The organism is Bacillus sp. ISL-46, assembly GCF_018613205.1.
Window position 1 is genome coordinate 1 of the sequence record NZ_JAGGQR010000012.1, and the last position, 57,671, is coordinate 57,671.

Here is a 57,671-nt window from a genome sequence, read left to right on the forward strand (position 1 = left end):
TATATAGGTATTGCCCTTTTTTGTTGAATGTTTTTGAATGTTTTTGATTGTTTTTAAAGTATTTTTCTAGATATTAACTATCCTAATTTCACATATGTATTCATAAACAAATGTCTTCAACTCCTAAATCTCAATAACAATATGATTCATCAAGTATCTGTTTTTTTAAAAATTCCCTATGTTTGCACAGTTTTTAGATCCTAAAAACAGCATCTCACTTTTAAAGCTATCCATTAAACTTATTCTTCCAGAGAAATCACTTCAATTTCTATAATTAAATTCTATCTAAGAGATTAACAAAAATCAATCACTTTCATTCAAAATCTTTCAAAAACATCCAAAACCTTTTAAAGTCCTATACTTTTAAAAGTTAAACTATTAATTCTTCAGTTTTTTACATTTAGTGACATTCTAGTTGTTTTGATTCAACATATCTTTGAAATTGGACATACAAAACTCATGTTCATTATTTAACATATCTAAAGTGTGCCAGCTCTCCAACATGCTTTTTACTGCTGCAGAATAATAAGGATTTCCATATCCTCCTGTCCTAACTTATAGAAATTAAGAATATCGGAAAATAATAGGATCGCTGCCAACCCAAGATAATGTCAGTTGAACTTGAGTATTACTTGGTTCATAGAATCTCTCAATACCTATCTTTTATTGATTCACCCTTAACCATACTAAAGGAATATGAAATAAATATTACTGTACCAAAAAGTTCTGTTGATGTTTACAGAGCAAATTCATATCAAGGCCGTGCTTGGCTGGTCGCGGTACACGGGATTGTCGCTGCGGATTGGGATTTTCTTCTTAATCTTCATAAAACAGTATTAAAACTGGCAAGCTTGCATTTTCGACTCATTTCTACTTTTCTCTTCTTAATCAAACGTTTGTTTAGATTTCAAATGGACCCTTGAGGGATGTACTTTGAATACTTCACCTAAAAGCTTATTTTCAACTCTGCTTACTTTGTTGATTAAGGTTTTCTTCTTACTTGAAAAGATAAACCACAAGGTAAAATCTGTTTCATTAAGAACACCAACTTTAGCTTAAACGTTAAGTGTTTCAGGGGTTGTTTAATTCCGCATTGCTGTAGAAGGTAAGCATATAAATTGTGCTTACCTTTTTTATTAGAATCAAATTTCACATGATAAAAATGACAATAAAAAACAATGTTAGCGATACCATTGTTTTTGTTTAGTTTTCAAAACTTTATTTAATTTTGCTTTTTTTGTTGGGCTAATTTTACTTTATCCATTGTTCCAGGGGGTTGTTCTAGCCATTCATTTTGAATCATTAAATATGCAATGTCCTTTGCGTACTGAGCAATCTCAAGGGAAAGGCGTTCATAATTTAAAACTAAATCACTTCGTTGACTTGCTGCGGCGGCTGTTGCATAATTACCAGTTCCCATTGCTGTTAATAATCCCATTTGGAACATTATTAATTTATCAGAAAATACCTCGGCTGTTGAGTTAGTTATGGATACATCAGCAGATACGGGCGACTGTGTATTATTATCAAGTAAAGTAGAGGAGAAAATTTTGACGTGTTTTTCAGAAATGTCTTTTCCTTGAAGCATAAGTTTTTGAACTTCTTTCCTAGGGGAAGATTGGGCAAAACTAATAGCTAATATTACCCCGATTACATTGTTTTGAATATTCATATTTAAGTGTGATATTTCGATTGCATTTAATGGTCGTTTATTAGTAAATGGATTTAATCCACTTAAATAGCTTTTGCTGTCAACAAAATCTTTTTGTTTAGGATAATCAATATAAGGCGAACGGACATACAGTCCTTTTTGTAGAAGTACCTCCGAACTTTCATCATATAAATCAGCGGTTTTGTTAAGTCCATTCTTATAAAATTTGCGAATATCTCTTCTTGTACTCATGGATAAAAAACCACTGTATCCTAGCATCCCAGCTTTAGACATATGGTTGATATATGTAAGCATAAATGAATCTGTATATAGACGAGGAGCATTAAGGTTAACATCACTGTCAGACAACCCATTGGGAACAGGAAAATCTTCTTGCTGAAAGAGTTCAGTTAAATAGGAAAAATCGCCAGATGGAATGTTAAGAGCCATCTCAATAATTGACCTTACTTCTGAGTCTTCAACTGTATTAAGAAAATAGTTTAAAAATTGAATCGACATACTATCATTCATATAGGTCGTCCAAAGAGATGCTATTTCGGACGAAGTTAGATTGATTTTATTTTCACCCATGATATAGAACCTCCAAATAATGCCTAGTAATAAATGTATTATTTGTTAAATAGGAAAAAGTATTCAAATCATCTTTTTCAATGACCCGTTTTGTTTCAGGAGCATATTCTTTTGTTCCATAAACGTTTTTTCTTAAGACTGTTGTCGGTGCTGTATTGTTTTTTAGGTATTTACTTACTGTGTTACGAGATATTCCAAGTTTTGTCGCTATTTGTCTTTGCGATAAACCTTCAACCTCTTTTAAGAATTTGATATTATGAAATTGAGCCATTTCGATCATCCTTTTCGTCCTCTCATATGAAGTAAGTTTGGTCACTTCCTATCATAAGAGAGGTTAATAGAATTGGAAATCATGTGGCTCATTTTTTATGTGATCAAATCATGGAAAAGTGGCTCAAATCTAGATTATCAAAAACAACCCTCTCTATTTGAAGATTACGATTTTCCATATTAAACATCTAAAGAATTTAGCGGGTTATACTTATCATTCTGCTCTCGTAAAGCAGTTCCCCATAAAGCCAAGTAAATTCCACTCGTCTTTAAAGAACTGTGACGTAACATTTTTTGTAAGGTGAAGACATCACCACCATTAATTAGGAATCTGTGTGCGAAGGTATGTCTGAAAGTATGGGCTGATAACCTTACATCTTTAAAGTTCATAATTGTCTTTAGCCGTTTAAAGACATTTTTAACTGCATTTGAAAGCATTGATATAATAGGCTTTTATTTTTCCTGTATGATTTAAACAGATGTAATTGGTGGCAGTATGTTTGGTTTTGCCACCAGTCTGCTACCGACTTGCCACCAATTTAACACCAGCGAAACCCTTTCTACGGAAAGCCCCGAGCAGGTCAAGGAAGAATTTGAAACCAATATTTATCATGTATCGCAGACAGATAAGTGGTTAAGGGAAAATCCGCCAAAAATCGAGTGCGGCGTTCACGGCGTGGAGTGTTAAACTGATGGAAATATCCACTCTTGGTAATCCGCTTCACGGTATGGCAGTATATAAGGGCAACAACATACTTACTTCTTAATATTTTCTGATCTTCAATAATTTGAGTCAAATTATTTTTCAATTCTTCAAGCGCCACATGACTGGATGATGCATTCAGGCCCAGCTCATCCAATAATGCTCCTACTTCGGTCATAGGCAATCCGCCATATCCATAGGGCGGCCATCACAGCCACTCTTAACTAACGGTCTCTCAAACTTTCCTGCTGCAGACCAAGAAAACAATCGTTAAATACATTTTTTACCTGTAAAATTAGCATTCCTAATAGTACTTGGAGTATATTAACTAAATATAATAGGTTGTTTTTGGTGTTAATGACTAAAAGGAGTGTATAATTCGGATGTTAAAAATTGAAGTGCCAAGAATTGAAAAGGTTATGATTAGCGAGGATGCCAAGTACGGAAAGTTTGTCGTTGAACCTCTCCTGCGAGGATTTGGAACGACACTTGGCAACTCATTACGTCGTATCCTTTTATCTTCACTCCCCGGTGCCGCTGTCACTTCCATACAAATAGATGGGGTACAGAATGAATACTCAACTATTGAAGGGATAGAAGAAGATGTAGCAACCATCATTTTGAACATAAAAAAATTATCTATGAATATTTTCTCTGACGATGAGAAAGAATTGATGATTGATGTACATAGAACCGGTACAATAACAGCTGCTGATATTTCTCATGATAGTGATGTAGAGATCTTAATTCCCGATTTGCATCTTGCTACCCTTAAAGAGAATGTACATTTTAGAATGCGCCTAACTGCAAAACGTGGACGTGGTTATGTTCCAGCAGAGCTAAACAAACTTGAAGTCCTTCAAGAAGGAGTCATACCAATCGATTCAATCTATACACCGGTTTCACGCGCCAGTTATATAGTTAAAAACACTCGTGTTGGTCAATTGGATAGTTTTGAAAGGTTATCTTTCGAACTTTGGACAGATGGGAGTTTAGGACCCAGTGAAGCCCTTTCTGAAAGTGCAAAAATGTTTAATGAACATCTTTCTATTTTAGTAGGACTTAATCCTGAATCACAAGATAGCCAAATTATGTTGGAAAGAGAAGAAGTTTCAAAAGAAAAAGAAATTCTTAACCTAACTATTGAGGATTTAGACCTTTCTGTTCGTTCTTTCAACAGTCTCAAACGCAATGGGATTAATACTATTCATGACTTAGCTAATAAGTCCGAAGAAGATATAAGAAAATTACGTAACTTAGGACAAAAATCTTTAAAAGAGATCATAGATAAATTAGAACGTTTAGGTATAATCGTACGCAAAGATGATTAAAATCCATCATTATTTTCCTTGTGAATTCCCACTAAAGAAAATATTCTCCGGTATCTTGAAGAAAGTACCAATGGACGGTAGTTATAAATGTTTTTAAATGTAGTAAGTAGGTGATAATTAATTATACATATCTACTTACTGCAAGGACGGTACAATTATGTACTCCTCCATACTCATGAATAGATTCTTAACCAAATATGTAGATAAAATATATTTCTTTTTGTTCTCTCTCAAATTACCAATTTTAATTATTTGAATAGTCCGAAAATTGTTGGTATACTAGAAAAAAGGTTAAGGAGTTGATTTCTTATGGAAAAGAATTTGCTTAATTCACCACAACCTGAAGTAAATGTCATGGATTCTCTATTTGCTGAAATGGTGTTAGACAAGGCCCTGCGTGATTTCCGAAAAGAGAAAATTCAAAAAAAAATCGACCTATCCTTAGAAAATAAAAATAAAGCAGAATTCCTACGATTAACAGAGGAATTAAAGAAAGTTTCTTAAAATTGTTTTATGTAATTGTTCTTAAAAGGATCTTCCAGTCGAAGATCCTGTTATACTGCTTGTTGAACTAAAGTACCCGTTTGTTGGACTCGGAGTCTCTTTTTCTTTACCTTTTTAATAGAAATCTCCTAGCTATCAGTTTGGTTGTACCACCCATAGCCCCCATCATTCCTCTTCCAGAACCCGATGAATACCACATATTTCTAAGTACCGATGGACTCTTTATAAGGAGAATACAACATCCCATAAGTAAAACAAAATTAAGAAACGTAATATTTTCATTGATTAAAATACTTAGAGCTACAACGAATAAAAAAATTTTCGCGATAATAGTAACAATCTGACTTAGTAATTCACGCCACCAGACACCCAAGTATTCATTATCATCAGCAATGACCGATACACAAGCTAAGGGAGAAAGTAAATATAGGAACATGATATCTGCATGGAATACTGCAACTGAAAATAAGAATGCTATAAATGCTACAGCAAATACGGCTAGTAAGATAAGGAGTGCAGCACCCTGAAAATGGAACGTGTCAAAGTTATTTGGATCAAACATATAAATTGATTTTTTCCTTGCTAACCTTACTTCCTTCTCCAATCATCCAGTTCCCCATGTTATAGGCGACTTGTTCTAACAAGATCTTTTGGATAAAAGGCATTGCCGGTAACAGCAAAGCGGTCACTTTCAACAAATCGAAAACCTGCTTTGGATTGGCTCTTCCAATTGTGTCGCAAAGGACAATTTCATCTACTCCAAGCACCTCAGCTCTTTCGACCATGTCTAGAAATAGATCAGAATCTATTTTTCCTTCAAACGGACACCAAAAGGAAATAGCAATATTATATCGAATAAAAACATCATTGGCTTTTGCTTTTTAATTTTAACTGCGCAAGGTACGTCTGCCCGGCTCTCAAATAAAAAAACCCTACTTTTGTAGGGTTTCCGATTGTCGACAACTGGCATTCCGAATAAGCCTATTCTGGTGTCTTTTGTCATTTTTATAGTCTATTGTATTTGCTCTGGTTTTCCAATATCGCTAAACGAATAAGCTTCACTTTTATTTCTTTGCTTAATGAAAGCCATTCAGGTTTAAGGATTTTCATTTTACATTCCCCCATTAGAGTATTGTTCGGTTTCAAGAAGTTTTTAAACAACTTATTTTGTAACAATAATCATCTGAGATGCATTTGATATTTCTACTTATATTAACATTCCCGTTCCATCGAACTTTTTAACATTTTTCGTTTTCCATTTTATTTAAATTTTCTACATTTGTTCATTTATAACATGGTTTGTGGATTTATACATTTTTGCTTGTTATGGTTTATTCTCTCTGTTGAACGGGTACTGTATTCACATCCCAAATTTATTGGAGGTATAACAAATGAACAATGAACAGTACCCAAGCAAATTACCCGCACAGGAACAAAACCAGCAACCAGGAATTGAGAAGGATATGAAGCCACTTCCAGATACGGAAAATCCGAACTACAAAGGAAGTAACAAGCTACAAGGAAAGAATGCCATAATTACCGGTGGAGACAGTGGAATTGGACGTTCTGTATCAATAGCTTTCGCAAAGGAGGGGGCAAATGTTGCGATTATTTATTTAAACGAAAGCAATGATGCCGAAGAAACCAAACAGCTGGTTGAGGAGGAAGGTGGAAAATGCCTATTAATTGCTGGAGACATCGGTGATGAATCCTTCTGTAAAAAAGCTGTACAGCAAACAATAGATGAGCTGGGCGGACTTGATATACTTGTGAATAATGCGGCTGAACAGCATCCTCAAGAAAGCATTTTGGATATAGGGACAGAACAACTGGAAAAGACATTCCGGATAAATATTTTTTCTATGTTCCATTTAACAAGATCCGCGTTGCCTCACCTTAAGCAAGGAAGTGCGATTATTAATACAACATCTATCACTGCCTATCAAGGACATCCAAAGCTGCTTGACTATTCTTCTACTAAAGGTGCAATTACAACCTTTACACGGTCTCTTGCCCATCAGCTTGCCGAAAAAGGAATCAGAGTAAATGGAGTCGCTCCAGGACCTATTTGGGCACCACTTATCCCTTCTACTTTTACCGCGGAAGAAGTAAGTAAATTTGGACAGGATACACCGATGAAGCGCCCTGGACAACCGGAAGAGGTTGCTCCTGCGTATGTCTACCTTGCATCAAATTCAGATTCATCCTATGTTTCTGGACAAATTCTGCATATAAATGGTGGAAAAGTCGTTAATGGGTAGGTAGATACATTAAAGCAAATCATTCCCTCCATAAGCCATAAAAAGAGAAAAAAAATATAAACTATTAATACAATTTGTCCACACCTCCCAATTTACTCCTACATTTAATGTAGAAAGGGAGGTGAAATTTTATGAGTATAGAGGACGTTATTTCAATTGGAGCAAATTGTATTGTACAAATCAGAAATCGCTTTTTTCTATTAGTAGAAATCGAAGTAGAAGCAGGTAATGTTGCATTCGAGGAATTCGTGTTTATTCGTATATCACGACAAGAGGCCAGGACATTGTTGGATGCAGGAGTCAATCGTTGTGAAATTACAACCCGCGTTCCGAGATCGGATGATGTAGAAGTAGAATTTATTTGTATCTTGATTGTAGATGGAGAGGCATTTGCAGTGTTTGATGTAGAAAACAACACGGACGAAGCAGTTCTTGTCGAAATCCCATTAGCAGCTGCACGTCGATTAATCCGCAGAGGTGCAAGGGAATGTACGGTCATTGACAGATTGCGAGATTAAGATCTTTAAAAAGAATTAATAGATTACACAAAAGGGCTATTTACGCGAATAGTCCTTTTGCTATTAAGATTGATAAAGCAGGGATTAAAATAGGACAAAAAAATCGAAGCTTGAGGGAATTATCCTCAAGCTCATTTTATTGAACAGACTCTATTTCACTAATTTGAAAGAGAAAATCATTTTGACCTTCTCTTGTGTTTTTCACTTTTAGTTCTCCTTCATATAATGATTTTCCTGTTTTTAAATCACGAATGAAAATGGTATGTCCATTATTTGTTGAATGAATGATATATATTTTTCCATTCATTAATTTTATATAGGGGGCACCTTCATCTTCCTTATTATGTAATAAATCAAATGTCAGTTTTTTGCCCCATTTCTCCTTTTCGATATCATACTTGTTCACTTCAAAACCACTCTCTGACTGAGATGGTATAAAGATAGTAGAATGAAAGATAGCAGAGAAATCACCTATAGTTCCACGTATTTCATCAGGAACAACTAATTTTTTCGACTTATTATTTTCTATATCGTACACCATGACTTCATTGGCGACTAATTTCGGTTCACCGTCCAATTCCATTTCGCCCTCAGCTTGAACCTGTTTATCTTCATAAGCCTCAGTCTTAAACAAAAGATATTTTTCTGATTGAATAGAATTATAATCATTGATAATGATAATATCTGACCACCCATTCTCTACCGATGAGGCCGAATGAATTATTTCATCATTAACTAATTTTTGTTCATCTATGTTAATTGTGTATACATTCAGATCATTTCCGCCCTCTGTCCGAAACCCCCGTGTGATGACCTTTAAGTTACCATCTATGACTTGGACATCGACAACCTCCATCCAACCGTAATTTTCTCTTTTCGGCACAGCTAACTGAATCGAAGTAGTTTCTTCTGATTTTTTATTTAATAGGTTAATATCAAAAGAGGAATGTCTAGAATCCTTCGCTTTTATGCTGGCATAGACTACTAGATTTTCATCTTCATAAAAGTTATTGGGCGTGAATTCCTTACCGCGCATAAAAGTCCGGTACTGGTCTATTAATTTTTTTAATACAGGCACGGTGTTATTCTTTGTTAGTTCTTGAATTAGAGATTGATTAGTTAGATTGATTGTTTCTTTACTTGTGATTTGTAAGGATTGATTCAGGTTACCAACAACATAGTCACCGTAAAAGATTAAATTTTTCACTTCATCTTCCTTACCACTTACTTTTTCAAATTCAATTTTAGCATTCTCATTGGCAGCCAAACTAGATTGTATATAAAAAGTTCCAATAACCATCACCGTAACGATACAAAGTGAGATGATTTTCCAATATCGTTTCATTTGTACGCCCTCCTTTTAAACCCTTACTTTTTTCGTTATGAGGAAATTGCCCGTCCATATGGCACCAGTCAAAACAATGAAACCTGTTCCTAATTCCATGAAAAATAGTTCCAGTGGGTAAAAGTAATTGTTTAGAATAAATTCATCTACTAAAATGGGAGCTAAAAAAATTACAATAGAAGCGGCGCTATAGAGAATGCCGTAGAACACCCCTTTCATACGAAAAGAACGTTCAAACAAAATAGCCGTAAAAACAATAAATACAGCAGCCATTCCACCGACATAATATAGAATAAATTCAATAAAAGTATTTGGAAACATAATCATCAAATCAGGAACCTTAATCATTTCATAAACTGAGAGATTGGTACGCAACTCATTCGGAACGATCCGCAGTAACACTTGATTTTCGATGGGTAATAATATTAGCTGCAAGGCAACAAGCCCTAAAGTAAATAGTAAAATCGTTGTCGCTTTTGCTAAATAAACATGAATTCGAGCAGTCGGCAACATTAACAAACGATAAATAAATGTATTTTTCCCAAGCCAATCACGATACCAGATAAAAAAAACATAAATGATTAATACCACCAAACAAAGTCCAATCGGTCCCATAAACCAAAGAGTCTGAGAAATATTATAAAAGGATAGGGTGCCATTTTGTTCGATAAATTCACTCATCGGTATTAATTCCTCGTAAATCATTTGATTTGCTTGATTTACATAGGTTCGTGATTCAACAATCACGCCAATTAGTTGGGAAAAAATCGTAACTCCAATTAAAACGATATATAGTTTCCAAAAACGATTAAACTCGAAATTGACTAACTTCAAATAACGACTCATGCTTTATACACCTCTCTCATGACATCGATTACCGATTTTCCTTCACTTTCTCTGACCTCTTCTGCATCGAATTCTTTTAACACTACCCCATTATCTAGTAACACCACTTTATCAATTAGATGTTCGATATCATTAATTTCATGTGTCGTAATGATGACACCACGGTTCTCGATTAGATGGCTGGAAAATACATCCGCAATTTGCTCACGACTAAATATATCAATCCCTGAAAAGGGTTCGTCCATTAAAACATATTCTACATCCATTGCTAAACCTAGCAAAAGGTTCACTTTTGCGGTATTGCCTTTCGAGAGTTCAGAAATTCGATCACTTTCTTTGAGCTTGAAAAATTGAAGAAGTTCGCTTGCCCTTTCCTGATTCCAACAATCGTAAAAATCAGCCATAAAGGTAAAAGCATCTCCTATTTTCATTTGGGGAAGCATCGTTATGGCATCAGGGATAAAGGTCATTTTTTCATAACTCCCTTTATGAATTTTTTCTCCATCAATAATAATTTCACCACTATTAATTGGGGTTAATGCCATGATGGCCTTCATAATGGTTGTCTTCCCCACACCATTAATGCCAATTAAACAAGTAATCTTCCCTTTTTCAGCAGTAAATGAAACTCCTTTTAACACTTTTTTCCTACCAAATTTTTTAGTTACATCTTTTACTTCTATCACATAAATCCCCCCTATTCATTCATTTCCCTTTCATACTTGCTCTTTACTAAATTCAAGGCCTCATGTAAAGGTACATTGATTGCCCAAACTGAATGAACGAATGCATCAACTGCCTCTAAAATCAATTCCTCTCGTACCATTTTCAACACCTGCTCATCTTTCGTAATGCGGCTAGGCAAATTCCCTTCCGTAAAAATCAACCCTTGTTCCTCCATTTCTTTATACGCTCGCTGCGCTGTATTCGGATTAATTTTCAGCTTATTCGCTAGTTCCCTTCTTGATGGAATCTCTTGACCTGGTTCGAAATAACCTGTTGCAATTTGTTCTTTAAAATGCCGGATCACTTGTACATAAACAGGATCCCTATTGTTAAACTTTACATCCATAGACCCAACTCCTAAAAACATAATGTTTTCATATCCGTTGTATTATTAGGTTAATACAGTAATAACAAAAATAAAAATGCTATAAAAAGAAACCAGATTCCAAAAAAACTCATGCATTAACCTGATTAGACATTGTTCAAAATAAAATGTGTTTAAACATAAGCTGCATTTACACTATCTGTATTAAGTGCATAATACAATAAAAAGAAAAAATAGGCTAAAGGAGCAATGCAATATGGTGTTTTAAGCATCAGAGCTGTATAAAATAAGTATTAGCAATAAATGATTATTCATAATTTATCATTAATTACAAATCTGCTACACACTTAGAATGTATTAACCATATAATACACCTTATGAATTGTATTATATATTTAATACACTTTGAACGCAACAATAGATATTAAAATTTAATTACACAATAATGTAATTTTGGATTTGGATTCTAGGTTCCACAGGGACTGTTTTTATAGAGGATAATCGGAAGTTTTGCGTGCAAAAAGGCACAACTATGGAAGATTTTTAATTTCAATCAGTTTTACTGTATGTTAGTTTTTTGTAATGGTCTGTCCCTCTTCTTGCATAAAGATATACAAAGGGGGGATTTTTATTTTATATCCAAATAAACTTATTAGAATTACTGTTGCCTATGTTTTTATTACCTCGGCACTTATGAAATTAATGAGTACCGAAGTAGCGAATCATTTTCTTGGATTAGGACTGCCCTATTCCCACATGATGTTAAAGATTATCATTTTACTAGAAATAGTTTGCGGAATTCTACTATTGGTTAATAAAGCTGTTAAAAATGCAGTGGTACCTTTAATTGGTATTATGATCGCAGCCATTCTATTAACAAAGGTTCCCTTACTGCACACTGGCTTCCTTCCATTCGCTTTTGGTGCTCGTTTAGACATTGTTATGTTAGTTTTGCTAGTTTATCTATACTAGCAATACCATTCCTAAAAATATAGACATTGCTGGATATTACTATCTATCTGTTCTAAATGGGATTGTAACGAATCCATTTAACACGCAAAACGAACAGAGTTTTTTAAATTGAGTTATCTTTTAAAATAAAATTTTCATAGGAGATTCTTGTAAGTAAAAAGGAAAGAATACAAAATGTCTATTTATACTAAGTCAATTGATTAAATTTGCTGGATAAGTGGTAAATATAAAAACAAGAGAAATACAAACTGGTGTAGTTTTGCAAAGAAAGGATTAACGAAAATGATTATAACGGAAAGAGAACAAAGCTATTTTATGGTAACTCAGAATGATCACGCCAAAATTGCAGGGGAAATCGCCCGAAACTGTAAAGATGATTATTTTTTTGATCATACACGAACCCAAGAAGTGCAACTGGCGATCCAAGAACATGACAGAGGCTGGATAGAACTGGATACGTCTCCTGTATGGAATGATAAAACGGAGATGCCGTACTCTTTTATCGACTACCCGATAGTGCTTAAAATTTCTTTTTATAAAAAGGGATTGAATGAAGTTGAAAAAATGAGCAAGTATGCTGGACTTTTATGCAGTTTACACTATTCATCATTCATCCAGGATGCTACAGAGCCCGCAGTCAGGGAATTTTGGAATGAAGAAAAGCAAAGACAGGAGCAGCTTTTAAAGGGATTGCAAATAGTGGGAAACGAGAATAAGAATGAAATTTTAATGTACCACTTAGATCTGTTAAAATTTTGTGATTATCTTTCCCTGTATATTTGTTTAAATGAACCTGGAGATAATAAAAGGATACATCCCTTTTTTCGAAATGGATTTCCACAGTTATTTCCTTTTGTTACGGACAAACCCATCGATGCTCATTGGAAAAACCAAGAAACGGTTTCGCTCTCCTTCTCCCCTCTGAAAGGTGAATTAGAAGTAAAACTGCCTTATAGGGCTGTAAGAAAAGACCAAATAGAGGAACATGGCATCTTACAGGCATACAAGGATACCCCTGTTACTATAAGGAAGATAGCGTTTAATTAGGTGAAAACCTGTGGAAAGCATTTTCCGAAAAAATGCAATCCACCGGTATATCGTTTATCTAAGATCTGCGTTTAGGTTTAAAGGTTTTACAACAGGTTTCTGCTGAAGTACCTGCAGTATCTATATGATTCTTTTCACCTAATTCGGCAGACATTTCTGTATCATACCTTGCATGGTTATCTAGTTCAACCATAATTTTTTCCGCAGTACAAACATTTCCTTGTCCATAAAACGAACAGTTGGAAATCGCACAAGATACTTCAACGTTAGGCATTGTCTTACCTCCTAGTTAATGACCTGTTGCTTTATTATTTTTTGTAAAAACAATTTTTTCATTCCTGGATACAAAAGATATAAAAACAGATACTAGTAATTATTATCACCCAATTGAAGGTGATCTGTTTTTATAATCAGTACATTCTATTTAACCAAGAACGTCTCTCCTACTTCATCAAATGCGTGCTTATAGTCAAACGCAAAAGGAGTGGGTCCATGCTGAATATAATAGTTGTATCTCTTGAATGCCTCCTCCCAGGATACATCCTTCACCTTTTCCGTCCACCACACCACATATGTAGGTTGTTTCTCTTGATGAGTTTCAATCCACTTGTTCCTGTCTCGTATGGCTTGCTTGTGTTGACCTGAATACGTAAAACGATATAAAGATTGAAGGCTTTTCCATACCGTTAGTGTAAGAATAGGTACACCCTCCCCTTGGATAACTTCCTCAGGGAATGGCACTCCATTAGGTGAAAACTCCTCTATAAGATGCCCTGACTTAGCAGCCTGGCGAAACACTTCGTATCCCACCTCAAAAAACTCACGAGAGGCAGGATGCTCATACGGATGTTTTAGTCTACCGACAGTATAGATCGCAACAAAAGCCATAATTATCTCTCCATTTACACTTTTTACCTACATATATTCAAGAAACTCTGGACTAATTCCTGTTGAAAAAACTTACCATCATTCGTTGTTTTCCACGATGATAATAAATCATTTGATTTAAAAAATAAGCAGTGGATAACAGATGAAAATAAATGGGGAATTACTAATCCTAATAAGAAAAGAAAGGTGATAATCCTAACTGTTTTTCCATGCTAATTGTTAAATATATCTCAATGAATGTTGACGATTTCAATCGCTTTCACTTTTGAATTATATGACCTTGATGAGGATATGGAACAGATCATCATTTTTATGAAAAAACTTTCTTTTTATAGAAAGGACTCAAATTCATAAATTACTAGGCACAATTAATTACCTTTGTAAAATCTTCAAGAAAAGTGTAGTCTCCATACACTCGTTGAAGGGTGGCTGCACTTTTTTTATTTCGACAAAAATCTACGAAACTCGGACGATGACTGGCTCTGCCTCTAAAATTTTATATATACTGGCTCCAATTTCATCTCTAAGTATATTATAAAGGGTGTTAGCCTAATTACTCTCCATACAATCGAAAGGTAGTGTTTGAATGTATAATAACGCAATCCCTAATCTTAGTGATTACTCTAATGCTATTCCCCAGGCTCCAATGTCTTACGGCTTTGCGACTCCTTTTCAGGGACAATGTGTTAATGTTCGTGGGTGGGGAAGTTTTATCATTATCATCGTGTTGTTTATTTTATTAATCATTATCGGTGCAATTATCGGGCGATGACAGACACCCAAATTTAAAAAATCACAACTAAAAAAGTGTCAGGTACCATCTAGATTTGATCGTGCCTGACACTTTTTATGTTCAAGTAACATTTACTTCATTTCACAAATTTCCCGACAAAGAAATTAAAAGATTTGCCTTTTCTTTCGTAAGTGACTTATCACTTTGAGCAGATAACTCATTTACATACGCTTTAAGTTTACCTTCTAAGGCATTCTGATTACCTTTCGCTGCTGCTTCTTTTGCTCCATTAAGTTTGGTAGCCAGCGAATGAGCAACACCCGTCTTCGTTACAAAAGATTCGGTTAATCGGCTTAAACTATCAAAGTCCACAGTTACCGTAAATTGAAATTCTAATTCTGCTGCATTACCTGAATGATCAATAGCTTTGGCTGTGAATTTATTTACTCCTACACTATATTCATATGCCGGCCCTTCTATAGACGGGCATTCGACAGAAGCAATTCCAGACAAATCATCAATTGCACTGCAAGTGATAGATATGTTTGAATCAACAGAATAACTTTCCTTATTACCAGTTACTGTGATTACAGGAGATGTTGTATCTTCTTCCACAATCATAATCCAGCTGATTTGAGGATCAGGTGAACCAGCTACCCTGCGAACAGTGAGGTCAAGTTTCCCATCCGTTATGTTCACATTTTTATAGCCTTTGACATCGTAAGAACTCGTAAATACATAGCCCTTCGTTTTGGTTTCACCGTTAATTAATATATCTGCTTTTCTGCTTCAATTACTTAATAGGTAACGTAACGAAGAAAATAAATCTCCACTGTTACTGCCCGACGGTTTTGTACGATCCCCGACCAATTCAAAGAGTTCTCTGATAGATCTCACCCTGGTTTTGGCCAGACTTCACCTTTTTTGTTGAACCTGTCCTTTTTATGTAACCATGCCGGGCATATTCAGCCGCTCCTATTAGAGCAGCCGAAGATTGAAAAGTTAATATCAGTGATATGAATTTCTACGTCAAACTTACTTGAACCCCCGTATGCCAAAACTGTGTTGTGAGAGATCATAGGCTCGCCAACTCCTCTTACTCGATTGATCAAGTGCATGGCTGCACTGCGATTTAATATATAAACTGCTGTTTCAAATTATTTAAATCCTAATATGAAATGAACTTGCATCTTTATCATGCAGCGGTCTTGTTATGCGATATTGTTAAGAGAACGAATTTGCCTTGTTAACGCACTTGATAGTATATTCTTTCTTTCTTTCTTTCTTTCTTTCTTTCTTGACTCTTCAGTTACTGCTTTACAAGGGTATAAGTTTATGTTTTTTGGCAAAGATGTTTTTATAACAGATGGTATATAAATACGACCGTAAAAGTTAAACGATAACTATTTATAGAAAGGTACTCTTCCTCAATAACTTAAATTAAGAGAGTTCACCAAAGTTTATGAATATTTAAAGAAAACCCTTTTTTGAATAAAAGAACAATCCGTTATGTTTTGTTAAAGGAAAGGGTTTACATTTCATAAAACATAAAGAATCTATTAAAGAATAATCTTTTTGAGTATCTAACCCTATCATTAATTTTTTAGAGAAGGGTTTAGTCATAAAATTAATGAAAGAAAAATTATAGCAGAAACATCCATTGAAGACGAAGGAAGGATAATAATTTGGATTCAAATTCCTTTTTTAAACTAAAAAAGACCGGAAAACAATCGTTTCAGTCAATACAGGAAGAACAAGAAGATTTTTCTCTTCAATTGTTTTCCAATCTTGATGAAAATCTTTATAACATAAAAGCGATGTTAGATAAACCAAGTGATCTCATTACGAGGGAATTTACTATAGGGAATACCCATCATCGATGTGCCATCGTGTATCTGGATGGTTTAGCCGACAAAATGGTAATCAACGATCAAATCATAAAAAACATTCAAATTGAATCTGTAGTAAGTGAAAAAGAATTATCGGACAAGGCCGTTCATCTTGTCGATCAATTATATAACAAAGTTCTCTCCGTTGGTGAAGGAAAAAGAACCACATCATCAGATGAAATCTTATATTCTATACTTTCTGGAGACACCGTACTCTACGTAGATGGTACGGACCAAGCATTAACAATTGGTAGTAAAGGTTGGGAAAACCGAAGTATTGAAGAACCAATTACAGAGGCAGTGATTCGCGGGCCGAGAGACGGGTTCATTGAGAATCTGAGAACCAATACGATGCTGATTAGAAGATCTATTCGGGATCCGAATTTGCGTTTCAAATCGTACAAGATAGGAAGACGTTCAAAAAAAGACCTTGTTCTCGTCTATGTCGACGGAATCGTGAATCCGTATATTGTGAAAGAAGTCAATCAAAGATTGGCATCAATTGATATGGATGACGCCCTGGAAACAGGCTACATCGAGCAATGGATTGAAGATAACTTTCTATCACCGTTTCCACAAATAGATCATACAGAAAGACCGGATAAAGTAGTGGGGGCTGTTTTACAAGGGAAAGTGGCGATTTTGTTAGATGGAACACCTTTCGTTTTAATCGCACCCATGACTTTCGGAAATACGCTCCAGTCCCAGGAAGACTATTATGAACGATGGATTGTGGGGTCCTTAGTTCGTATATTGCGATATCTCGGAGCCTTTATTGCTGTTTTTTTACCCGCTTTATACATTGCGCTCGTTTCGTATCATCCTGGAATGATACCGTCTAAATTAGCATTTTCCATTGCTGCGACCAGGGAGGGGGTTCCTTTTCCGGTTTTTATTGAAGCATTATTAATGGAAACGACTATGGAATTACTACGTGAAGCCGGGATCCGCTTGCCAAAACCGATTGGACAAACGATTGGAATTGTTGGGGGGCTGGTTATTGGTCAAGCTGCCGTCTCTGCAGGGATTGTGAGCCCGGTTATGGTCATAATAGTCGCGGTTACAGCTGTTTCTTCTTTTTCTATGCCCGGTTATAGTACGGCACTTGCTTTTCGAATTATCCGTTTTGGTTTTATGGGAGCGGCGGGTCTTTTTGGATTGTATGGTATTATTCTGGCTTACATTGTAGTTAATATCCATTTGGTGAATTTAAAAAGTTTGGGTGTCCCCTATACAACTCCCTTTGCCCCAAGCTTTGGCCGCGACTGGAAAGACCTTGTTCTTCGTTTCCCGATCACTATGCTGACAAGACGCCCTAACTATCTGCAAACAGAAGATGAAAAACGAATGGGGATGAAGAAAGGAGGACACTCATCGTGAAGCCCTTTGAATATGGAGATGAGGAAATTAGAGAACTAGAAATTCTCTTCATGGTGGCTTCGTATACGATTGCGATAGGGGTACTTTCCATTCCACGCACATTGGCAGGGACAACGAATTTCTTTGATGGCTGGATTTCTTTAGTGATAACGGGTATTTTCATCATTTTCATTACATGGATCAGCACAAAACTCGCCTTACGTTTTCCGAACCAGACATTTTTTACGTATGCCTCTGCGATTTGTTCAAAACCTGTAGCTGCACTGATCACCATATGCTTTGCTATTTATTATATGGTAAGTGCTGCCTATCAGACAAGATTTGTTGCAATCATTACTAAACAATACTTATTGGCCCGGACACCAGTAGAAATCATTGCGTTACTGTTTCTACTTGTCATAGTTTATGCGGTTTCAGGTTCTCGGGTTGGTGTCATACGGTTAAATTTGTTGTTCTTTCCCATTATTCTTTTCATTGCTTTATTGGTATTGGGGATGAATATCCCCAATTTTGAACCTAAGAATCTATCTCCCTTGTTCACCACAAGCTGGGAGGGCTATTGGAAAGGCAGCAAAGAAAGTTTTTTTTCTCTTATTGGTTCTGACATTCTTCTCTTTTATGTTGCATTTGTGAACAGATCGAAAGGAGTGACAAAATATGCCATGATTGGTGCAGGTATTCCGTTAGTTCTATACCTACTTATATATGTGATGGCCATTGGTGTTTTCACTGCAGAAACAACTGCAACGCTCGTTTATCCCACGATTGAACTTGCTAAAGAAGCAGAGGTACCAGGAGGCTTTTTTGGGCGTATTGAATCGTTATTTTTTATGATTTGGATTATGACTATTTTTAATACGGCATCCTTATGCCTCGATGTAAGTTTAATGGCCTTCAGTTCCCTCTTTCAAAAAGTAAAAAAAAGAACATTTATTTTTCTTCTAACACCTTTTATTTACCTAATCGCCATGTTTCCCATAAATCTAATAGAGGTGACTGTACTAGGCAGGTACTTAAGTTACTCTGTCTTCGGACTGGGAGTTTTGATTCCAACAGTTTTACTAATACTAGCGAAAGTCAGGGGAATCAAGGGAAATGAGTAGATTCAAGTTATGCATAACCCTATTAGGAGTATTTTCTGTTTTCCTTACCGGGTGTTGGGATCACGTGGAAATTGAAGATCGTGGCTTTATTATTGGATTAGCCATTGATTTAGCTGAGGAAACAGATGAGAAATTAGATGAATCAGAAGGAGAATATCGTTATAAAGGAACCTATCAATTCGTCGTTCCCTCTGGATTATCCCAGGGAGATTCAGGCCAAGGCGGCCAAGGCGGCACTTCACAGAAGGCGTATAATAATTTAGTAATCGAGGATGAGACTATATCGGGGCAATCGCGCCATTTAGCAGAAGAAACGAGTCGAACACCATTCAATGAACATTTGCAAACCATTATCGTATCAGAAAATGTCGCTAAAATACCAAAAGCATTAGGTAATGTCCTTGATTTTTTCCTGCGAGATAGTGAAACACGAAGAGGAATAAAAGTTATGATTGCAGAAGGGGAAGCAGGTCCTATTTTGGGTATTCAACCAACACCTGAAAATCTTCCGGTCATGCATATTGATTCAATTGCTGAAAATTCATTTAAAAACGCAAGGATTCTTCCTGAAAAACGAATCGGCAGCATTCATGAACGTTTAATAGATAAAACAAGCTTTGTCGTTCCTAAAATAAAAATGGATAATCAAAAGATAAACATAGCAGGGGCAGCCGTCTTTCATGGTCATAATAATCAAATGATCGGCTTTATTAACGGTGATATCACTGAAGGTTTAAATTTGATAACAGGTGACTATAAAGGGGGTATTTTGAAAACAAAAGTAGAGAATAAGCTAGTTGTTTATGAAATAAAAAGGGAAAAAAGCAGTGTAAAGGTCGAGTCAAAGAATAAGGAAAACATTCAGTTTCATATTAAAATTGAGGCAGAAGGACAAATTGGAGAGTCATTTGGTTCTCTTGATTACATGAATCCTAAAATCCTATCTAAAGTGGAAACAGCCGTTGAAAAAGAAATTGAACGAAAAGTATCCAAAACAATTAAAACGTTTCAAGAAGATTTAAGAGTTGACGCTCTTGGGTTAGGTGGTTATCTTCAACGGGAAGATTATAACACATGGAAACGAATCAAACAAGACTGGGATGATGGGAAAAATTACTTTTCCACAAGCACCATTAAAGTTCAAGCAGACATCATTGTCCAAACTCCTGGAGCAATAATTGAAAGTGAAAAACAATAGAAAGAGGTGAGCTAGATGTGGGAAAGAGTAATCGGCCGATTGCCCTCCAACCTTATCATCTTTTCTACTGTAGTATCCGTATTACTTCCTATGGCATTCTATAAGCTGAATCAAAAATTTCACGATTATGGTGATCCGTCATGGAAAAAGAAACAAGAACCCTAAAATACCGCTTTGTAAGAACAGAGCGGCATCAGTTATTTAGCTAATCCAGGCGTAATAATACGTTCTGGATTTGTATATATATTTAATGCTTTGTTATGGATAAAGCCAACAGCGGTAATACCAAGTCTTCTGCTAAGCGCAAAGCCAGTTCAGTTGGTGCAGATTTTGAAAGAACAATACCACATTTAATTTTAGCTACCTTTAATAATATCTCTGAGGAAATACTGCCACTAAATACGATAACTTTATCCTCTATTGAAATTTTTCCAAGCGGTATGTGACATCCTGCTGCGGAAAAGAGTCGTCAGAGTTCAATTCTTTCGTATTACGTACGTCTACTTTCGAATAAATACCAAGTTTTCCTTGATTTATTTTATGAATTTTCAGGGATTCTTCTTTTAATGTCACCATAATTACCTCTTTCATCATATTGAACTTTCAATCGCTAAAAAGACTGTAATTCTCTAAAAGTTAAAACTTATATATTTTGTGCTGTAAACAAAGTTTTTCGGACGTAGAATTTTATGTTCATCACCTCACTCAGTACTTTCAAATCACCAATTTACAATAAAATTTTTTATTCTTATTTCTTAATTCATTAATTTAGAAACGGGCATTAGTAGACTTGTAGCAGTTTCGATATCTATCTTAATTTGGGCTTGGAGTTCTTGAATATTATTGAACTTTTGTTCATTTCTAATTTTAAAAAGGGCCTCCACTTGAACAAATGCCCCATATATTATTTGATCAAAATCAATTATATAAACTTCGATGCTTTTCTCATAAACTTTATGAAATGTTGGTTTTACCCCGATATTCATAACACCGTAATAGTCGCAATCGTTTAATTTTATTTGAACGCCATATACCCCGGTTTCTAACGATGGGGCTGAAAAATCAATATTTGCAGTCGGAAACCCTAATTTCCTTCCTCTACCCTCGCCATGGACTACCTTTCCTTCTAGATAAAACTTTGTTTCTACTAGTAATTCCGTGCTCATATTGTCACATCCCAATTTTTAAAAAAATCTTAGTTTATCTTTCTAATTGGCTCACCCAATAGAAATGCTTGAATGTCTTCTAATGCCTGTCGATAGAATGTTTGATAGTTTCTTTGGGAGACATATCCGAGATGCGGTGTCGTCAGTACATTGGGGAGTGAGCGGAATACGTCTTTCTGTGATAAAGGCTCCTTCTCAAATACATCGATGGCTGCCCCTGCTCCAACCGTTCTTTAAAGCCTCTATAAGTGCATTTGGGTCAACAATTGCAGCACGCGATGTATTAATTAAATACGAAGATAACTTCATCCTTTTAAACTCTTCACTACCTAGCAAGTGTTTAGTGCGATCACTAAGTACAAGATGAATCGAAACAAAGTCACTTGTTTCTAAAAGTTCCTCTTTTGATGATGCTAAACGAACACCTGCCTCATCAGCCCTTGCTTGCGTAAGATTCTGGCTCCATGCTACTACTTCCATTCCAAAGGCCTGCCCAATACGTGCTACCCGGCTGCCAATCTTACCCTGACCCAGGAGACCTAACTTTTTTCCATATAAATCTATACCGACTGAACTTTGCCAAGGTCCATTCGTTTGAATGGCATTATGCTCGGATACAATATTTTTGGCCAATCCCAAGAGTAATGCCCAGGTAAGCTCGGTTGGAGGCTCTGGATAACTTTCAGTTCCACAAACGACGATACCTGACGAAGCCGCATAAAGATCGATGGAAGAGTTTCTCATACCTGTTGTAATAAGCAGTTTCAAGGTTGGTAATCGTGATAGAACAGAGGCAGGAAATGCAGTTCGTTCACGTATAATTACTAGAATTTCATAATCTTTGATAACATTGACAAGATCATCCTCATTATCATAATATTTACTAAATGTATGTACTTCTACTTTTTCTGAGATAGATGACCAATCCACGATGGAAGTAGCAACATTTTGATAATCATCAAGGATTGCGCAACGAAAGATTCCCATTAAGTTCATCAATTTCTTACTTGAATTCATAGTATTATCTCTTTTAAATAGCTTTTCACCAGTACCGATATAAGCAAAAAGAGACCGTTTCCAGTCCCTTTAATTAAAAGTCTTCCCCTAGTTATGCTTGTATGAAATAAATTCGCCTGCCATCTTACCCGTAAGGCACAGTTTACATTCCACACATATAACTTGAATTTTTTGAGGGGCTTCTACGAGTATCATTACACAACCTTCCATTCTTTAAGCTCTAACCTTCGTGATTCACATAAGACATGTGGGTCATTTTCTGCTAATGTGAGCGCTTCTTCATATGAATCTGCTATATATACCACTAGACCGCCAGAGTCATCCGAAAAAGGCCCTCTTGCAAAAATCTTTCCATTTTGATCAAGCTTGTCTAAATACTCAATATGTCGCGAACGCACTTGCAGATTTTTTTCTTTATCCAGCATATGCAAAATCGCTGCATAGTAAGGCATTACTTTCCACTCCCTAATTGCGATTCCAAACAACCAACTTCATTTCAGTCATTTCTTCAACTGCATATTTTAATCCTTCACGTCCTGTTCCACTTTCCTTTACCCCGCCATAAGGCATGTTATCTACCCTGAAAGTAGGAACGTCATTGATCATGACACCGCCAACATGCAACTTCTCTGTTGCATCCAGCGCTGTATGGACATCATTTGTATAGATTCCTGCCTGTAGACCATAATTAGAGTCATTTACTAATGTAATCGCCTCATCTACAGACTTAACTTTATTAATTAACACAATTGGTGCAAAAACTTCCTGACAAGAAACCTTTAATTGGCGATCAGCATTTAAAATCGCAGTCGGGTGGACAATATTACCTTCAGCAATCCCTCCTATCGTAATCGTTGCTCCTGCTTGTTTTGCCTCATCAATCCAAAGAAGTGTTCTCTTTACATCACTAGGTGAAATCACTGCAGAAACATCTGTTTCAGGATTAAGTGGGTCACCTAATTTTAATTTCTTCGTTGCTTCTACAAATCTTTCAACAAATGAATCGTAAACATCTTCGTGTGCATAGATCCTTTGTAGTGAGATACATACTTGCCCTTGATTGGAAAAGGCACCTGTTACACATCGAGAAATGATTTTATCAATATCTACATTTCTATCGATAATGACAGCGGCATTTGATCCTAGTTCCAATGTGACACGTTTTAAACCAGCCTTATTGCGAATTCCAATTCCAACACTCGGACTGCCTGTAAACGTAATCATACTTACTCTTGAATCAGTCACCAGCTTATCTCCCACAACTCTTCCAGCACCTGTTACCACATTCAATGCCCCTTTTGGCAAACCGGCTTCTTGCAATAACTCCGCAATGAACAACGAAGAAAGGGGAGTTTGAGATGCTGGCTTTAATACAATTGTATTCCCTGCTGCAATGGCAGGGCCCACTTTATGAGCAACGAGATTCATTGGGAAATTAAAAGGGGATGTGATATAAAACATTGGAGGACAAATAGGAGGACACCAGAGGACAAATTTAGATATAATAATGTATAAAGCCCTTCTCAACTGAGTGGGGCTTTTTCCTCTTCAGCAGACAATCCTTCTTCAATGTAGTGTAGTGCTTTAATTTAAAATCTCATAATTGAATACAAAGAAAAATCCCTACTTTTAATATAAAAGTAGGGATTTTTGGCGTTTTAATAGACTTAGGGATTAGTGAAAAATAGGGGACCTTATTGAAGAAAAGCGCCCTATAGTTGAAGAAGAAAAGAGACGCTTATTAAACAATAGCTCCCGATTCTTGAAGATCGTTAACTTTAATCAAAGCCCTCTTTCTTTGAAGAAGATATTACATCCTCCTTAAGAATGAACTTTCCCAGAAGTTTAATAAAACACTATTTATAAAAATATCCAATTCAAAAATAATATTATACTGTATAATTGATATTAATCGTTCTCTAAATACTATATTTGAATAATCATATATAAATCCATACGTTAGAAAGCCCGTTTCAACATCACCACCGCCACCGGTTACTCCTTTTATATTCAGCCAGTGGCACAATTTTTTTCAGCTAAAAAGCGGGCGTAACGAATCATTCGCTTCACAACATCTAACTCTAGAGCAAACGTTGCGGGAGTACCTGGTCTCCAATTTACCTCATATATCCAAATTCTATGAATTGAATCTAGACCGATATCAATTCCTAATTCATCAAGGGAACCGTCATATAAACGATCAAAGTGTTCAGAAAAAACGACCGCAAAGTGTTCCATATATCTTTTAATATTGTAATATTCACCACCAAACTCCTTTTTTAAAAAAATTTCAAACATTGTTGTATATCCACCATTGCTTAAGTTAGCGGTAAATCCTTCACTTGCTATACAAGGATAAATGGTTGTTAATGCCCATTTCCCCTCCTCATTTTTTTGAACATGTAAACGGAAGTGAGTTGCTAACCCCTTTTTCGTTGTAGATTTTATAAACGCTTGCGCAAGATAACTTTCTTTTTTGGCTACCTTTTCGGCGAAAACCTTAAATTTTGTTTTATTCATCTTTACTCTCGTCTTGTCTTGTTGAACAATAAAGTTTTCTTTATTTCTCCATACAAAAAAAATGTTTTGTCCTTTATGACCGTAAAGAGGTTTTAAGACAATCTTTTTATGCCGGTGAAGAAACTTAAATACATCTTGATATTTCAAAATTTCAGTAGAAGGAATTAAATAATGGGCAAATAGTTTTCCTTCCTTTATTTTTTTATGGACATGCATTTTATCTCCAATCGAATAGCTTGTGAAAGGAATCATTTCGTGTAATCTGTCAACAATTTCTTCCTGCCTTTCCGTCCCAGGAGAACTAGAGTTATAAATGACATCAGGAAACGGTCTACTTTTTTGCATCCACTGTCCGTCTTCATAAACCCAGGCTAGAATCCTTCGATCATTAAAATTGACAGATCCAGGCGAAAAAAAATAAAAATCAACACCTTCCATTTTAGCGGCTGCTGCATATGCATAAGATTTAAACACCGTTCTTGGATCTTTTCGGTGAGAAAGCATCCCAATCGTTATCAAAATCAATTGACCTCCCTTTAGTTTAAATCGGACAAATGGAATTGGATTTCTTTTGCAGCATTTTTGGCAATATCTGCAGCCTCAGAAAGTGTGTCTGCTGAAGCCAGTACGTAGCCGTAACGATGGCCCATTGACAAGGGGGGAGTTAGAAATTTGCCTTTGCGTGGTTTAATATAGACCTCATCTACTCCTTCATGACGTAATGCACGTTGCTTCCCTGTTACTTTTTTTAACTTTCCTGTTGAATTAACTGTAATATAATGAGCATAAGCATACTTTTGATAAGGCTTATCAAGTAAAGCTTTATGACCTGTATACAATTTAATCGTTTCTTGAACTAAGTTGATACCAAATCCTACTTCAATTAAGCGGTTCATTACTCCTCCTGAAATCCTTGGATTGATCTCAATTAATTTCCACTTTCCATTTACATTTCTTAATTCCAAATGAAAGGTACCGTTATTTATGTTAAAAACCTTTACAACAGTATTAACAACTTGAACAAGAGAATGTTTTGTTTCTTCATCGATTTCAGCTAATAACCCATACCCGGTCACAATAAAACGATCTTGTTTGTTAATTTCCTGTTGAATTACCGCTACCAAATGAATTTCACCATTTTGTACTAAAACTTCTAGCAGATACTGGGGACCATGCAAATATTCTTCAATCAGAACTAGTTCATTAGGATATTTTTTTATAAGGGTTTGGATGGCTGATTTTAGTTGTTGTTGATTTTCTACATATAATACATCCTTGGAGCCTGTGGATACGGGGGATTTTACAATTATCGGAAATTCTTTTACATGCTTTGTTATTAAATTTTTAAATTTATCCTTTTTTGGATCAAACACGATATAAAAAGGGGAAATGGATTGTCCCTCCAAGGTTTTTCGTGTTATAATTTTATCTTCCATTTTAGAAATAGCATGTTTATCTAGATGGTTGTTGCCAAACTCTTGCGATAATTGAGCCGCAATTTGAACAAACGGATCAATGAAACTTAGTACAGCCATGATTTGTTTGCCTTGCTTTGTAAGGAAATGAATCTTTTTTCTTACCAATCGGACGTCTATACGGTCAATCAAGTAAACATTATGGGCATCCGGGAATTCAGTTCGTTGTGCCAAATACTTCTTATTTGTTGTAAATAGTACCGTCAAATACCCAAGACGTTCAGCAGCTTTTATCGCTTCCCTGCTCGAGCCTGATTTATAGGTTTCGATAAACACAATCGTCTTCATGATGTCATTCAACTCCTGTTCAACGTTCACTTTAATAAAGGAACACTATAGGTTTGATTTGCATCATTTTTTGTGATTAAATTAACATCATAAAGTGCATGTATTCATTGTTTTTTTGTAAAATTTATTAGCGAATTATACAAGTCAAATCCTAGGGTTTTAACCAAAACTTTCAAAATTAAATATTTAAATGATATTAAATTGGTTTATTCGATAAATTTTTCTCAATGCACTTTTTACAGTATGGCTTAAACTGGACAACAACTCGGTTTTCAGCTTTAATTTTAATCTGTTTTTTATTAAAAAAAACAAATCCCTCAATTGTTATCCAGTCATGGAGATCCTTATTGAGTAGGATCCGGAAATCTTTTATTGAAAGAGATTCTTCAGGCATCACTTTCTTTTGATTGATTGGATAAAACCAAACTTCCCCTTTCTCTTTTGAACTTTTGGACCCATGATTCTTAACAAATTGCCATTGAGTATCTGTTAGGTTCTCTAAAGTACTTGGCATTTTTTTATGAACTAAATTTTTCCCTGTAATGTTTGCAGTACCCTTTGGGGTAAAACGAAAGCAAACATAGGGATCTTCCAAAGGCTGAGAACTTCTATTTTCTATACAAAATGTCCCTTTTAATAAGCTGGTTTTATTCCCGTAAAAAATTATAGAATAATCAAAATATGCTATACTATTACTTTTTTTCACACCATTCTGTTTCGGACTGTTATCGTTCACAAATGGCGGCAAAGAAGGAATGGGGGTTGATATTTTTTGAACAAGATCCTCGATTTGTTTATCTTTTTCATTTATTTCATGTTGTTGAAGGTTAAGCCTTTCTATAACCTTAGTATTTTCTTGATGAAAAGATTCTATTTGTTTCTCCTTCTTATCCAGTTCAACCCGCATCTTCTTCAGTACTTCTTCATATTCACCAATTTTTATCTCGACTTCTTTATGATTTAAGTCCCTAAACTCAGATTCCTGCCTATCCTCTTTTAGCTGTTGAATTGCTAGTTCTTTTTCTTGAGATACAATTTTTAAATCGGTTTGCAGACGTTCAATCATTTCTTCTGCCAAAATGAGTTTTTTCCGTAATTTAAAAGAATTCTCCTTGTAAAATTGGAGACGGGCTATTGAGGCATCATAGCTCATGGGTTTATTTTGTGAATCCACTGTACTCATCCTCTCCTGATTACTCCAATGATATAAATACGGTAATGTTTAATTTCTTTTCCTTTGCAAGGGGCAGTTATTAGGTATATAGGTTACGGTATCGTTAACGGGGTCTATTTTGAAACAAACAATTGGCCTTAATACCTTATTGTAATACTATAAGTGAATTTCCAATAAATAAGTCCAATATTATTAAAAGAAAGTGTCATTTTACCCAAAATTAATCTGTAAATTGGGTATTCTATTAACGCCTATTGATGTAAATGTCCACAAAATAACTTCTATAACTAACCCGCATAATATTAAAAACTTGAAAGGGGGAGTCTTTTTGTGTCTCCAATGTTTATTAGAATCGGGTTGTTAGTTATTTCCTGATGTTCCTCTCTCTTCCTTCCAAAAACAGCTTTTAGAAGGTATTCTCCAGTTGCAATACTTGCTTCGTTACTTGTATTAATCGAGAGCTTTTTAGCTATCCCGTATAAATGGTGGAGAGTTAAAGGTGGCATAACCACTAAAATCTTTAACGATTTAAGTTTTATCCTAGGTCCTTGTTTAGTTGGCACAATCTGGATATTCAGATTGACATACGGTAAGTTGTGGTTGTATTTATTGTTAAATATATTTCTGGATGCCTTTCTTTCCTACCCTATGAACTGGATATTTCAAAAATTAAAGGTGTATAAACTAATCAACTTTAAACCCAAACACATATTCTTTACATCTATTACATATGCCATAATTATCTACATCTACCAAATGTTCTTGGATAGAGACTACAATTAATGGCTTATGAAGCATTTCGATTTAAGCGAAAAAAGAGTATAGTACTTGGATTGCACCTTCGAGTTTTCAAATAAGAAAAAGCCCTTCTCACGAGAAGAGGCTTCAACCATTTCTTTTTTTCAAGTTCGATTTAAAGTACGATGTCACGAATAATTATTTCACCAAGATATCTTCAAGAGTTTGTTGCATACCCAATGGATATCGGTGCAGTAACAGTCGCGTCTATGACAATGCGTACAGTATTACCGACTAATAAACCAACTCCGAGTAATGCATCTCCTGAAGCTGATGCAACGTTCTGCGATTTTCATTCCTTCTTTAATTCAGGAAATTCACCGTTTTAAAAATCAGTCCTGCAATCCAACATATTCTTTTAAAATTCGCTCCCCTTCTTCGTCAAGTTCGCAATAAACATTACCTTTGTCATCTTTGATTTTCGGCAAAATCGGAAGGTTAATTGTGCTTCCGTCAGCATTAGTTAAACTGAGATTTATTTTAACAGCTTCAAAAGTTTTCTCTAATGCTGATAAGTCCCTCACTGTCATCTTAACTTTAATTATCCCCATAGTACGGCTCTTAATATGGAATGTTAAAACATGAAAATTTGAATCGTTCATATGGTAAAAAAAACTCCCTATATACCTATTTCCAGCTAATTATAATGTTGCCCCAATAGGTTAGCTCTTATTATGCAATATGTGTCAAATGCGACATAAAAATAGAGTAGATTTTCCGTTTTTAATTCTGAAAAGTGAAACTCCTTGCGATGCATGATCCAGTGTCTTTCGTTGTATTTGACGTATTGTACTATAAGGGTGAGAAAGTAACCCAGCTACCACTTTTTTATAGGAGAAAAGAAATCCTCGATGCCCTCATACCAGTTAATACTCCCATTATATCGAAAGTAATGAGCATCGATGGCAACGGCATCCCCCTCTTTGAACTAATCAAGGAGCAAAACCTTGAAGGAATTGTCCTAAAGAAGAAGGATAGCACTTATGAAATTGGGAAGCGATCACACTCCTGGCTCAAAGTGATTAACTACCAATATGCAAATGTAATTGTGAACGGGTACCGGAAAGACGAATTTGGTTGGCTTTTATCATATGCGGACGGACGTTATGCGGGGATAATGGAGCTTGGCGTTCCGCAAGAAGAAAAAATGAGAATATATCAAACGTCAAAGGATGAGAATGAAAGGCTTGTCTTTATTGAACCCGTATCATGCAATGTTAAATATAGAAATTTAACGAATGCTGGCCTGCTGTGGCTCCCTTCCTACGTTTCAATGAAAGCGTAAAAGCCCTTCAAAATTGAAGGGCGCTTACCAAAATACATCATCTATTTCGGGTATCGGTCCTTTTTCAATTTCTTTATCTTGTTCTATAATGTCCATGGTTCCGTTAACTACCGCTTTTTCAATCATCGTTGTTCTATAACCTTTTTGCTCGTTTAATGCTCTTTATGTATTGGTAAGCTACCTCTGGAATATAAATATTCTTGCTTGCGTAAAATTCCCCACTTGAAGAACCTTTATTTCCTCCCATGTCTAGAAATACTTCAAGGCTTAGCCTCACAAAAGAATCTTATAGTAAACAATATCATTTATGGGAAAGTAATTTACAGGTAATTCAAACCAAAAGCGTGTATATCCTTCTTCAGGACTTTCTATACCGATTCTCCCATTGTGTCGGAGAATGATTTCACGTGCAATGGATAATCCTAGACCACTCCCGCCCATTCGACTTGTTCTCGCGGTATCGGAACGATAGAATCGATCAAATACCCGTTCTCTTTCTTCAGGAGGTATACCAGATCCACGATCAGCTACTTCCACACGAACCCAATTATTTTTAGGAAACACATGAACCCTGATCCAATTTCCACTTGCTCCATACTTAAGAGCATTTTCTAAAAAATTGCTGATCACCCGATCTATCTTTCCTGGAGTGAGGTTCACCCAAAACTCCTTGCCAATATTGTTTCACCTCGAGATAAAGGTGAAGCAGCAGTGGCTGCACCTGGTTTTGCCATTAATATGGGCTTTGGTACCTTTGTAGAAGCCGCTTATCCATTTATGTTTTCCAACAAATATATCTTTGCTGGAGTAATCCTCTCATCCGGATTAGGAGGATTACTTGTTGGACTTTTTGATGTTCGTGGAACGGCCTATGTTCCATCATTTATGGCACCACTTTTATCCAATAATATGACAGGCTTTATCATCGCAATGGCTGGAAGTTTAATATGTTCATTTCTCATTACGCTTTCCATAAATAAAATCTCTGTGAAAAAGAGCAAGAATATGGTTAGAGAGCAGAAAGCGAATAAAGTAGCAGGTTAATCATTATATGCGTTCGTCCATTAAAAAAATGGCCGAAACAAATAAATAGTTTAATGCTTTCCTTTACCTAAAACAAGAAGCTGACCAAAAAAAGTAGTCACTCAACGACCGTTTGGGACAGCTTCTTATTTTTTTCATAGTAAATAATATAAATAATAAAACCAACATTAGTAAATTTGGGATACCTACAAACCAACCTTCCATATTAAAGGCGATAGAAGCTGAAAAAACTAACAACCACATCGTACCGTTCGGGAATTCCCTGAATATATACTCTACTTCAGAAACTAATTTACTTTTTCTTGGTCCTCCTGCTTATCAAGCTCCCCGACTTAATTTATATAAATGTATAGGTATGGATCATTCATTTTCTCGTTGAACGAATGAGGCCTTTCAGAAGCTGCCGCACCAGGTTTTTGAGCCTGTCTTCACGAAAGTAATCGATGAAGTCATTTCGCATCGATTATCCTAAAAATAGATTCTGTAAAAGACATTTTTGGGGTATCCCCCAACATAAAAAATAAAAATCCCTTTACTCGATTTGTTTGAAGCCATCTAATATGATAGAAAGCAATCCCTTACTTGCTTCATAAACAAGTTGCTCCTTAGGGACCGGGCGTTTTTCCTCTTTTCTTGACTCAATACCGTTTCTATACACATACTTTCTTCGAAGGATTCCTTTTTTCTGATTATAATAAAGGACAAACCGCTTCAGATTCGATTTCATGTCAGAATTTTTCCAAATGATGTAAAAATTCTGCTGATCCTTCCATTCTTCAACTGAAATCATCGAGTACAGTAAACTTAACTGTAAAATGTTAAAATCATTATTAAAAACTTTAACATCCCTTTCTAAGGTTACTTTTGGTTGATCGATTGTTGGCAGATACTCGTCAACAACTCCAAACTGCTGAAGTTTTTCTATTAATTGTTCGTAGTTATTAATTTTAATTTCCTCCTCTGTTTAAACGATATTTCACTTTCCTTTTATTAATCCTAAAGATAATATCAATTTTATATTCTCCCTTAAATCGATACATCCATATTCCACTTTTATCCTTTTCATGAACAAACGAACTTCTTTAAGTTCATATCTTTTTTTATTATGTAATCATAGATTATACCCTATTCATCTTCTTCATGAACCCATTCAATCGTATAGTAGCATTCCACAAACGCTTCATAAAACCCCCATCCAGTACCATCTGCCATTGATACAACTTTACTTAGTCTGGTAGAAAATTCTCGGTAAAATTCTTCATTCTGATCACATTCCATTGCTACCTGGTCAAACATTTTTACCATACTAGAATAAAAATTTGCATCAATATCACCATAGGAACAGGTAAAATCAACACCTTGTTCCACATAGAAAAGCATCAGGTCAACGGTTCGTTTCTCATCATTTGTCGCCTTTTTAAAAGCAGTAATCTCTTTCTTAGCTTCTGCTAATCGAAGCTTCCCATGTCCTTTCTCAGGAAAAAATTCATTCTGTATTTTCTTTCTAGCCTGTTGAAATAGAACTTCAATCGCTTCGTTCCCTAGAAACTTACTAGATAAGAAGTTTTGAACATCTTTGTTTGCCTTAAACATTTCGACAACCAGCTCAATCAATTCTTTTTTTTCATATTCCTTTAACTGTTTTTTTAAATCAGTAATTTTGATTTTCACCATAATCCTCCAATTTTCAACGGCTTTTTTTGATTGTATTTATTCATTCATTTATCCCTAATTTCCCATTCGACTATATTTTATGGACAAATATAAAAATCTTTCATTTGGGAAATAATTTAATGCATAGGGAAAATCTTGTCAATTAAAATTTTTTCACTATTACAACAAATAATTTTCGCTCAATTGATTCAGGTGTATAAAATACAGGAGGCAAATAGCTAAAATAAAAAATCCAGGACTCAATAATTGAATGAACTGCACCCCAATATACTTTGCAGTATAAACTAGACGTACTAATTTTATGAAGGAACAAGGAACGTCTATCAGAGAAACAGCTGCAATATTTAACATTCCAGCACCTTCTACACTATTCCATGGAAAAAGCAATTTGAAACGCATGGAATAGACGCCCTTGAACTAAAGAAAAGGGGCGTCCATCTATGAAAAATGAGAAACAAGAAACATCAAAAAAACAAGCACCTGCAGAAGGTTCAGTTGAAGCATTACAACTGGAATTAGAACGTTTACGGATGGAAAATGCCTATTTAAAAAAGTTGAATGCCTTAGTTCAAAACAAGGAAAAATCACCAAACAAGACAAAGCTCAAGTAGTCTATGAATTAAGGCATGAATTTCCGGTGAAATCACTTCTACAGCTCGCAGACATTCCGCGAAGCACCTATTATTATTGGGTTAAAAATTTTGGTCGTCCTGATCCAGATGCAGAGCTAAAAAAATTGATTCAAGCAATTTATGACGAACATGAAGGCCGTTATGGTTACCGCCGTATTCGTGATGAACTTAGAAATCGTGGACACGAAGTAAACCACAAAAAAATACAGCGTATCATGAATGAACTAGGATTGAAATCACATGTTCGTATGAAAAAATATCGCTCTTACAAAGGAACAGTTGGGAAGACTGCTCCAAATATTTTAGACCGAAACTTTCAAGCAGACAGACCAAATGAGAAATGGGTTACGAATATTACGGAGTTTAAATTATTTGGAGAAAAGTTATATTTATCTCCTATGTTGGATTTATTTAATGGCGAGATCATCAATTATACAATCGGTACACGCCCCACCTATTCACTGGTTTCAACAATGTTAGATCAAGCTTTTGAACGTTTAACAAACGAGGATTCACTTCTTATCCATTCTGATCAAGGGTGGCACTATCAAATGAAAAAATACCGTAAAGCCATCAGTGGACATGGGACGCAAAGTATGTCTCGCAAAGGGAACTGTTACGATAACGCTGTTATGGAAAATTTCTTTGGAATTATGAAATCGAAATTTCTTTATCTAAAAGAATTTAAAAGTGTGGAACATTTTAAACAAGAACTAGAAAAATATATAGAATACTATGATCACAAACGAATTAAGGCAAAATTAAAAGGCATGAGCCCGGTACAATACCGAGCTCATGCCCAACAAGCTGCCTAACGAATAACCTGTCTAACTTTACGGGGTCACTTCAATTTAGATTTAAAGATACCCCTTTTTCTCTAAGGCAATTACACCATAGTTGTGATGGTTGACATCTGAACTAATTGCAGATCACAATATCATCGAAATTGATTCGACTGCCCGATGTACCTGTAACAACGCTGAGTTCCAAACACGTTTACTATTACATCCTAAAATTTATAAATAAAAGAGCAACTTGTCCGTTGCTCTTATTTTGAGTCAGATATATGAATTTTTTACTTATATCGGAACCTCTGATTTTTTACCGTAGGACTGGAATTTTTTCCATATTGGTCAAAACCTCTATCATAAAATTGAGCGACCTTACTGGACCAGTCGCTGGTATCTTGTCCGCTGGTCCGTTCAGACATATAGGATGATATCGTTTGATCATATTGGTCAATAATTTCCTTTTGCATTTTCGAATCATACTGTTCTTTCTGAAGGGTTGCCTTAATTGGTAGCCTTGGTTTTTGAGCGGGGACGGATCGTGGATATCCGACGACCAGACCTGAGATTGGGAAAACATATTCCGGAAGATTCAATAGATCAACAAAGGTTTGGGGATTTCTCCGTAACCCTCCGATTGGAACAATCCCGAGTCCCATCGATTTAGCGGCTATCACCGCACTACCTAGAGCGATCCCTACATCTGTTGAACCGATAATAATGGCTTCTAAGTCCTCGACAATTTTAAACTCCGTACCATTTTTTTCAGCTGCCAGCTTCGCCCGATAAAAATCCATGCAAAACACTAGAAATACTGGAGCTTCCTCAATCCACCTTTGGTTGCCTGCCGCTTTCGCCAATGCTGCTTTCCTTTCAGGCTCCCTAACTTCGATTACGCTCACTTGCTGACCATTAATCCAATTGGGACCAGCCAAAGCCGCCTCAATAATCACTTGGATCTGGGCTTCGCTCACCTCTTTTTCAGTGTCGAAGTCCCTAACTGAGCGATGATTTCTTAATAATTGAATGGTTTCGTTCATACTATCACTCCTCGTGTATACGATACTACACACTCAGCTTTAAATTCAAACACCTGAATCTAATAAAAGTGCCTGACACCACTGAAGGTGGTGTCAGGCACCATTTTACTTATTTAGAAGTTCTAAAAAGGAACAAATCGTTAAGATTCCTTTATCAAAGTTTTCTAAGTTAAAGTGTTCGTTTGGAGCATGAAGATTTTCATCTGGCAGACCGAATCCCATTAAAACAACAGGTGCATATAGGGATTGGTTGAAATCCGATACAATAGGAATCGAACCACCTTCTCTTTTATAAACCGGCGATTTCCCATAAACGGTTTCATACGCTTCAGCTGCTTTTTGGATCATCGGACTGTCGATTGGCGTTAAAAATGGATTCCCCGTATCGCCAAGAGACACTTTCACCGTACATCCCTTTGGTGCATGTTCCTCAAGATGCTTTTTGATTAATTCCTGAATTTTTTCAGGGTTTTGATTGTGAACTAGACGGCAGGTGATTTTGGCATGAGCTTCGTTCGGGATGACCGTTTTTGTTCCTTCTCCCTGAAATCCGCCCCATAATCCGTTTATTTCTAATGTTGGCCTGGAACTGATTCTCTCAGGGTAAGGATAATTGTTTTCCCCTCCTGTTAAATCAGTTAATGCTAACGATTTTTTTAACTTTTCTTCATCGAAGCCCAGTGCTTTAATTTGTTCCTTTTCAAATGCGGTTAATTCCACTACTTCATCATAAAAATGGTCAACATTTACTTTACCATTTGAATCATGAAGAGTTGAAAGCAGCTGTACCAATAGATGGTTGGCGTTTTGAACTCCTCCGCCGAACATGCCCGAGTGTAAATCAGAATTTGCGGTTTTAAGGGAAACTTCTAATGCACACAGACCTCTTAATGAATAAGTAATGGCAGGGACGCCTCTGTCCCACATATCAGAATCGGAAATCACGACCACATCACAGGATAATTTTTCTTTATTCTCGGATAAGTATGGCGGAAGATGAGGACTTCCGATTTCTTCTTCTCCCTCGATGCAGAATTTTACGTTTACCGGTAATTTCCCTTCTAATTTCAATAGTGTTTCCACTGCTTTGATATGTAAGAACGTCTGCCCTTTGTCGTCGGTTGCCCCTCTGGCATAGATCTTTTCATCACGGATCGTTGGTTCAAACGGAGGCGTTTCCCATAAATGAATGGGGTCAACGGGCTGTACATCATAATGGCCGTACACTAAGACCGTTGGGGCGTTTTCCTGATGAAGCCAGTCCGCATAGATAATCGGATGCCCTTTTGTCTGGACGATTTCAACATGTTCCATTCCAATGCTTTCTAATTTATTGGCAATCCATGAAGCTGCTTTTTGAATGTCCTCTTTATGCTCGGATAAGGAACTGATGCTTGGAATCCGGAGCAATTCTTTTAATTCCTCGACATTTTGATTATGTTGATTGGATAACAACTCGGATAATTGACTCATGTTCTCACCTTTTCAAGTTTATTTTCTATTCTTATTTTATACAAAAAGAATGGGGAAAACCTACAATCCGCTCTAATTCATATACCGATATTCCCTCAAACTATTCAAAATTGAAATTTCCTGTAATAGTTCTTTCCCTATATTCGTTTCTCTTACCTTTTTTCTCACTAGTTCTTTATCCACTAATCTTTTGACAGATAATACATCCGTTGCGTCACTTAATACATCTTCTTTTGAATGAAAATGTTTATGAGCAACCAATTGCATACCGTAGGAATTATATAGTAACGTGTATCCTGCTATACCTGTTACAGATTGATAGGGTTTTGAGAACCCACCATCGATAACAATCATTCTTCCATTCGCTTTGATGGGATTCTCTCCCTCAATTTCTTTCACTGGTGTATGGCCGTTGATAATATGACCCTGCTCAGGGTCGAGATCAAATTCAGCAAGGAGTTTTTTGCAAAGTTCTTCATTCTCACGTAAGTAATAATAAGGGTTCTTTCTCTCCTTGTGCGTTTCCTTATCCTGAATAAAGTACCTTTCAAAGGTGGTCATTTCTCTTTTTCCAAAGAGGGATGAGTATTCTCCGTTCCATAAATACCAAACCATATCAGTTGCAAGGTCTTCTGTCTTTTCCGGATGTTCAAAAGCATGTCGTAAATTATATTCAAACGTATCAAGTAATTCACGGCCTGCATACGTTTTATTCTCAATCGTCATTTTTTCCATATTTCCTTCTTCATCTAAAGGAATGCAACCATGAATTAACAAGTTACCGTTATATTTCAAATAAAGGCTGCCCTTTTTCATTAGGAATTTCATATGTCTAGCCAGCTTTTCGGAATGCTGCACGGAAAATAACAATTTTTCTATGACTTGTTCTTCCTCATCTAGTAATTGATCGGGCTGCATTGGATTAATCGTTGTAAAGCAACTATTTACTAGAGGGTAGGTTTTCCCATGTATCGTTATTTCGTTCTTTTCATAATCAATTTTCTCAAGTAAAAGTCTTTCTGACATATTAAAGTACGGGCGCCTCTTAATGATCGGGATTTCCAGTTTGAATTGAATCATGGCGATCGCTTGATGAATTTTCGTAATTTGCAGTTGTTCATGATTAGATAGTTTTTTATCGGAATGGACCTTAGGTCTAAAAACCGGATTGTCTTCATAGTACTTTTCCGCTAGATTAAGTAATGGTCTTAGATTGATTCCATATACGTCTTCAATAATATCCAAATTGTCGTATCTCGCACAAATACGAATAATATTAGCCAGACATACCTTTGATCCAGCAAAGGCACCCAGCCATAGGACATCATGGTTTCCCCATTGAATATCAACCGAATGGTAATCGATCAGTGTTTCCATAATTTTATCGGGCTCGGGTCCACGGTCGTAAATATCCCCTACTACATGAAGATGGTCGACAACTAATCTCTGTGTCGTATAGGCAAGACCTATGATCAGTTTATCAGCCTGTGCTAAGGAGATAATCTGCTGGACAATTTTTGAATAATAATCATCCTTATTTGTGGAATCATCTTTTTTGTAGAGTAACTCTTCAATTATATACACAAACTGTTTCGGCAAAGCTTTACGTAACTTAGAGCGTGTGTATTTGGAGGAGGCATAAGAAATGAGCTTAATCATTCGCTCAATGATTTCTGTATACCATTGGTTTAATTCTAGTTCATTACCAAAATGACTTTTTATTAACTTCAGTTTTTCCTCTGGGTAATAAATTAATGTTGCAAATTCATTCCTTTCGGTTTCAGTTAAGTTATGTTGAAACAGGTCATTAATTTTTTCTTTTACATTCCCTGAACCATTTCTTAATACATGTTGAAAGGCTTGATACTCACCATGTAAATCACTGACAAAATGTTCAGTCCCCTTTGGTAGATTTAGAATGGATTCGAGATTAATAATTTCTGTTGCTACTTTTTCTGCACTATCATATTTTTGGGCGAGTAAATCTAGATATTTTGCGTTCAAAATTATGTATCCCCTTTCAGAATTGACTGCGTTGCACTTATTAACATCATTCATTAATAATATTATAAGTGATAAATAGAATATATTTGATATCATAATACATATTTTTATTGTCTTTATTTGCAAAAGAAGGAAATTTGATGGCTGCAATCGCAGAACTTCGCGAAACACATCACTCTTCACCTGCCGTAAGGTCAAGTACAAATCGCCCTGGAATCGCTCTTCCGGCAGGCGTTTATCTTTCTTAGGTAAAAAACGCCAATTTCGTCTGGCTGGTTGAATGGGGATTTCATTTGAAGCGGTAATGGATGTAATACGTATGAGGAGTTTCTAACTATTAAATAAACCCATGGATATTTTTACTATTGTTTCCCTCACTTCATTTCAATTGGTCCTAAAACAATTATTAAATTTTCAGTGCTGGTTGAATGGATGCTAGGAAAGCCCCATTGTTTTTTGAACCCTCAAGATACTTTTCTTATTATTCCATGTCTCATCTTTTAATATTTCAATGCTGTCTTCTTGATTTTTTAATTGTTCTTTAATTTCGCTAAAGTCTTTAGCATTTTGAAGTTTCATTTCACTTAATTCGGCCTTTAGAAATTCTTGTCCCGTCCTCAATGCTAAAATTCTACCATGTTCTTTTAAGGTTTCGCCGTGCTCATTCAACGTTTCGCTGTGCTCTTTCAACATTTTGCCATGCTCTTTCAACATTTCGCCATGGTCTTTCAACATTTCGCCATGCTCTTTCAACGTAAAATCTAAATGATCCAGCTTATTATTCATTTGCTGTAGTAGGGTAAGGATCTGCTTCTCCAATTAAAGCACCTCCGTTTCATTGCCCATATTATATCATGATATATCAGTTTCCGTACTATCTGAAAAAAATTGTCGAAAGTGACAAAAGGTGACATTTTCGTTTAATCGTTAAGACATGATCGGGTTTTTCTACAATGTGACATTTTTTCCTTCCTCCGATTCGGAGAGTCCTTTAAATTTTTCAAACTTTAATCCGGTTACAATAAATCCCGCCCCAGTGAAAAGAGCGCCAATGACCTCAACAACCTTCTGGCTGTCGCCTGATACACTTGCCGCAGCAAACACTAGGGTGCCGATCAATAAAAGATAGCCTGAAAATCTAGGAAATACCTTCCCCCTAATCATTGATACTCCCAACAATATCATTCCTACTACAAACAGGAGCGGTCCGAAGGTATAAATCGGCTGAGTAAAAGCTGTGGTAAAAACTTGGCCAACCTTTTCCCCTGAAGCATGTGCAATTTCCACAAAAACAATGGCTGTTACAATGATGTTTCCTATGTTTCCTAGAAGCATGGCCTAGAGACCCAGCAAGCCGTTTCTTTCCCCTTGAAGAAAATATAGTCCGAAAACAGTAAAGACGAGCAGTAAATGGGCAGCAAAAACAAGAAAAGTACCAAAAATACTATCAGTTGCTATATTCCAAAACGTCACGAAAGAAATAATTGATTACTGTCAACACCACGAGCTACTTACCAAGGATATTACATCTGAGGAGATTGTAACAGACATCGTCAATATTTATGTAGGCTCGCTTGTCGATAGGGTAATATCCATTTCAATGGTTTCTATTAACGTGATTGGGGTTTGATTAGTTGGCATTCCGGACGCCTCTTCCACTGGGGAACCACTGTTTTGATCCCCATCTTGCTGGGTACCGATGTTCGTTTGATATTCCTCATCCAACTGTTCCATCGGATGAAACGCAAGTACCGTTGCAGCTGCCATTAACCTAACTCCCACTAATCTTTTTCGCATCCATACTCCCTCTTTTCTTTCAATCTATCACTCTTCCAATTTTACAAACTGTCCGTATTGCCAGCTCTCTCGTTTCAGGATTGTAAAGGATCAACTTGTGATGATTGATGAATCGTTCCATTAACGAATGAACACTCTCAATCGAATAGCCCAAATCAAATGCCATTTGTTTTTTGGTAATTTTATAGATTCCGATTTGAGTCGTATGTGGATTCGTAAGAAGGTAAAGATAAAAAAATTTATCTTCTGGAGTCATCTCCTCTGAAACAATTGGATTCTTCCAAAAATCAGTACGGACCATTCTAAACTTTGCCATCTGCAACCACTGCCTTCCTTTTTATAAAACCCTACATAGAAGATATAGGGTTTAATGAAGAAAACGGATATGTTCTTTTTCATAAGCATGTGAATATTTAATGAACAAACTAATACCGTGGTCAAATAAAAATGGTTTGGAATCTATCTATCAATTAAATGATCCGTTCTCAATCCCGATTGTTGCTACTTCGTAACAGTTCTACTTAACAATATCGGATAAACGTATAAGAGCTTCATAATAGAATAGAAATAAGCTTTCAATTATACTGATGATTAGGATGCAAAGGATTCTGCCAGAAAGAAGGACTATATATGCTATTTTACGTAATTGCAATCCTCGTAATTGTGATGGACCAGCTTTCTAAATATCTAATTCGGACTTACATTGACATCAATGAAACATTTACATTGTGGGGAATACAACTCACACATATCGAAAATAGCGGGATGGCAGGAGGTTTATTTCAAGGGTATGCGCGGCTCTTCGGTGTTGTGGCTGTGTTGTTCGTGATAGGTGTTTTATATTTTCGCAAAACCGGAGATATAAAAGGTGCTCTCATCGATAGTAGTTTTGGATTCCTAGTCGGTGGAGCAATTGGAAATGGCATTGATCGACTTTTGTTTGGGCAGGTGACAGATTTTATCATTCGCTCTGGTGGAATTCTTAACTTGGCCGACCATGCTATCGAGATCGGGGGGTTACTGCTTATTATTTATGGAGTTGTTAGCTGGTTGAAAAATAAGCACTAGATTCTCTAGAAATGCATATGTAAAAATGCTCTTTTACTGTCTTTGCTAAAGTCAAGGGTGGATTATTTTTTTGGGTTAAATGAAAGAAAGGCTACGATCAAGCTTGCAAATGCAAACGTAATCATGAAGGTTTCATAGTGAATAAAAAAGTGAAAGGCACTTTTTTATTCTGTAATTGTACCCATTGAAAAAGAATTCATTGTACAATACCTTTAATGAAGTGGAGGTAGTAAAATGAAAAAAGTGATTATTTATTCGCAAGAAACGTGCCCGCCTTGCCATGCGGAAAAACTATGGTTAAAAGAAAATAGGATTGAGTTTGAAGAAAGAGACATTCGTAAAAACGATCAATATATACAAGAACTTATTCAACTCGGTGCTACAGCAACACCCGTAACCATTATCGAAGAGAAGGATAGTGAAGAAGTTATTCTAGGATTTGATCAAGAAAAATTTGCTGAATTATTTGGGATATAATATAAGTATGTCAAAAAGTTTAAAGTTTGAGATCAAGCTTTCATTATAAATAGCATTGGCGAACAGTAACTGTTACGGTTCGCCAGAAATGTTTGTTAAGTTTGTCCCCCAAAAATGACATTATTTTACAGCCAGAAATGTTGTTTTGCCAGCTCTTTTAATTTCAAGTGATCAATGGCCTCTTTGGATAGAATCCCGTCAGCCCAATGTGTAAATGTGGTATCTGTTAAGGTGATATTTCCGTTATGGGTAAGTCGAGTTATTAATGGATGTTTGTTAAATGAAGATTCCGGGTGTTCGGTAATTATTCTTTGGATTTCATTCAAATCCGCTAAATCTTCAATAGGTTTCTTGGAATTAAATGCATAGCCAATTTTCCAATCTGTATCTTTATGCTTTAATTTCATTTCTAAACAATAGTCCCCATATTGATGATTTACTTTTTTAATTCGAAACTCCCCATTATACGAAGAAATGGTCTCACCGGATATTGGAACGGGTTTTAACGGTAAATTCCCACCAAAACCCGTGTCAACTAAATAGGTTTGTCCCTCGTGGTTTATAAGAACCGTGACATGCGTCCTTCCAAGTTGATGATACTCTTCGGCAGCATGATTATAAACAACACCGTCTGTTAAGACTGCATTAAACCCATTTTCTAATAGGTAGAAATAGAAAAGTGGATTTAATTCGAAACAAAGGCCGCCTTCATTTCTTTCCACTATTTTGTTCATTAAGTTTCCCTTTGTAATCTTATGAGTTTTGTTTTCAATGATAGATAAATTTTCAAACGGTATGTTTTGTGCTGTTTTTTAAAGAACCTCAGCTAAATTTTCAAAGGTAATTGTTTCGTTATTCTTAATGCCTATTCTTTTATGAAATAAAGACGTCAGTTTTTGCATTTCTACCCTCCAAGCCCTTTTATTGCTTAATTTTCTGAAATTCCCTTTAAGCAAATATAATAATTAATTAACGTCGAAACCTATGAAAAATTCCTAGAAATTTATGGTAGGCAAATGAGTAAAAGCCAGGATAATGAATTTTATCATTAGTACAAGATTCAGGACGGAGTAGAGATTGCCATAAATAAAAAAGGTAAAAAAAAATAACTACAAATTGTTTTACAATTTGAGTCATTTTTTTATTTTTTTAGGCCATTATCTTTCCTTTTTATAAAAACGCTCCCCTGTTAGGGGGTTATAGTACACTCTTGTTTTCTCATTGGTCACTGGGTCAATGTTTATTTCATCTGTTTTTTCAAATCCGGCGGGCACTTTTTCACCCTGTCGACCTTTGAAACGTTTGTCATAAATAAGCACACCTAATAAAATAAAAACAATAACAGCGATGATTTGCAAACCGTAATAGGTGATAATTATCCAAAGTCCGTTCATTACATTTTCTCGACTACGACTGCCGTTCCATATGCAAAGATTTCACTCATATTTTTTCCAGCTTCCCCTGAGTCGAAACGAGTCATAACTACTGCATTGGCACCCATCGCATTTGCATTCTTGATCATCCGGTCCATGGCTTCTTTCCTCGAATCCTCTAGCATCACGGTATATTGTTTAATTTCCCCGCCTACCAAACCTTTTAAGCTCGCCATAATATCTGCACCCAAGCCGCGGCTTCTAACAATTAAACCAAAAACAGGTCCTTTTACTTCGACCACCCTGTAGCCTTGGATATTTTCTGTTGTAACAACTAGCATACAAACACCCCCATCAAACATTCGTAAAATATAATAGCCTTTACTTCGTAAATGCGCACCCATTATTCCTTATTATACCATTTAAAAAGTGTTAGGCACCATTCAATTATATTTTCCCATTACTTGATCCGGATCGACTAAATTGGCAAACGTCCAACCTGTCAAGAACCGTTCCCATGAGCTTCCATGCCCATATGGCTAACTATTTAGTAACGCTAACTTGTTCAAAAGGCCATGAAGGCAATTGTTTACGAAGAGTCTTATCTTCCCTGTAACCTAAAGCGTACTCACCTTGCATAATCGTATGGATTTCCCTAGTACCTTCATAGATCACTGGAGCTTTGGAATTCCGCAAAAAGCGCTCTACTGGATATTCATCGGAATAACCATAAGCCCCATGGATTTGAACGGCATCATTTGCAGCATCAAAAGCAGCATTACATGAAATCCACTTAGCAAGAGACGTCTCCTTTGTATTTCGTTTACCCTCATTCTTTAACCACCCAGCTTTAAAAACCAGCAGTCTGGAAATCTCAAGATTTGCGCTCATCTTTGCAATCATTTGCTGTACAAGCTGGTGCTTTCCAATCTCTTTTCCAAATGCTTTCCGTTCATGGCAATACTTAAGGCTAGCTTCAAGACTTGCTTCTATTAAACCTACTGCTCCTGCAGCCACTGTAAATCGGCCGTTATCTAGTGCAGACATGGCAATTTTAAACCCTTCCCCTTCTTCACCTAATCTGTTCACAACAGGAACTTTTACATCTGTTAAAAATACTTCTCCAGTATTTCCAGCACGAATACCCAACTTACCCCTGATCGCCTTCGTTTCTACCCCTTCAAAACTACGTTCTACAATAAATGCAGTCATTCCTTTATGCCCTAAATCATGATCTGTCTTGGCAAAAATCAAGAAATGATCGGCAACATCACAAAGAGAAATCCAAGTTTTAGACCCATTCAAAATATAGTAATCACCATGCCTAGTAGCTGTTGTATTCATCGCTGCAACGTCAGATCCTGCATTCGGTTCTGTCAATCCGAAAGCACCAATTTTACGACCTTGTGCTTGGGGGACTAAATACTTTTGTTTTTGTCCCTCTGCTCCCCATTGCATGAGCGTCATGCAATTTAGTCCCGTATGAACAGAAACGGCTGTACGATAGGCAGTATCTCCTCGTTCCAATTCCTCACATACAATCGCCAGTGTATTATAATCCATGCCAGCTCCGCCATACTCTTCAGGGATACAGACACCCATTACTTGCAAATCCGCCAATTTTTTCAAAATAGACGGTTCAAAATGACCTTGGCGATCCCACTCCTGAATATTTGGAATGATTTCCTTATCAACAAATTTTCTAACCATTTCCTTTATACTTTGCTGCTCATTTGTTAATTCAAAGTTCATCATATATATTTCCTCCCTAAATAATTTTATTTTGTTTTAATCTCGATATTTCTTCTGAATTGTATCCAATGCTCTCTAATAGTGATTTAGTGTGTTCGCCAACCAATGGAGGATGACGCCTCATAGTTACCGGTGTTGCCGATAACTTCAACGGTGAGCCAGTTAATTGAAGATGATCAATTAATGGATGTTCCATTTCGACAATCATCTCTCTAGCCTTTATCTGTGGATCTTCAAACATTTCAGCTATGGTGTTGATTGGGCTATTTGGAACCCCAGCTGCATCTAATCGTTCTTTCCACTCTTTTTTCGGCTTTTTTGAAAGCAGTTCTTCACAAATGGCAATCAGTTTATCGTTATTCTTTAATCGTTGTTCATTATGAATAAATTCTTCCATTTCCGCTAATTCAGGTCTACCAAGGACAGCAGCAAATCGCTTAAACTGCTCATCGTTTCCTACAGCAATGACAAGATCACCGTCCTTTGTCTTAAACACTTGATAGGGTGAAATATTTGGATGCCGATTGCCCAGTCGTTTTGGAATCACTCCGCTGCATAAATAATTACTTGCCACATTAATTAATGAAGAAATCTGGCAATCCATCAGTGAAATATCAATTTCCTGCCCTTCCCCGGTCTGGTTCCGATGCTGTAAAGCCCCTAATATCCCGATGCAGGTATATAGTCCTGTTAACACATCAGCGATCGCCACACCAACTTTTACCGGACTCCCTTCAGGTTCGCCAGTGATGCTCATCAGCCCACTCATTGCTTGAATGATATAATCATAGCCTGGCAAATCCTTATAGGGACCCGTTGACCCAAAACCTGTAATGGAAGCCAAAATCAGTCCAGGGTTTATTGCTTTTAACTGCGAATAGCCTAATCCCATTTTTTCAAGTGTTCCAGATTTAAAGTTTTGAATCACGACATCGCTAGTAAAAGCCAGTTTGGAAAAGATCTTTTTCCCTTCTACTGATTTAAGATTAAGTGTCATACTTTGTTTATTCCGATTGGCACATAAATAATACGCACTTTCTCCATTGACAAAAGGCGGCCCCCAGCCCCTCGTTTCGTCACCTGATGCATAGTGTTCAATTTTGATCACTTCTGCTCCCAGGTCACCGAGAATCATAGAACAAAATGGTCCTGCCAGTACCCGAGAAACATCCAAAATTCGGATTCCATCAAGTGCCCCTTTCACAAAATCACCTCTTTCCGACTACTTATAAAACAAAAAGGAGCCAGTAAAACAAACAATGAAAAATTCCATTGATTGCTTTACTGACTCCTACTCATAGCTCGTCTTCCGGCGAAGAAAGATCAAGTGAATATAGTCAATTTAATATCATCATTTTTATTACGATCCATCTGGTCATGCAGCAAGGTTTTTACTGTCACCCAGTTGTCATTCTAACTATATACCAATAATTTGAATTTTTCAACAATTACTTTTCTGTAGATTTTATTTGCTGATAATGGAGATCTAGATCTTTTAACGCCGCCACCAATGCATTGGCAGCCTTACCTCGATAATACATTTGAAGTGCAGCAATTGCGTCATCGATTCCGTCGTTTAAACTCATCCCCCTTAACACTTGGCCAACAAATCGACGGGCATGTTCAGTAGCCAATGTACAGGAGGCATCGAGAATGACTCCATATTTTCTATCGATTTCTGCTGTAATCGTCAATGTTTCAAATACACTTTTCGCTGCCATCCCTTGGGGTAACTTTGCATGCCCGGCTATAAACAGAGTCTTTCCATTCATCATTTAAATCCACCTCGCTTTTAAAAAAATGATTTACATTTATTACATGATCTACATTGACTCTATTAATTTGGTTTCTGAAGGAATACGCCTAACTACCAATTTTCCAAAGATGATTTATGGTGGAAAACTTTAAGTCTTTTTAATGTATTCTCCAATTAATTCAATAATCCTGTTGTGTTCTTTCAAGAAAGATAAAAGAGTCAGAACAATTTGTATCTTTTTTCATGTAGAACCGTGTCAAGAAATAAATCCACCTTTTAAAATAAAGTGCCAGGCACCGGTTCAAATGGTGTCTGGCACTTTATTATTTCATGTCGTATCAAAATGGACGGATGCAGCTCTATTTAATAATAATTCCGATGGGGCACTCGCATATAAATACAACCTATGCATCGGTCTGGTCATGGCTACATACAATAATTTGATGTCTAACTCTTCTTCTCTGTACGATTCTTCCATGGTAAGAATCAGTACGGCATCAAATTCCAATCCTTTTGAAAGGTAGGAAGGTAAGATCACAACGCATCCCTTTTTCATATCTTCTTTTTCTTCTAATAGCTGAATTGGAAGATTGCTATTCTCCAGCATTTTATGTATTCGTAAGCACTCTTTGTCTGTCCTTCCAATAATCGCCATCGAGTTAAGTTCTTCCTCTTTGAGTAAATCAATATCATGTTCAAGTATCTTTTTTACCTGTTCCAAATTGCCAGGGTCAATTTTCGTAAAACATGGTTTGTCCCCATGTCGAATGACTGGTTCTACTTTTGGTAAGTCTTTATCCATGATAGAAAGAATGTCATTGGCTAAATGCATAATTTCGACTGTCGTTCGATAACTCTTTTGTAAAGCTTGATAATTAGCATTTGGGAAAATGTCGTTTACTAATGGTTCCCAGCTGTTTAACCCTCGATAGGAATGAATCCCTTGGGCTAAATCTCCCACGATCGTAAACAATTCTGTTTCAAAACCTTCTTTTAGTGCGGCAAATTGGAAATAGCTATAGTCCTGTGCCTCATCAATGAAAACACTTTTCATTTTATATGGTTCTTCAATACCTTCTAATTTTGATTTCATGTAAAATATTGGAGCTAAATCCTCAAGCTCTAGCGCCTTTTTAGCAAAAATCCTTTGACAATAGTTACTTAACCTCTTGCATTCTAACTCGGAAAGCGTACGAGAATATTTTTGTAACAGTTCAGGGGATGTCATCAATTCCTTATATAAGGTAAAAATATCTTTTTTAACAAAAGGTGCCATATAATTTTTTATCGCTACCTTCGATTCTTGTTCCACCATACTTATTCTTTTTTCTTTCGAATCCATGAAGCTGACTACTTTTTCCGTTCTTTTTTCTGAATCCAGCCTGCTGCTAAAAAGGGCCTTTTCTAATGCATCGTCATATTTGCTATTAATTTTTGAAAGAATCATCGATTTTTTTATTCTTAGATCATTTGCTAATAGATTTTTAATTTTATCCAATCTCTTATAGATAGGTAAGTATTGAAATTCATTGATAAATAGTTTTTTGAGTTTCCCCCCTCTCATTAGTCGTGATTTTTCAATCATAAAATCCTCGGAAGGTGCCAAATTAAACTCAATTTCTTTTAAATAGTGGTCAATTAACTCCTTAAAATCCAGCGATCCTTTATAACTAGACACCCATTGAATCCTTTTTGATTTTTCGTTTCCGTTAATGAGCGCCATTAATTTTGAATTTGGAGATATTAATGTTAATTTCTTTCCTAAACAATTTCTCATAAACTCTATATAGGTGGTTTGTTTAATTTTGTTTACCCCTAGATCAGGCAGAACGGCGGAAATATAATCGATAAACAATCTATTTGGTGCAAGAATCATTAATTTTTCTGGAGGAAATCGATATCCAGAAGAGTAGAGAAAGTAGGAAATTCGATGGAGAGCAATGGTTGTTTTTCCACTTCCAGCCGCTCCTTGAACGATAATGGGGTGTTTAAGTGAAGCTCGAATTACTTCATTTTGCTCATTTTGGATGGTAGCGACAATTTCTGTTAATCGATTATCCGCTTTTCCTGATAAGGATTTCTGCAATAGTTCATCATGTGTGGTTAAATCGATATCCCTAATCTCTTTTAATAGTCCATTTTCGATTTCATACTGCCGCTTTAAAGATAAATACCCACTTTGCGTTTCTCCATAGGCGTCATACGTAACATTTCCTAACCGGCCATCATAGTAAACATTTGCAATCGGTGATCGCCAATCGACAATAATCGGAATCTGATTCACACGGTCAAACAGTGAGGCTTTCCCAATATATAAAATCTCTTCTTTGGTGTCACCACTGCTTGTAAAATTGATTCTCGAGAAATACGGTTTCCCGATGACGCTTGCTAACCGTTCCAATTCACTTTCGGCCAATTCTAAATATTGAGCATTCGTTAAAAGGTTCATGTAGCTTAAACTACTGTCTGACGTATCCAGTTCAGCAAAGGCTTCTTTCAAATTCTCGACAAACTGTTCTTTATTTCCCTTCGCTATTTTCAGAACGCTTTTAATATATTCCTTAGTAAACTCTAGGCGCTCAACTTCTGTTTGATAATCTTTATGATTACGAACTGATATTTGTTTTTTCGAGCTCATTTTCTTATCCGTCACCTCTCAATATGAGTTTTACAACGGGAACTGGCACAAAAAGAAACATCTACAATTTTTTTGTAGATGCTTTTCTTTACAATGGAGCTATATTTTACCATTTAACAAGTGTTAAATCAACATACTTTTATTTAGTTGTTTTACCCTTTGTAATAGAGTAAAGCTATTAAGAAAATAATCAATCCTATTAAGAAAATAGGACCAAGACCTGTACTGTATACAAAGTAAATTCTAATATGAAGAATCGCATGAATAATAAGAATGACCAGTAAGCAAAAAAGCAACAAAATAGTTAACTGTACATTTTTATTTCGATTTCGATTCAAAGAATTGGCTCCCTTCTAGAAGCTCTATAGGGACACTTAATGGACTAACCTACTCTTGTTTTTTTATATAAATATTTTACGGTTGCTTGAATTATTCCTTCCTCTAAAAAAAACCGACCTCTGATTCATTCAGAAAGGTCGGTTTTTTAAGGAATTTATTTTATTTTGTTTGAGAAATTTGGTTAACTATTTGGGTTAATGCCTCGTTAATTGGCGTAATTGGACGACCGAGAACCTTTTCAAAATCATTACTTTCAACTGCTAATGAACCATTTCGAATACTCTCTTGAATTCCAACAACAATCGGAATGACAAAATCCGGTAAACCTAGACCTTTCATGATTTCTGCATAAGTCTCATCAGTGACTTGTTGTACAGGTATTTCTTTACCCAATACAACTCCAAGAGCAGATGCTAATTCTTCTTGAGTTAATAGAGGAGCAGAAAGTTCATAAACTTTATTTTCGTGACCGTTTCCGACAAGCACGGCTGCTGCTGCATCTGCATAATCTTGTTGTAGTGCCCAGCCTACTTTGCCTGTTCCAGCTGAAGTTACCCATGGAGCACCTGCCATCGCCCCTTGAATGCTGCCAATTTCGTTTTCCAAATACCAATTGTTACGCAAGAAAGTATATGGTATCCCTGTTTTAATAATTGCTGCTTCTGTCGCAACATGAGGCGGTGCCATTATATTTGTGCTTTCTGTTGCATTAGCCAAACTTGTATAAGCGATATATTTCACTCCAGCCCGTTCAGCTGCTGCGACTGCATCTGTATGCTGACGAATTCTTGTTTCATTGTCACCATCCGCAGAAATAATTAATAAACGATCAATCCCTGCAAAAGCAGTATCTAATGTTTCCGGAAGGTCAAAATCTCCTTGGCGAACTTCTACTCCACGAGCTCGTAATCCTTCTGCTTTCTCTGGATCGCGTACACTGACAGCCAATTGATTTGCTGGTATAGTTTTTAATAAGGTATCCACTACTTTTGATCCTAATTTTCCTGTTGCACCTGTAACTAATATTTTCATTTGATATTCCTCCAATTGTTTTATTGTTAAAATTATTTTTATTATTGCCTCTAACTTGTAATCGATTTGATTACTTGTAATCATTTTAATAACATGTTGATCTTTTGTCAACGTAAAAAACCATTTATATATTTTCCTCGTAATTTTGGTATAATACACTTGTAATCAAATTGATTACATTATAATAATATGGAGATATTAAAGTGTATAGACAATAGAGAAGGTGAGCAAAGATGTCGGTTAGCAGCCGTTTTGCAGTTGGAATTCATATATTAACACTTCTTGAGGTTAATAAAGGCGGGGTAAACTCATCAGAGTTTATTGCGGGAAGTGTCAATACAAATCCAGCCGTGATAAGAAAAATAATGGGCATGTTAAAAAAAGCAGGATTAGTAAATGTACGACCTGGTATTGCTGGGGCTGAACTAGCAAAGGATCTATCTACTATTACCTTGTTGGATGTTTATAAAGCAGTTAATGTTGTCCAGGAGAAAGAATTGTTTAGCATACATGAAAATCCCAATCCTAATTGTCCCGTAGGAAGAAATATTCAAAATACAATTGGTCCACTGTTTTCAATTGCCGAGACGGCATTGGAGAAAGCTCTCGGAAATGTAACCATTGAGGATGTAGTCAGGGATATTACTAAAAAAGAGAAATTTAATAGAATGTAAAAATACAATAGAGAAAGCCGAGGATACCGTACTCCTCGGCTCTCAATTTGCATAAAACTGATTTTTAACTAGAGGTAATAGTTTTCAGATTTAACCTAGATGAAAACCCTTAGTGGTAAGGTAGTATGACCGGCAAGATGCTCTTACTTTTTATAGCTGAGCCCAAAGCCGAAGGTGTAGTCGTCACCCGCTGCATTTGTGTAAGTATAGTCAAACTTTTCGGCATAGCCTGGGACATCAGACGCGTTCATTTCTACAGCCTCTTGATTGGCTGGGATCGTGATAGGCAGCTTACCTGTTGGGTTAAAGCGTCCGCGAAGGACATCGAGTAGTGCTTCGGCCTTGACGCTGTAGGTAGCCACGACTGACGCAGCGGCAGGCTCTACCTCATCGATAACCCATGGATTGGTCATGTTAATCACCAGGGTAGTTGGGACTTTTTCTTCGATTTGTTTAACTTTTGCAACGTCAATTCCGGTGTTCGTGCCTAATTTAATGTCTACAGTAGAGTTGTCAGGCAACTCGTATGGACTTGGACGCAGCCAAACTACAGCGGCACTCGCTTCACTTAGCTCGTTTACGATGGTTACTGATGGGTCTTCCTTCGCAATCATCTTCTTCAATGCGTCTGTGCGACTGGCACTGTTGGAACCGCTAAACACTTCTACGTATAGCTTTGTATCTGCGATTTTTTCATCAGTCAGCGGCAGCATTCCTTGATTGTTGCGTAGAAGCGTTACGGACTTAAGATGCGCTTCGTCTGCTCTGGCCTGTGATTTTTCTGAGCTGGCAATGGCCTGAGCTTCTGTCGGATCCGTATATGGGTCCTCGAAAAGTCCGAGGTTGAATATTTCAGTAAGCAGCTGGGACACGGAAGGATCAAGGTCTTTCTCTTTAATTAAGCCTTTATTTACAGCAGAGATAAGGCCGCTTGGGTCGTTGTTGTCAGAGAAAATGTTAGTTCCTGCATCGATTGCCTTGGCAAACTTCTGCTCGATTGTTAGGTCATGCTCACCCCAGTCGCGGTTGGTCAGCACGCCGCTGTCGCTGTTGACGTATCCTTTAAAGCCCATCCGGTCACGGAGCAGGTCAGTGAGGAGGGTCTTGTTGTAAGCACCGGCTACCTCTTCGAACTGCTGTGTCTCCGATTGCCAAAGCTCACGTGGAAGCTGTGCAGCGCTGCCCTCATTTTTAGGGACATTGTAGTAGGACATGACCGAGCTCACTCCAGCATCAATGGCAGCTTGAAACGGCGGCAGCTGGTATTTGTAAAGGCTGCCAGGCGTTGGATAGGTCGCAAACTGACCGGCCTCATTGTGCGGATCGAGGCCTCGGACGACCGCTCCGTCACCAGGGAAATGCTTAACGGTCTGGGCGACAGACTTGCTGCTAAGCTCCTCACCTTGGAAACCAAGGACGAGTTCTTTGGCAATTTTTGCATTCAACGTTGGGTCTTCCCCGAAGGTACCGGAGATTCGGCGCCAGCGCGGTTCAGTTGCGGTTTCAATCTGGTAGCCGTAGTCCTTCTGGATGCCGGCTGCGCGCCACTCGTCGCGGGCAATCTCGGCGAAGTCGCGAATGAGGCTGAGGTTACGCGTTGCCGCAAGACCCAGGGTTCCAGGCCAGGTGGAGAATTGACCGGAAGCCTCGCTGATGCCGAACTCGTTCTGTTCATTTATGTTATTCCTCGGGTTAGAGGTGAAAACGATCGGGATACCCAGCGGTGAGGCCTCGGCAATCTCCTGATATTGGTTTGCTCGCTCAGCTAGTGCTTTAGCTGAAGGATTATCTCGGATGATAAGGTAGCGAATGTGGCGGTTATTGATGTAATCGTTGATGGCAGTAGTGCTAAGTGATGTGATTTGCATGATGCCTGCTTTCTCCTCCATGCTCATTCGCAGCAGGAGATCGGCTACACGCTTTTCGGTGGACAAGCGCCAGTCTTCGTAAGGATCAAGCTTGCCATTAGCATTGAGATCTTTGAATAGACGTTGACCAATCTTAATAGTGGGCTTAACATGAGCTTCAACCGATGGCGCCTTTTTCCCACCAGCATTTGAGTGGTCCGGTGGTGAGGCAAATGCCCCGCCGGCAAGTGTGGCAGCAGCCACACTTGTGATAAGAGAAGACATAACCATTTTCTTAACCGTTTCGATTTTTTTGCCAATTTTGCTACCCCCTTGAAATTTGTTGAAAGTGAATCATAAAAGTGTTTGCAAAAAAATATTTATATTTCCCTCCCTTGCGCCCAAAAACTTGACGTTCATTATTTGTAACCGGATACAAAATGGAACAATTAAATTATACGAAAATTAGGACAATTAACCGTTGTATTAATTTTAGGTTTTTTTGTGATATTTTTATTTTTTATCTTCATAGTTAAATTCCGGTGGCACACCCCGCATTTTCTTGTTTCACTCTCTTTGTTCCACATGACCACTTATTAATGGATTAGTAGGAGATTAAATTATTTAGGATAAGATAGTCATCCTTTTTTTTAAAAAGTAAAATGAATGAGTTTTATTAAAATTAGCACCATCCCAGTGTTGGATGGTGCTAATTACGAGCTATGTGAAACGGTTTATAACGACCTTCTATGCTTATAAAACACTGTAACGGGCTTTATGAAATGGTTTTCTTCCCAATGTTCACTTGCATCATTGCTAAAAAACCTAGTAAGCCATTTCTTTTCCTCATCCGATAAGGAATAAAAAGGACTTGGTCAGGAACAAGAAATTATTACTATTTCGTGATCATCAAAAAAAGTGTCAGGCACCATCCAATTATCTGGTTGGTGCCTGACACTCATTTATTCGTTACCTGGTATTCATTTTAAACAATTTATTCAGAAAGTCTAGTCTCTGCTTCGCATTCTCTTTGATTATGATATCTACACCCGTATCAACGACTTTTTCAACATTTTCTCCTCTTGTTACTTTCAATGCTGTTTCAACGCTTAAATATCCCATATCATAAGGATTTTGTGCTACTGTACTAGATATCGTTCCATCCTTGATTAACTTCAGCATATCAGGAATTCCGTCTGCTCCGATGACTGGTATCGTAACACCTTGTTCCTCCAATACCTTAATTACAAGTAAAGCAGAAATGTCATTTGTGGCAAAGACTCCCTTAATATCCGGATGATCACGCAATATCTTTGTCATTTCTTTTTTTACTGTTTTGGGATCATCCGATATCCCTACTTTTTCAGCCGCCAAGATGATCCCCGCATCTTTTAAAGCCATTTTAGCGCCATTCATCCGTTCTCTAAATACTGAAATGGAAAAATCGCCACCGATAATGGCCACTTTATTTCCAGGTTGAAGCTGCGAGGCTAAAAGTGAGCCTGCTTTTTTTCCTAAATCCACGTTATCGGTACCGATATAAGAAGTTTTATTTTCCAATGGAAAATCATTATCTACTAGTAATACAGGAGTTTTTTTGATATCAGTAAACTTTTCCAGTAAAGGAAGAACCGTTGAATCCGTCGGTGCGACAATTAATACATCTGGATTTTCTTGATAGGTCTTCTCTAATAATCTACGTTGTTCTTCAGCAGATTCATTACGTGGTGCGATAACTTTCCCATCGATGCCAAAATCTCTGAACCCTTTTTCAGCGCCTGCTTTAATAATTTTCCAATATTGTATGTCTAAACTTTTTAAAACAATGACCACTTTCGGTCTTTCATCTACAAATGAATTAGAAATAAAAATTAAAATGATGACAGAAATAACCGCTCCTACAAAATAAACTATTTTTCTATTTTTTAACAATACATCCTCCCCTCTCTCTTATTTTAAGAATAGTAACAATCAGTTATTAAGAATGGGATTTAATTGAAAGCGAACCGAGAAAATGGTCCCCTCATCCCCCGTTGTTATATCAATTTCAGCGTGGTGTCGTTTTGCTACACTGTAGCAAATAGCCAAACCTAATCCTGTTCCCGTTTCCTTCGTTGTAAAGAAAGGTGTTCCTAATTTTTGTAGAACGTCCGGGCTGATGCCGTGACCCTGATCTTTTATTTCTAAAATGACGGCTTGGTTTTTTGTATATGTTTTTATCGTAAGTTTTCCATTCGACGACATGGCATCGAGTCCATTAAGGGCGATATTTAAGATTAGCTGACGGATTTCTTTTTGATCGATATAAATATCCGGACACTTATTTAAATCAAGCTTAACTTGTTTATTTGACCGAAAAGCCTCCGCTTGAATTAGTGGAGATAATGCTTCTAGTATCGTATTTAAGTTTTGCTTTTTCTTCACACTGACCTTGTTTTTGGCTAAATTAAGAAATTCAGTAATAATCGCGTTCGCCCTACGTAATTCATCTAACATCAAATCAATAATCTCTGCTGATAAATTAGCGCTGTTATTCCTTGATAATTGTAAAAACCCTTGAACAGTTGTCATCGGATTTCTAATTTCATGGGCAATTCCTGCTGCCATCTCACCGATTAAATTCAACCGATCTAATCGTGACATCTCCTTCTCCAGGTGAACGGTATCGGTAATATCTGTTAAAACAATTAGCGTACATGGTTCTGGATCGATATCAATCATTTCAGTCGATAATAATCCGTCGCGAATATCTCCGTTTTTCGTTTTATAGCTAATTTTCTTATTACGAATTTTCCGATCAAGATTAATAGATTTACCCGTTGATTCATCTACAAAATTATTCAAATTTATTTTTTGTTTTTCCAACTCATCGTGGCTATAACCTGTAAATTTTATCCAACTAGTATTTACTTCAATAAAGGTTAAATTCTTCTGCGAAAAAATCGCCATTAAACAGGGACTAGATTCAAAAATTTTTCGAAATCTTTCTTGGGAACGGTAGAGATGGTTGGCGATTCTTTCTCGTTCCTCTATCTCTTTTTGTAGTTTTTCGTTAGCCCTTATCAGTTCGAGCGTTCGTTCTGCTACTATTTGCTCCATATTATTGAATTGGAGTTTTTTAATTTCCTCTATCTGCTTTCTTTCTGTGACATCACGAATCGTACAAACAAAAAGCTGTTGATTTTCAACTGTGGTTTCACCAATTAGAATGTCCGCATGAAAGTGACTTTCATCTTTCCGAATAGCCACCGATTCTATTACCTTTCCAACAGATTGTTTTATCGAGGAAAAGAAAGCAACCGAAGAATCCTGGACATTTTCTCCCATCGATTTTAGAAAAAGCATCACCACATGTTTACCGATTAATTCCTCAGCCTTGTAACCAAACATCTTTTTAATTGCAGGATTCACCGATAAAATAGAACCTTGATCGTCAAACGTAAGGATCGTGTCGACGATTGTTTCACCAATAACTTTGGATAATGCCTCTGTCCGCCGTAAATTTAACGTTGTTTTATCTAACTTTTTATTCACTTTAAGCAGTTCAACTTTACGTTCTCGATCTGTTTGAATGATATTTTCTTTATGGTTTTGGTGAATTTTAACAAATTGTTCGATTTTCTGCTTCAATGTTTTTGGATCAAAAGGTTTAAAAATATAATCAATGGCCCCTACTGCATACCCTTGATGCACATGTTCCATATCTTGACTAATGGCTGTGATAAAAATGATCGGGATGTGTCTTGTTTTTTCTCTAGCTTTAATCAGCTTTGCCGTTTCAAATCCATTTAGCCCAGGCATCTGTACGTCCAGTAAAATAACAGCAAAATCTTGTTTTAGCATACATTTTAACGCTTCTTTACCTGAATTTGCGCTGACCAAGTGATAATTGGGAGAATTAAGTACAGCTTTCAATGCTAATAGATTTTCGGGATGATCATCCACCATTAAAATATTTACCTTGTTTGAATGGGGACTATTTAACTTTTCGATAGAGTTTTTCTGATGCGTCAAATTCTCCGTAACAGTGTTCATAACTAGTAAACTTTATCCCCTCTCTTTTACCCAACCCAAGAAAACCTGATGGGCTTAGGCTATTATATAATAACGTATGGACGTGATTTTGAAGAACCTTATTAAAATAGATAAAGACATTTCGACATATAATAATATCAAACTCGTTAAATGATTGATCGGTTACTAAATTATGTTGGGCAAACACGATATTTTTTTGCAAAAAGGGATGGAAAAAAACCTTA

At 36.5% G+C, this 57,671-nt stretch carries 59 protein-coding genes and 6 pseudogenes (1 of these 65 running past the window's edge); 18 read left to right on the forward strand and 47 right to left on the reverse strand.

What is annotated here, in order from left to right; translation table 11 throughout:
- Positions 1-1,222 precede the first annotated feature (1,222 nt).
- The 4 genes and pseudogenes from J7E67_RS06385 to J7E67_RS06400 form a co-directional block, all read right to left on the reverse strand.
- On the reverse strand, positions 1,223-2,242 hold the full coding sequence (locus J7E67_RS06385) for a DUF3231 family protein (RefSeq protein WP_214713952.1): 1,020 nt from the start codon (positions 2,240-2,242) through the stop codon (positions 1,223-1,225).
- Positions 2,235-2,513 carry a helix-turn-helix domain-containing protein gene (locus tag J7E67_RS06390; protein ID WP_251026602.1) on the reverse strand — a complete coding sequence of 93 codons (279 nt, stop codon included), beginning with the start codon at positions 2,511-2,513 and terminating at the stop codon, positions 2,235-2,237. The genes J7E67_RS06385 and J7E67_RS06390 overlap by 8 nt, the downstream gene beginning before the upstream one ends.
- A gap of 179 nt (positions 2,514-2,692) precedes the next feature.
- Positions 2,693-2,941, reverse strand: a pseudogene (locus J7E67_RS06395) (tyrosine-type recombinase/integrase); the annotation flags it as partial.
- Positions 2,942-3,093: 152 nt separating this feature from the next.
- Positions 3,094-3,393: a hypothetical protein gene (locus tag J7E67_RS06400; protein ID WP_214731264.1), complete on the reverse strand. Its 300-nt coding sequence runs from the start codon at positions 3,391-3,393 to the stop codon at positions 3,094-3,096.
- Positions 3,394-3,598: 205 nt separating this feature from the next.
- Between J7E67_RS06400 and J7E67_RS06405 the strand changes: the two genes are divergently transcribed.
- On the forward strand, positions 3,599-4,546 hold the full coding sequence (locus tag J7E67_RS06405; RefSeq protein WP_214731266.1) for a DNA-directed RNA polymerase subunit alpha: 948 nt from the start codon (positions 3,599-3,601) through the stop codon (positions 4,544-4,546).
- A 309-nt stretch (positions 4,547-4,855) separates the two neighbouring features.
- Entirely contained in the window at positions 4,856-5,050 is a 195-nt protein-coding gene (locus J7E67_RS06410) for an IDEAL domain-containing protein (protein WP_214713944.1), read from the forward strand.
- A gap of 106 nt (positions 5,051-5,156) precedes the next feature.
- Here the strand turns inward: J7E67_RS06410 and J7E67_RS06415 are convergent, their stop codons facing one another.
- Positions 5,157-5,654 (reverse strand): conjugal transfer protein TrbL family protein, encoded by a 498-nt coding sequence (locus J7E67_RS06415; RefSeq protein ID WP_214731268.1) that lies wholly within the window; start codon positions 5,652-5,654, stop codon positions 5,157-5,159.
- Positions 5,605-5,817 carry a hypothetical protein gene (locus J7E67_RS06420; RefSeq protein WP_214713940.1) on the reverse strand — a complete coding sequence of 71 codons (213 nt, stop codon included), beginning with the start codon at positions 5,815-5,817 and terminating at the stop codon, positions 5,605-5,607. The genes J7E67_RS06415 and J7E67_RS06420 overlap by 50 nt, the downstream gene beginning before the upstream one ends.
- 624 nt (positions 5,818-6,441) lie before the next feature.
- Between J7E67_RS06420 and J7E67_RS06425 the strand changes: the two genes are divergently transcribed.
- Both J7E67_RS06425 and J7E67_RS06430 read left to right on the forward strand, forming a co-directional pair.
- The gene (locus tag J7E67_RS06425; RefSeq protein ID WP_214713938.1) at positions 6,442-7,311 is read left to right on the forward strand and encodes an SDR family oxidoreductase; all 870 of its coding nucleotides are present in this window, start codon (positions 6,442-6,444) and stop codon (positions 7,309-7,311) included.
- Positions 7,312-7,442: 131 nt separating this feature from the next.
- Positions 7,443-7,829, forward strand: coding sequence for a hypothetical protein (locus J7E67_RS06430; RefSeq protein WP_214713936.1), 387 nt, complete (start codon positions 7,443-7,445; stop codon positions 7,827-7,829).
- Between the two features lie 136 nt (positions 7,830-7,965).
- Here the strand turns inward: J7E67_RS06430 and J7E67_RS06435 are convergent, their stop codons facing one another.
- From J7E67_RS06435 to J7E67_RS06450, 4 genes are read right to left on the reverse strand one after another with little or no spacing between them, the layout of a single operon-like run.
- The gene (locus tag J7E67_RS06435; protein WP_214713934.1) at positions 7,966-9,174 is read right to left on the reverse strand and encodes a hypothetical protein; all 1,209 of its coding nucleotides are present in this window, start codon (positions 9,172-9,174) and stop codon (positions 7,966-7,968) included.
- A 15-nt stretch (positions 9,175-9,189) separates the two neighbouring features.
- Positions 9,190-10,020, reverse strand: a complete 831-nt coding sequence (locus tag J7E67_RS06440; RefSeq protein WP_214713932.1) for a hypothetical protein — start codon at positions 10,018-10,020, stop codon at positions 9,190-9,192.
- Positions 10,017-10,706, reverse strand: coding sequence for an ABC transporter ATP-binding protein (locus tag J7E67_RS06445; protein WP_214713930.1), 690 nt, complete (start codon positions 10,704-10,706; stop codon positions 10,017-10,019). The genes J7E67_RS06440 and J7E67_RS06445 overlap by 4 nt, the downstream gene beginning before the upstream one ends.
- An 11-nt stretch (positions 10,707-10,717) precedes the next feature.
- Positions 10,718-11,092, reverse strand: coding sequence for a GntR family transcriptional regulator (locus J7E67_RS06450; RefSeq protein ID WP_214713928.1), 375 nt, complete (start codon positions 11,090-11,092; stop codon positions 10,718-10,720).
- Between the two features lie 561 nt (positions 11,093-11,653).
- Between J7E67_RS06450 and J7E67_RS06455 the strand changes: the two genes are divergently transcribed.
- A complete protein-coding gene (locus J7E67_RS06455; protein WP_214731270.1) occupies positions 11,654-12,043 on the forward strand; it encodes a DoxX family protein in 390 nt (129 codons plus the stop codon).
- A 282-nt stretch (positions 12,044-12,325) separates the two neighbouring features.
- Entirely contained in the window at positions 12,326-13,090 is a 765-nt protein-coding gene (locus tag J7E67_RS06460; protein ID WP_214713924.1) for a DUF3891 family protein, read from the forward strand.
- 58 nt (positions 13,091-13,148) lie between these two features.
- Here J7E67_RS06460 and J7E67_RS06465 read toward each other — a convergent pair whose 3' ends face one another.
- Both J7E67_RS06465 and J7E67_RS06470 read right to left on the reverse strand, forming a co-directional pair.
- Entirely contained in the window at positions 13,149-13,364 is a 216-nt protein-coding gene (locus tag J7E67_RS06465) for a DUF1540 domain-containing protein (RefSeq protein ID WP_214713921.1), read from the reverse strand.
- A gap of 146 nt (positions 13,365-13,510) precedes the next feature.
- Positions 13,511-13,978 carry a DUF3291 domain-containing protein gene (locus J7E67_RS06470; protein WP_214713919.1) on the reverse strand — a complete coding sequence of 156 codons (468 nt, stop codon included), beginning with the start codon at positions 13,976-13,978 and terminating at the stop codon, positions 13,511-13,513.
- A gap of 586 nt (positions 13,979-14,564) precedes the next feature.
- Here J7E67_RS06470 and J7E67_RS06475 point away from each other — a divergent pair.
- Positions 14,565-14,750, forward strand: a complete 186-nt coding sequence (locus J7E67_RS06475) for a YjcZ family sporulation protein (RefSeq protein ID WP_214713917.1) — start codon at positions 14,565-14,567, stop codon at positions 14,748-14,750.
- 102 nt (positions 14,751-14,852) lie between these two features.
- Here J7E67_RS06475 and J7E67_RS06480 read toward each other — a convergent pair whose 3' ends face one another.
- Entirely contained in the window at positions 14,853-15,410 is a 558-nt protein-coding gene (locus J7E67_RS06480; protein ID WP_214731272.1) for an HYR domain-containing protein, read from the reverse strand.
- Positions 15,411-16,396: 986 nt separating this feature from the next.
- On the opposite strand from J7E67_RS06480, the gene J7E67_RS06485 reads away from it, so the two are divergent.
- Genes J7E67_RS06485 through J7E67_RS06500 form a run of 4 tightly spaced genes read left to right on the forward strand, consistent with a single transcriptional unit; the run spans position 16,397 to position 20,446 of the window.
- Entirely contained in the window at positions 16,397-17,980 is a 1,584-nt protein-coding gene (locus J7E67_RS06485) for a spore germination protein (protein WP_374102964.1), read from the forward strand.
- Positions 17,977-19,083, forward strand: a complete 1,107-nt coding sequence (locus tag J7E67_RS06490; RefSeq protein ID WP_214713914.1) for a GerAB/ArcD/ProY family transporter — start codon at positions 17,977-17,979, stop codon at positions 19,081-19,083. Before J7E67_RS06485 ends, J7E67_RS06490 begins: the two co-directional genes overlap by 4 nt.
- Positions 19,076-20,281, forward strand: coding sequence for a Ger(x)C family spore germination protein (locus J7E67_RS06495; RefSeq protein WP_214713912.1), 1,206 nt, complete (start codon positions 19,076-19,078; stop codon positions 20,279-20,281). The genes J7E67_RS06490 and J7E67_RS06495 overlap by 8 nt, the downstream gene beginning before the upstream one ends.
- 15 nt (positions 20,282-20,296) lie before the next feature.
- Positions 20,297-20,446, forward strand: coding sequence for a hypothetical protein (locus J7E67_RS06500; RefSeq protein WP_214713910.1), 150 nt, complete (start codon positions 20,297-20,299; stop codon positions 20,444-20,446).
- Positions 20,447-20,478: 32 nt separating this feature from the next.
- Here the strand turns inward: J7E67_RS06500 and J7E67_RS06505 are convergent.
- The 10 genes and pseudogenes from J7E67_RS06505 to J7E67_RS06550 all read right to left on the reverse strand — a co-directional run.
- Positions 20,479-20,708: pseudogene (locus J7E67_RS06505) on the reverse strand (formate dehydrogenase accessory sulfurtransferase FdhD); the annotation flags it as partial.
- Positions 20,699-20,875 (reverse strand): hypothetical protein, encoded by a 177-nt coding sequence (locus tag J7E67_RS32260; protein WP_214731273.1) that lies wholly within the window; start codon positions 20,873-20,875, stop codon positions 20,699-20,701. The gene J7E67_RS32260 and the pseudogene J7E67_RS06505, both read right to left, overlap by 10 nt.
- 161 nt (positions 20,876-21,036) lie before the next feature.
- Positions 21,037-21,447 (reverse strand): riboflavin kinase, encoded by a 411-nt coding sequence (locus tag J7E67_RS06515; RefSeq protein ID WP_214713906.1) that lies wholly within the window; start codon positions 21,445-21,447, stop codon positions 21,037-21,039.
- A gap of 29 nt (positions 21,448-21,476) precedes the next feature.
- Positions 21,477-22,464 (reverse strand): annotated as a pseudogene (locus J7E67_RS06520) (D-2-hydroxyacid dehydrogenase family protein).
- 194 nt (positions 22,465-22,658) lie between these two features.
- Entirely contained in the window at positions 22,659-22,916 is a 258-nt protein-coding gene (locus J7E67_RS06525; protein ID WP_214713904.1) for a YciI family protein, read from the reverse strand.
- 13 nt (positions 22,917-22,929) lie between these two features.
- A pseudogene (locus J7E67_RS06530) lies at positions 22,930-23,910 on the reverse strand (aldehyde dehydrogenase family protein); the annotation flags it as partial.
- A 564-nt stretch (positions 23,911-24,474) separates the two neighbouring features.
- Entirely contained in the window at positions 24,475-25,503 is a 1,029-nt protein-coding gene (locus tag J7E67_RS06535) for a YheC/YheD family endospore coat-associated protein (protein WP_214713902.1), read from the reverse strand.
- A gap of 17 nt (positions 25,504-25,520) precedes the next feature.
- Positions 25,521-26,747 carry an ATP-grasp domain-containing protein gene (locus J7E67_RS06540; RefSeq protein WP_214731274.1) on the reverse strand — a complete coding sequence of 409 codons (1,227 nt, stop codon included), beginning with the start codon at positions 26,745-26,747 and terminating at the stop codon, positions 25,521-25,523.
- Positions 26,748-26,943: 196 nt separating this feature from the next.
- Positions 26,944-27,921 carry a hypothetical protein gene (locus tag J7E67_RS06545; protein ID WP_214713893.1) on the reverse strand — a complete coding sequence of 326 codons (978 nt, stop codon included), beginning with the start codon at positions 27,919-27,921 and terminating at the stop codon, positions 26,944-26,946.
- A gap of 302 nt (positions 27,922-28,223) precedes the next feature.
- On the reverse strand, positions 28,224-28,484 hold the full coding sequence (locus J7E67_RS06550; RefSeq protein WP_214713891.1) for a hypothetical protein: 261 nt from the start codon (positions 28,482-28,484) through the stop codon (positions 28,224-28,226).
- Positions 28,485-28,844: 360 nt separating this feature from the next.
- Here J7E67_RS06550 and J7E67_RS06555 point away from each other — a divergent pair, with 360 nt between their 5' ends.
- The gene (locus tag J7E67_RS06555) at positions 28,845-29,048 is read left to right on the forward strand and encodes a hypothetical protein (RefSeq protein ID WP_214731275.1); all 204 of its coding nucleotides are present in this window, start codon (positions 28,845-28,847) and stop codon (positions 29,046-29,048) included.
- Positions 29,049-29,051: 3 nt separating this feature from the next.
- Here J7E67_RS06555 and J7E67_RS06560 read toward each other — a convergent pair whose 3' ends face one another.
- On the reverse strand, positions 29,052-29,321 hold the full coding sequence (locus J7E67_RS06560; RefSeq protein ID WP_214713887.1) for a hypothetical protein: 270 nt from the start codon (positions 29,319-29,321) through the stop codon (positions 29,052-29,054).
- 161 nt (positions 29,322-29,482) lie between these two features.
- Here J7E67_RS06560 and J7E67_RS06565 point away from each other — a divergent pair, with 161 nt between their 5' ends.
- Positions 29,483-30,004, forward strand: coding sequence for an ATP-dependent DNA ligase (locus J7E67_RS06565; RefSeq protein WP_214731276.1), 522 nt, complete (start codon positions 29,483-29,485; stop codon positions 30,002-30,004).
- 273 nt (positions 30,005-30,277) lie between these two features.
- On the opposite strand, the gene J7E67_RS06570 is transcribed toward J7E67_RS06565, so the two are convergent.
- Positions 30,278-30,664, reverse strand: coding sequence for a sensor histidine kinase (locus J7E67_RS06570; protein ID WP_214713882.1), 387 nt, complete (start codon positions 30,662-30,664; stop codon positions 30,278-30,280).
- A gap of 51 nt (positions 30,665-30,715) precedes the next feature.
- Between J7E67_RS06570 and J7E67_RS06575 the strand changes: the two genes are divergently transcribed.
- Entirely contained in the window at positions 30,716-31,048 is a 333-nt protein-coding gene (locus J7E67_RS06575; RefSeq protein ID WP_251026606.1) for a hypothetical protein, read from the forward strand.
- A gap of 532 nt (positions 31,049-31,580) precedes the next feature.
- On the opposite strand, the gene J7E67_RS06580 is transcribed toward J7E67_RS06575, so the two are convergent.
- Together J7E67_RS06580 and J7E67_RS06585 are read right to left on the reverse strand one after the other, a co-directional pair.
- On the reverse strand, positions 31,581-31,775 hold the full coding sequence (locus J7E67_RS06580) for a hypothetical protein (protein WP_142292187.1): 195 nt from the start codon (positions 31,773-31,775) through the stop codon (positions 31,581-31,583).
- 398 nt (positions 31,776-32,173) lie between these two features.
- Positions 32,174-32,722 carry a DUF6155 family protein gene (locus J7E67_RS06585; protein WP_214713881.1) on the reverse strand — a complete coding sequence of 183 codons (549 nt, stop codon included), beginning with the start codon at positions 32,720-32,722 and terminating at the stop codon, positions 32,174-32,176.
- A gap of 266 nt (positions 32,723-32,988) precedes the next feature.
- Between J7E67_RS06585 and J7E67_RS06590 the strand changes: the two are divergent.
- Positions 32,989-34,169, forward strand: a pseudogene (locus J7E67_RS06590) (IS3 family transposase); the annotation flags it as partial.
- Positions 34,170-34,429: 260 nt separating this feature from the next.
- Here the strand turns inward: J7E67_RS06590 and J7E67_RS06595 are convergent.
- The 7 genes and pseudogenes from J7E67_RS06595 to J7E67_RS06625 form a co-directional block, all read right to left on the reverse strand.
- The gene (locus tag J7E67_RS06595) at positions 34,430-35,182 is read right to left on the reverse strand and encodes an NADPH-dependent oxidoreductase (RefSeq protein ID WP_214731277.1); all 753 of its coding nucleotides are present in this window, start codon (positions 35,180-35,182) and stop codon (positions 34,430-34,432) included.
- A 105-nt stretch (positions 35,183-35,287) separates the two neighbouring features.
- Complete coding sequence (locus J7E67_RS06600) at positions 35,288-36,655, reverse strand: dipeptidase (protein ID WP_214713877.1); 1,368 nt, start codon at positions 36,653-36,655, stop codon at positions 35,288-35,290.
- A 72-nt stretch (positions 36,656-36,727) separates the two neighbouring features.
- Positions 36,728-38,659: a fructose-1,6-bisphosphatase gene (locus J7E67_RS06605; RefSeq protein ID WP_214713875.1), complete on the reverse strand. Its 1,932-nt coding sequence runs from the start codon at positions 38,657-38,659 to the stop codon at positions 36,728-36,730.
- 435 nt (positions 38,660-39,094) lie between these two features.
- Positions 39,095-39,478: a hypothetical protein gene (locus J7E67_RS06610; protein WP_214731278.1), complete on the reverse strand. Its 384-nt coding sequence runs from the start codon at positions 39,476-39,478 to the stop codon at positions 39,095-39,097.
- 129 nt (positions 39,479-39,607) lie between these two features.
- Entirely contained in the window at positions 39,608-39,994 is a 387-nt protein-coding gene (locus J7E67_RS06615; RefSeq protein WP_214713871.1) for a DUF4386 family protein, read from the reverse strand.
- Positions 39,995-40,219: 225 nt separating this feature from the next.
- Complete coding sequence (locus J7E67_RS06620) at positions 40,220-40,456, reverse strand: hypothetical protein (RefSeq protein WP_214713869.1); 237 nt, start codon at positions 40,454-40,456, stop codon at positions 40,220-40,222.
- A 52-nt stretch (positions 40,457-40,508) separates the two neighbouring features.
- Positions 40,509-40,772 (reverse strand): annotated as a pseudogene (locus tag J7E67_RS06625) (DNA replication protein DnaD); the annotation flags it as partial.
- 314 nt (positions 40,773-41,086) lie between these two features.
- Between J7E67_RS06625 and lspA the strand changes: the two are divergent.
- Together lspA and J7E67_RS06635 are read left to right on the forward strand one after the other, a co-directional pair.
- Positions 41,087-41,524 (forward strand): signal peptidase II, encoded by a 438-nt coding sequence (gene lspA, locus J7E67_RS06630; protein WP_214713867.1) that lies wholly within the window; start codon positions 41,087-41,089, stop codon positions 41,522-41,524.
- Between the two features lie 234 nt (positions 41,525-41,758).
- Positions 41,759-42,001, forward strand: coding sequence for a glutaredoxin family protein (locus tag J7E67_RS06635; protein WP_214713865.1), 243 nt, complete (start codon positions 41,759-41,761; stop codon positions 41,999-42,001).
- A gap of 125 nt (positions 42,002-42,126) precedes the next feature.
- Here the strand turns inward: J7E67_RS06635 and J7E67_RS06640 are convergent, their stop codons facing one another.
- The 9 genes from J7E67_RS06640 to J7E67_RS06680 all read right to left on the reverse strand — a co-directional run bounded on the left by J7E67_RS06640 (position 42,127) and on the right by J7E67_RS06680 (position 50,891).
- Positions 42,127-42,798: an arylamine N-acetyltransferase family protein gene (locus tag J7E67_RS06640; RefSeq protein ID WP_308161363.1), complete on the reverse strand. Its 672-nt coding sequence runs from the start codon at positions 42,796-42,798 to the stop codon at positions 42,127-42,129.
- A gap of 360 nt (positions 42,799-43,158) precedes the next feature.
- Entirely contained in the window at positions 43,159-43,395 is a 237-nt protein-coding gene (locus J7E67_RS06645) for a hypothetical protein (RefSeq protein ID WP_214713861.1), read from the reverse strand.
- Positions 43,395-43,715, reverse strand: coding sequence for a YbjQ family protein (locus J7E67_RS06650; RefSeq protein WP_214713859.1), 321 nt, complete (start codon positions 43,713-43,715; stop codon positions 43,395-43,397). The genes J7E67_RS06645 and J7E67_RS06650 overlap by 1 nt, the downstream gene beginning before the upstream one ends.
- A 202-nt stretch (positions 43,716-43,917) precedes the next feature.
- Complete coding sequence (locus J7E67_RS06655; protein WP_214713973.1) at positions 43,918-45,126, reverse strand: acyl-CoA dehydrogenase family protein; 1,209 nt, start codon at positions 45,124-45,126, stop codon at positions 43,918-43,920.
- 16 nt (positions 45,127-45,142) lie between these two features.
- Positions 45,143-46,330, reverse strand: coding sequence for a CaiB/BaiF CoA transferase family protein (locus J7E67_RS06660; protein WP_214713857.1), 1,188 nt, complete (start codon positions 46,328-46,330; stop codon positions 45,143-45,145).
- A gap of 244 nt (positions 46,331-46,574) precedes the next feature.
- The gene (locus J7E67_RS06665) at positions 46,575-46,901 is read right to left on the reverse strand and encodes a DUF3870 domain-containing protein (RefSeq protein WP_251026607.1); all 327 of its coding nucleotides are present in this window, start codon (positions 46,899-46,901) and stop codon (positions 46,575-46,577) included.
- A gap of 309 nt (positions 46,902-47,210) precedes the next feature.
- A complete protein-coding gene (gene helD, locus J7E67_RS06670) occupies positions 47,211-49,520 on the reverse strand; it encodes an RNA polymerase recycling motor HelD (RefSeq protein WP_214713855.1) in 2,310 nt (769 codons plus the stop codon).
- A gap of 152 nt (positions 49,521-49,672) precedes the next feature.
- Positions 49,673-49,858, reverse strand: coding sequence for a hypothetical protein (locus tag J7E67_RS06675; protein WP_214713853.1), 186 nt, complete (start codon positions 49,856-49,858; stop codon positions 49,673-49,675).
- Positions 49,859-50,018: 160 nt separating this feature from the next.
- Positions 50,019-50,891 (reverse strand): SDR family oxidoreductase, encoded by an 873-nt coding sequence (locus tag J7E67_RS06680; protein ID WP_214713850.1) that lies wholly within the window; start codon positions 50,889-50,891, stop codon positions 50,019-50,021.
- A 233-nt stretch (positions 50,892-51,124) separates the two neighbouring features.
- On the opposite strand from J7E67_RS06680, the gene J7E67_RS06685 reads away from it, so the two are divergent.
- Positions 51,125-51,565 carry an Rrf2 family transcriptional regulator gene (locus tag J7E67_RS06685; RefSeq protein WP_214713848.1) on the forward strand — a complete coding sequence of 147 codons (441 nt, stop codon included), beginning with the start codon at positions 51,125-51,127 and terminating at the stop codon, positions 51,563-51,565.
- A 143-nt stretch (positions 51,566-51,708) separates the two neighbouring features.
- On the opposite strand, the gene J7E67_RS06690 is transcribed toward J7E67_RS06685, so the two are convergent.
- The 4 genes from J7E67_RS06690 to J7E67_RS06705 all read right to left on the reverse strand — a co-directional run.
- The gene (locus tag J7E67_RS06690; protein WP_214731280.1) at positions 51,709-53,697 is read right to left on the reverse strand and encodes a glycoside hydrolase family 3 protein; all 1,989 of its coding nucleotides are present in this window, start codon (positions 53,695-53,697) and stop codon (positions 51,709-51,711) included.
- A 684-nt stretch (positions 53,698-54,381) separates the two neighbouring features.
- Positions 54,382-55,344 carry a sugar ABC transporter substrate-binding protein gene (locus J7E67_RS06695; RefSeq protein ID WP_214713845.1) on the reverse strand — a complete coding sequence of 321 codons (963 nt, stop codon included), beginning with the start codon at positions 55,342-55,344 and terminating at the stop codon, positions 54,382-54,384.
- A gap of 39 nt (positions 55,345-55,383) precedes the next feature.
- Positions 55,384-57,447 carry a PAS domain S-box protein gene (locus tag J7E67_RS06700; protein ID WP_214713843.1) on the reverse strand — a complete coding sequence of 688 codons (2,064 nt, stop codon included), beginning with the start codon at positions 57,445-57,447 and terminating at the stop codon, positions 55,384-55,386.
- Positions 57,389-57,671, reverse strand: partial view of a CheR family methyltransferase gene (locus tag J7E67_RS06705; RefSeq protein ID WP_251026608.1) — the end only. Its footprint extends 563 nt past the window's final position; only the last 283 of its 846 coding nucleotides appear in the window; its start codon lies beyond the right edge, outside the window; the stop codon is at positions 57,389-57,391. Before J7E67_RS06705 ends, J7E67_RS06700 begins: the two co-directional genes overlap by 59 nt.

Excerpts from the sequence above, each read along its gene's own strand:
- J7E67_RS06500 (WP_214713910.1), top strand. The coding sequence starts at position 20,297 with ATGTGGGAAAGAGTAATCGGCCGATTGCCCTCCAACCTTATCATCTTT.
- J7E67_RS06680 (WP_214713850.1), bottom strand. The coding sequence starts at position 50,891 with ATGAAAATATTAGTTACAGGTGCAACAGGAAAATTAGGATCAAAAGTA.
- J7E67_RS06525 (WP_214713904.1), bottom strand. The coding sequence starts at position 22,916 with ATGCCTTACTATGCAGCGATTTTGCATATGCTGGATAAAGAAAAAAAT.
- J7E67_RS06700 (WP_214713843.1), bottom strand. The coding sequence starts at position 57,447 with ATGAACACTGTTACGGAGAATTTGACGCATCAGAAAAACTCTATCGAA.
- J7E67_RS06470 (WP_214713919.1), bottom strand. The coding sequence starts at position 13,978 with ATGGCTTTTGTTGCGATCTATACTGTCGGTAGACTAAAACATCCGTAT.
- J7E67_RS06410 (WP_214713944.1), top strand. The coding sequence starts at position 4,856 with ATGGAAAAGAATTTGCTTAATTCACCACAACCTGAAGTAAATGTCATG.
- J7E67_RS06515 (WP_214713906.1), bottom strand. The coding sequence starts at position 21,447 with ATGAGCACGGAATTACTAGTAGAAACAAAGTTTTATCTAGAAGGAAAG.
- J7E67_RS06580 (WP_142292187.1), bottom strand. The coding sequence starts at position 31,775 with ATGAAATCGAATCTGAAGCGGTTTGTCCTTTATTATAATCAGAAAAAA.
- J7E67_RS06400 (WP_214731264.1), bottom strand. The coding sequence starts at position 3,393 with ATGACCGAAGTAGGAGCATTATTGGATGAGCTGGGCCTGAATGCATCA.
- J7E67_RS06560 (WP_214713887.1), bottom strand. The coding sequence starts at position 29,321 with ATGAACGATTCAAATTTTCATGTTTTAACATTCCATATTAAGAGCCGT.
- J7E67_RS06475 (WP_214713917.1), top strand. The coding sequence starts at position 14,565 with ATGTATAATAACGCAATCCCTAATCTTAGTGATTACTCTAATGCTATT.
- J7E67_RS06620 (WP_214713869.1), bottom strand. The coding sequence starts at position 40,456 with ATGCGAAAAAGATTAGTGGGAGTTAGGTTAATGGCAGCTGCAACGGTA.
- J7E67_RS06405 (WP_214731266.1), top strand. The coding sequence starts at position 3,599 with ATGTTAAAAATTGAAGTGCCAAGAATTGAAAAGGTTATGATTAGCGAG.
- J7E67_RS06585 (WP_214713881.1), bottom strand. The coding sequence starts at position 32,722 with ATGGTGAAAATCAAAATTACTGATTTAAAAAAACAGTTAAAGGAATAT.
- J7E67_RS32260 (WP_214731273.1), bottom strand. The coding sequence starts at position 20,875 with ATGATGAAAGAGGTAATTATGGTGACATTAAAAGAAGAATCCCTGAAA.
- J7E67_RS06650 (WP_214713859.1), bottom strand. The coding sequence starts at position 43,715 with ATGCTAGTTGTTACAACAGAAAATATCCAAGGCTACAGGGTGGTCGAA.
- J7E67_RS06635 (WP_214713865.1), top strand. The coding sequence starts at position 41,759 with ATGAAAAAAGTGATTATTTATTCGCAAGAAACGTGCCCGCCTTGCCAT.
- J7E67_RS06465 (WP_214713921.1), bottom strand. The coding sequence starts at position 13,364 with ATGCCTAACGTTGAAGTATCTTGTGCGATTTCCAACTGTTCGTTTTAT.
- J7E67_RS06450 (WP_214713928.1), bottom strand. The coding sequence starts at position 11,092 with ATGGATGTAAAGTTTAACAATAGGGATCCTGTTTATGTACAAGTGATC.
- J7E67_RS06390 (WP_251026602.1), bottom strand. The coding sequence starts at position 2,513 with ATGGCTCAATTTCATAATATCAAATTCTTAAAAGAGGTTGAAGGTTTA.
- J7E67_RS06440 (WP_214713932.1), bottom strand. The coding sequence starts at position 10,020 with ATGAGTCGTTATTTGAAGTTAGTCAATTTCGAGTTTAATCGTTTTTGG.
- J7E67_RS06615 (WP_214713871.1), bottom strand. The coding sequence starts at position 39,994 with ATGCTTCTAGGAAACATAGGAAACATCATTGTAACAGCCATTGTTTTT.
- J7E67_RS06685 (WP_214713848.1), top strand. The coding sequence starts at position 51,125 with ATGTCGGTTAGCAGCCGTTTTGCAGTTGGAATTCATATATTAACACTT.
- J7E67_RS06555 (WP_214731275.1), top strand. The coding sequence starts at position 28,845 with ATGTCACGAATAATTATTTCACCAAGATATCTTCAAGAGTTTGTTGCA.
- J7E67_RS06430 (WP_214713936.1), top strand. The coding sequence starts at position 7,443 with ATGAGTATAGAGGACGTTATTTCAATTGGAGCAAATTGTATTGTACAA.
- J7E67_RS06455 (WP_214731270.1), top strand. The coding sequence starts at position 11,654 with ATGGTCTGTCCCTCTTCTTGCATAAAGATATACAAAGGGGGGATTTTT.
- J7E67_RS06385 (WP_214713952.1), bottom strand. The coding sequence starts at position 2,242 with ATGGGTGAAAATAAAATCAATCTAACTTCGTCCGAAATAGCATCTCTT.
- lspA (WP_214713867.1), top strand. The coding sequence starts at position 41,087 with ATGCTATTTTACGTAATTGCAATCCTCGTAATTGTGATGGACCAGCTT.
- J7E67_RS06435 (WP_214713934.1), bottom strand. The coding sequence starts at position 9,174 with ATGAAACGATATTGGAAAATCATCTCACTTTGTATCGTTACGGTGATG.
- J7E67_RS06690 (WP_214731280.1), bottom strand. The coding sequence starts at position 53,697 with ATGTCTTCTCTTATCACAAGTGTGGCTGCTGCCACACTTGCCGGCGGG.
- J7E67_RS06460 (WP_214713924.1), top strand. The coding sequence starts at position 12,326 with ATGATTATAACGGAAAGAGAACAAAGCTATTTTATGGTAACTCAGAAT.
- J7E67_RS06665 (WP_251026607.1), bottom strand. The coding sequence starts at position 46,901 with ATGATGAATGGAAAGACTCTGTTTATAGCCGGGCATGCAAAGTTACCC.
- helD (WP_214713855.1), bottom strand. The coding sequence starts at position 49,520 with ATGAGCTCGAAAAAACAAATATCAGTTCGTAATCATAAAGATTATCAA.
- J7E67_RS06645 (WP_214713861.1), bottom strand. The coding sequence starts at position 43,395 with ATGAACGGACTTTGGATAATTATCACCTATTACGGTTTGCAAATCATC.
- J7E67_RS06495 (WP_214713912.1), top strand. The coding sequence starts at position 19,076 with ATGAGTAGATTCAAGTTATGCATAACCCTATTAGGAGTATTTTCTGTT.
- J7E67_RS06655 (WP_214713973.1), bottom strand. The coding sequence starts at position 45,126 with ATGAACTTTGAATTAACAAATGAGCAGCAAAGTATAAAGGAAATGGTT.
- J7E67_RS06595 (WP_214731277.1), bottom strand. The coding sequence starts at position 35,182 with ATGAACGAAACCATTCAATTATTAAGAAATCATCGCTCAGTTAGGGAC.
- J7E67_RS06425 (WP_214713938.1), top strand. The coding sequence starts at position 6,442 with ATGAACAATGAACAGTACCCAAGCAAATTACCCGCACAGGAACAAAAC.
- J7E67_RS06600 (WP_214713877.1), bottom strand. The coding sequence starts at position 36,655 with ATGAGTCAATTATCCGAGTTGTTATCCAATCAACATAATCAAAATGTC.
- J7E67_RS06540 (WP_214731274.1), bottom strand. The coding sequence starts at position 26,747 with ATGAAGACGATTGTGTTTATCGAAACCTATAAATCAGGCTCGAGCAGG.